This is a genomic window from Microvirga sp. RSM25, from assembly GCF_044784385.1.
Lineage (GTDB): Bacteria > Pseudomonadota > Alphaproteobacteria > Rhizobiales > Beijerinckiaceae > Microvirga > Microvirga tunisiensis.
The window spans coordinates 1,887,306-1,944,976 of sequence record NZ_CP173039.1; the positions used below are offsets into that span (position 1 = coordinate 1,887,306).

General features: G+C 62.4%; 49 protein-coding genes, 1 tRNA gene and 2 pseudogenes (1 of these 52 only partly in view). 13 read left to right on the forward strand and 39 right to left on the reverse strand.

Translation table 11 applies throughout. The features are described from left to right. Positions 1 to 701 precede the first annotated feature (701 nt). Complete coding sequence (locus ACD578_RS08920; RefSeq protein ID WP_404292403.1) at positions 702 to 1,256, forward strand: recombinase family protein; 555 nt, start codon at positions 702 to 704, stop codon at positions 1,254 to 1,256. 250 nt (positions 1,257 to 1,506) lie between these two features. Beyond that, positions 1,507 to 1,899, forward strand: coding sequence for a hypothetical protein (locus tag ACD578_RS08925; protein WP_404292405.1), 393 nt, complete (start codon positions 1,507 to 1,509; stop codon positions 1,897 to 1,899). 145 nt (positions 1,900 to 2,044) lie between these two features. Here ACD578_RS08925 and ACD578_RS08930 read toward each other — a convergent pair whose 3' ends face one another. Then, positions 2,045 to 2,263 (reverse strand): hypothetical protein, encoded by a 219-nt coding sequence (locus tag ACD578_RS08930; protein ID WP_404292407.1) that lies wholly within the window; start codon positions 2,261 to 2,263, stop codon positions 2,045 to 2,047. A gap of 465 nt (positions 2,264 to 2,728) precedes the next feature. Here ACD578_RS08930 and ACD578_RS08935 point away from each other — a divergent pair, with 465 nt between their 5' ends. After that, positions 2,729 to 3,661, forward strand: a complete 933-nt coding sequence (locus ACD578_RS08935; RefSeq protein WP_404292409.1) for a hypothetical protein — start codon at positions 2,729 to 2,731, stop codon at positions 3,659 to 3,661. A gap of 77 nt (positions 3,662 to 3,738) precedes the next feature. Next, positions 3,739 to 4,191, forward strand: coding sequence for a hypothetical protein (locus ACD578_RS08940; protein WP_404292410.1), 453 nt, complete (start codon positions 3,739 to 3,741; stop codon positions 4,189 to 4,191). A gap of 499 nt (positions 4,192 to 4,690) precedes the next feature. Here ACD578_RS08940 and ACD578_RS08945 read toward each other — a convergent pair whose 3' ends face one another. After that, a complete protein-coding gene (locus ACD578_RS08945; RefSeq protein WP_404292412.1) occupies positions 4,691 to 5,125 on the reverse strand; it encodes a hypothetical protein in 435 nt (144 codons plus the stop codon). 186 nt (positions 5,126 to 5,311) lie between these two features. Here ACD578_RS08945 and ACD578_RS08950 point away from each other — a divergent pair, with 186 nt between their 5' ends. Together ACD578_RS08950 and ACD578_RS08955 are read left to right on the forward strand one after the other, a co-directional pair. Then, positions 5,312 to 5,911, forward strand: a complete 600-nt coding sequence (locus ACD578_RS08950; protein WP_404292414.1) for a hypothetical protein — start codon at positions 5,312 to 5,314, stop codon at positions 5,909 to 5,911. A 340-nt stretch (positions 5,912 to 6,251) separates the two neighbouring features. Continuing rightward, entirely contained in the window at positions 6,252 to 8,141 is a 1,890-nt protein-coding gene (locus ACD578_RS08955; protein WP_404292416.1) for a putative Ig domain-containing protein, read from the forward strand. A 1,050-nt stretch (positions 8,142 to 9,191) separates the two neighbouring features. Here the strand turns inward: ACD578_RS08955 and ACD578_RS08960 are convergent. The 23 genes and pseudogenes from ACD578_RS08960 to ACD578_RS09070 form a co-directional block, all read right to left on the reverse strand. Further along, positions 9,192 to 9,281, reverse strand: a tRNA-Ser gene (locus ACD578_RS08960). 115 nt (positions 9,282 to 9,396) lie between these two features. Then, the gene (locus ACD578_RS08965) at positions 9,397 to 16,728 is read right to left on the reverse strand and encodes a hypothetical protein (protein ID WP_404292418.1); all 7,332 of its coding nucleotides are present in this window, start codon (positions 16,726 to 16,728) and stop codon (positions 9,397 to 9,399) included. Between the two features lie 101 nt (positions 16,729 to 16,829). Beyond that, positions 16,830 to 17,891, reverse strand: coding sequence for a hypothetical protein (locus ACD578_RS08970; protein ID WP_404292420.1), 1,062 nt, complete (start codon positions 17,889 to 17,891; stop codon positions 16,830 to 16,832). Positions 17,892 to 17,899: 8 nt separating this feature from the next. Then, complete coding sequence (locus ACD578_RS08975) at positions 17,900 to 18,805, reverse strand: HlyD family type I secretion periplasmic adaptor subunit (RefSeq protein ID WP_404292422.1); 906 nt, start codon at positions 18,803 to 18,805, stop codon at positions 17,900 to 17,902. 537 nt (positions 18,806 to 19,342) lie between these two features. After that, positions 19,343 to 21,529, reverse strand: coding sequence for a peptidase domain-containing ABC transporter (locus tag ACD578_RS08980; protein WP_404292424.1), 2,187 nt, complete (start codon positions 21,527 to 21,529; stop codon positions 19,343 to 19,345). Further along, on the reverse strand, positions 21,526 to 23,190 hold the full coding sequence (locus ACD578_RS08985; protein WP_404292426.1) for a peptidase domain-containing ABC transporter: 1,665 nt from the start codon (positions 23,188 to 23,190) through the stop codon (positions 21,526 to 21,528). Before ACD578_RS08985 ends, ACD578_RS08980 begins: the two co-directional genes overlap by 4 nt. 456 nt (positions 23,191 to 23,646) lie before the next feature. Then, on the reverse strand, positions 23,647 to 24,609 hold the full coding sequence (locus ACD578_RS08990) for a catechol 2,3-dioxygenase (protein WP_404293760.1): 963 nt from the start codon (positions 24,607 to 24,609) through the stop codon (positions 23,647 to 23,649). Positions 24,610 to 24,674: 65 nt separating this feature from the next. Then, the gene (locus ACD578_RS08995; RefSeq protein WP_404292428.1) at positions 24,675 to 25,808 is read right to left on the reverse strand and encodes a 5-methyltetrahydropteroyltriglutamate--homocysteine S-methyltransferase; all 1,134 of its coding nucleotides are present in this window, start codon (positions 25,806 to 25,808) and stop codon (positions 24,675 to 24,677) included. Positions 25,809 to 25,832: 24 nt separating this feature from the next. Next, complete coding sequence (locus ACD578_RS09000) at positions 25,833 to 26,567, reverse strand: ABC transporter ATP-binding protein (RefSeq protein WP_404292430.1); 735 nt, start codon at positions 26,565 to 26,567, stop codon at positions 25,833 to 25,835. Beyond that, a complete protein-coding gene (locus ACD578_RS09005) occupies positions 26,560 to 27,312 on the reverse strand; it encodes an ABC transporter ATP-binding protein (RefSeq protein ID WP_152710160.1) in 753 nt (250 codons plus the stop codon). The genes ACD578_RS09000 and ACD578_RS09005 overlap by 8 nt, the downstream gene beginning before the upstream one ends. Before the next feature lies 1 nt (position 27,313). Continuing rightward, positions 27,314 to 28,351 (reverse strand): branched-chain amino acid ABC transporter permease, encoded by a 1,038-nt coding sequence (locus ACD578_RS09010; RefSeq protein WP_404292432.1) that lies wholly within the window; start codon positions 28,349 to 28,351, stop codon positions 27,314 to 27,316. Positions 28,352 to 28,370: 19 nt separating this feature from the next. Continuing rightward, on the reverse strand, positions 28,371 to 29,225 hold the full coding sequence (locus ACD578_RS09015) for a branched-chain amino acid ABC transporter permease (RefSeq protein ID WP_404292433.1): 855 nt from the start codon (positions 29,223 to 29,225) through the stop codon (positions 28,371 to 28,373). 60 nt (positions 29,226 to 29,285) lie between these two features. Beyond that, a pseudogene (locus tag ACD578_RS09020) lies at positions 29,286 to 30,448 on the reverse strand (ABC transporter substrate-binding protein). A 38-nt stretch (positions 30,449 to 30,486) separates the two neighbouring features. Continuing rightward, positions 30,487 to 31,242 carry a GntR family transcriptional regulator gene (locus tag ACD578_RS09025; protein ID WP_404292435.1) on the reverse strand — a complete coding sequence of 252 codons (756 nt, stop codon included), beginning with the start codon at positions 31,240 to 31,242 and terminating at the stop codon, positions 30,487 to 30,489. After that, positions 31,242 to 32,216: a PDR/VanB family oxidoreductase gene (locus tag ACD578_RS09030; protein ID WP_404292437.1), complete on the reverse strand. Its 975-nt coding sequence runs from the start codon at positions 32,214 to 32,216 to the stop codon at positions 31,242 to 31,244. The genes ACD578_RS09025 and ACD578_RS09030 overlap by 1 nt, the downstream gene beginning before the upstream one ends. Positions 32,217 to 32,224: 8 nt before the next feature. Then, positions 32,225 to 33,307, reverse strand: a complete 1,083-nt coding sequence (locus tag ACD578_RS09035) for a Rieske 2Fe-2S domain-containing protein (protein ID WP_404292438.1) — start codon at positions 33,305 to 33,307, stop codon at positions 32,225 to 32,227. Positions 33,308 to 33,471: 164 nt separating this feature from the next. After that, complete coding sequence (locus ACD578_RS09040) at positions 33,472 to 34,650, reverse strand: ABC transporter substrate-binding protein (protein ID WP_404292439.1); 1,179 nt, start codon at positions 34,648 to 34,650, stop codon at positions 33,472 to 33,474. A 102-nt stretch (positions 34,651 to 34,752) separates the two neighbouring features. Beyond that, entirely contained in the window at positions 34,753 to 35,769 is a 1,017-nt protein-coding gene (locus ACD578_RS09045) for a tripartite tricarboxylate transporter substrate binding protein (RefSeq protein WP_152710167.1), read from the reverse strand. A gap of 80 nt (positions 35,770 to 35,849) precedes the next feature. After that, positions 35,850 to 36,164 (reverse strand): YciI family protein, encoded by a 315-nt coding sequence (locus ACD578_RS09050; protein WP_404292440.1) that lies wholly within the window; start codon positions 36,162 to 36,164, stop codon positions 35,850 to 35,852. A 4-nt stretch (positions 36,165 to 36,168) separates the two neighbouring features. Beyond that, positions 36,169 to 37,035 carry a class III extradiol dioxygenase family protein gene (locus tag ACD578_RS09055; protein WP_404292442.1) on the reverse strand — a complete coding sequence of 289 codons (867 nt, stop codon included), beginning with the start codon at positions 37,033 to 37,035 and terminating at the stop codon, positions 36,169 to 36,171. A 2-nt stretch (positions 37,036 to 37,037) separates the two neighbouring features. Continuing rightward, on the reverse strand, positions 37,038 to 38,138 hold the full coding sequence (locus ACD578_RS09060) for an alpha/beta fold hydrolase (RefSeq protein WP_404292444.1): 1,101 nt from the start codon (positions 38,136 to 38,138) through the stop codon (positions 37,038 to 37,040). A 107-nt stretch (positions 38,139 to 38,245) separates the two neighbouring features. Next, the gene (locus ACD578_RS09065) at positions 38,246 to 39,229 is read right to left on the reverse strand and encodes a Bug family tripartite tricarboxylate transporter substrate binding protein (RefSeq protein WP_404292445.1); all 984 of its coding nucleotides are present in this window, start codon (positions 39,227 to 39,229) and stop codon (positions 38,246 to 38,248) included. A 67-nt stretch (positions 39,230 to 39,296) separates the two neighbouring features. After that, positions 39,297 to 40,175 carry an amidohydrolase family protein gene (locus ACD578_RS09070; protein ID WP_404292446.1) on the reverse strand — a complete coding sequence of 293 codons (879 nt, stop codon included), beginning with the start codon at positions 40,173 to 40,175 and terminating at the stop codon, positions 39,297 to 39,299. A 153-nt stretch (positions 40,176 to 40,328) separates the two neighbouring features. Here ACD578_RS09070 and ACD578_RS09075 point away from each other — a divergent pair, with 153 nt between their 5' ends. The 5 genes from ACD578_RS09075 (at position 40,329) to ACD578_RS09095 (ending at position 44,773) form a co-directional block, all read left to right on the forward strand. Next, positions 40,329 to 41,291 carry a LysR substrate-binding domain-containing protein gene (locus ACD578_RS09075; RefSeq protein ID WP_404292447.1) on the forward strand — a complete coding sequence of 321 codons (963 nt, stop codon included), beginning with the start codon at positions 40,329 to 40,331 and terminating at the stop codon, positions 41,289 to 41,291. Between the two features lie 96 nt (positions 41,292 to 41,387). Then, positions 41,388 to 42,476 carry a 4-oxalomesaconate tautomerase gene (locus ACD578_RS09080; RefSeq protein WP_404292448.1) on the forward strand — a complete coding sequence of 363 codons (1,089 nt, stop codon included), beginning with the start codon at positions 41,388 to 41,390 and terminating at the stop codon, positions 42,474 to 42,476. Between the two features lie 30 nt (positions 42,477 to 42,506). Next, positions 42,507 to 43,229: a PIG-L deacetylase family protein gene (locus tag ACD578_RS09085; protein WP_404292450.1), complete on the forward strand. Its 723-nt coding sequence runs from the start codon at positions 42,507 to 42,509 to the stop codon at positions 43,227 to 43,229. Next, entirely contained in the window at positions 43,226 to 43,918 is a 693-nt protein-coding gene (locus ACD578_RS09090; protein ID WP_404292451.1) for a 4-carboxy-4-hydroxy-2-oxoadipate aldolase/oxaloacetate decarboxylase, read from the forward strand. Before ACD578_RS09085 ends, ACD578_RS09090 begins: the two co-directional genes overlap by 4 nt. 36 nt (positions 43,919 to 43,954) lie before the next feature. Beyond that, positions 43,955 to 44,773, forward strand: a complete 819-nt coding sequence (locus tag ACD578_RS09095) for a DUF1932 domain-containing protein (protein WP_404292452.1) — start codon at positions 43,955 to 43,957, stop codon at positions 44,771 to 44,773. Positions 44,774 to 44,957: 184 nt separating this feature from the next. Here the strand turns inward: ACD578_RS09095 and pobA are convergent, their stop codons facing one another. Further along, positions 44,958 to 46,127: a 4-hydroxybenzoate 3-monooxygenase gene (gene pobA / locus ACD578_RS09100; protein WP_404292453.1), complete on the reverse strand. Its 1,170-nt coding sequence runs from the start codon at positions 46,125 to 46,127 to the stop codon at positions 44,958 to 44,960. A 145-nt stretch (positions 46,128 to 46,272) separates the two neighbouring features. Between pobA and ACD578_RS09105 the strand changes: the two genes are divergently transcribed. Continuing rightward, entirely contained in the window at positions 46,273 to 47,166 is an 894-nt protein-coding gene (locus tag ACD578_RS09105) for a helix-turn-helix domain-containing protein (protein ID WP_404292454.1), read from the forward strand. Positions 47,167 to 47,285: 119 nt separating this feature from the next. Further along, positions 47,286 to 47,453: a hypothetical protein gene (locus tag ACD578_RS09110; RefSeq protein ID WP_404292455.1), complete on the forward strand. Its 168-nt coding sequence runs from the start codon at positions 47,286 to 47,288 to the stop codon at positions 47,451 to 47,453. Positions 47,454 to 47,459: 6 nt separating this feature from the next. Here the strand turns inward: ACD578_RS09110 and ACD578_RS09115 are convergent, their stop codons facing one another. From ACD578_RS09115 to ACD578_RS09175, 13 genes and pseudogenes are all read right to left on the reverse strand, one after another. Continuing rightward, positions 47,460 to 48,527, reverse strand: coding sequence for a 3-carboxy-cis,cis-muconate cycloisomerase (locus tag ACD578_RS09115; protein WP_404292456.1), 1,068 nt, complete (start codon positions 48,525 to 48,527; stop codon positions 47,460 to 47,462). A 13-nt stretch (positions 48,528 to 48,540) separates the two neighbouring features. Next, a pseudogene (gene pcaF / locus ACD578_RS09120) lies at positions 48,541 to 49,745 on the reverse strand (3-oxoadipyl-CoA thiolase). Between the two features lies 1 nt (position 49,746). Then, positions 49,747 to 50,535 (reverse strand): CoA-transferase subunit beta, encoded by a 789-nt coding sequence (locus ACD578_RS09125; RefSeq protein WP_404292457.1) that lies wholly within the window; start codon positions 50,533 to 50,535, stop codon positions 49,747 to 49,749. A gap of 2 nt (positions 50,536 to 50,537) precedes the next feature. After that, complete coding sequence (locus ACD578_RS09130; RefSeq protein ID WP_404292458.1) at positions 50,538 to 51,383, reverse strand: CoA transferase subunit A; 846 nt, start codon at positions 51,381 to 51,383, stop codon at positions 50,538 to 50,540. Positions 51,384 to 51,404: 21 nt separating this feature from the next. Beyond that, on the reverse strand, positions 51,405 to 52,031 hold the full coding sequence (gene pcaG, locus ACD578_RS09135; RefSeq protein WP_404292459.1) for a protocatechuate 3,4-dioxygenase subunit alpha: 627 nt from the start codon (positions 52,029 to 52,031) through the stop codon (positions 51,405 to 51,407). Next, positions 52,031 to 52,756: a protocatechuate 3,4-dioxygenase subunit beta gene (gene pcaH / locus ACD578_RS09140; RefSeq protein ID WP_404292460.1), complete on the reverse strand. Its 726-nt coding sequence runs from the start codon at positions 52,754 to 52,756 to the stop codon at positions 52,031 to 52,033. The genes pcaG and pcaH overlap by 1 nt, the downstream gene beginning before the upstream one ends. Positions 52,757 to 52,808: 52 nt before the next feature. Beyond that, positions 52,809 to 53,216: a 4-carboxymuconolactone decarboxylase gene (gene pcaC / locus ACD578_RS09145; protein WP_404292461.1), complete on the reverse strand. Its 408-nt coding sequence runs from the start codon at positions 53,214 to 53,216 to the stop codon at positions 52,809 to 52,811. Then, positions 53,209 to 54,003 carry a 3-oxoadipate enol-lactonase gene (gene pcaD, locus ACD578_RS09150; protein ID WP_404292462.1) on the reverse strand — a complete coding sequence of 265 codons (795 nt, stop codon included), beginning with the start codon at positions 54,001 to 54,003 and terminating at the stop codon, positions 53,209 to 53,211. The genes pcaC and pcaD overlap by 8 nt, the downstream gene beginning before the upstream one ends. Positions 54,004 to 54,011: 8 nt before the next feature. Next, the gene (locus tag ACD578_RS09155) at positions 54,012 to 54,728 is read right to left on the reverse strand and encodes an ABC transporter ATP-binding protein (RefSeq protein WP_404292463.1); all 717 of its coding nucleotides are present in this window, start codon (positions 54,726 to 54,728) and stop codon (positions 54,012 to 54,014) included. Next, on the reverse strand, positions 54,709 to 55,473 hold the full coding sequence (locus ACD578_RS09160) for an ABC transporter ATP-binding protein (RefSeq protein ID WP_404292465.1): 765 nt from the start codon (positions 55,471 to 55,473) through the stop codon (positions 54,709 to 54,711). Before ACD578_RS09160 ends, ACD578_RS09155 begins: the two co-directional genes overlap by 20 nt. Continuing rightward, entirely contained in the window at positions 55,470 to 56,438 is a 969-nt protein-coding gene (locus ACD578_RS09165; RefSeq protein ID WP_404292466.1) for a branched-chain amino acid ABC transporter permease, read from the reverse strand. Before ACD578_RS09165 ends, ACD578_RS09160 begins: the two co-directional genes overlap by 4 nt. 46 nt (positions 56,439 to 56,484) lie before the next feature. Next, entirely contained in the window at positions 56,485 to 57,348 is an 864-nt protein-coding gene (locus ACD578_RS09170; RefSeq protein WP_404292467.1) for a branched-chain amino acid ABC transporter permease, read from the reverse strand. Between the two features lie 87 nt (positions 57,349 to 57,435). Beyond that, positions 57,436 to 57,671, reverse strand: the 3' end of a protein-coding gene (locus tag ACD578_RS09175; RefSeq protein WP_404292468.1) for an ABC transporter substrate-binding protein. The gene runs 946 nt beyond the window's last position; 236 of the gene's 1,182 nt are visible here — the last part of the coding sequence; the start codon falls outside the window, past its right edge; the stop codon is at positions 57,436 to 57,438.

Genomic DNA, 57,671 nt, shown 5'->3' on the forward strand with positions numbered 1-57,671 from the left:
ACCTAAGGGTAACCTAAAATTATGATCATCATCAGATTATACCTGCAAGGTATCTAAGATTTAGATGATGTTATTTATCTTCACCAAGACAGTCATTGTTGGTTTTTTTCTGATTGATCCTTAGGTGACCTAAGGGTGAGCCTATGGCTCCTCATTAATATAGGTCAGAACCGACACAGGGGACCGCTCATGGCGGCCGCTTCGTCGAATTTTCAATTGGCCGTGTAATAAGAAACACACAGACGATGTTTGTTACTGTATCCGTAAATACCCCACCACTCAGATAGAACCCGATCTCGGTCCCTCAGGGCTCTCCAGCTATTCCCCTTGTACTTAGAATACAGACCAAGCCTCGCTCCCTTCCTGGACCAATTCACCGACCACTCGGGCTAGGACAGACCCCCGTCTGATTTCACTGAAAAAATCTGAGAGGGTATCGACAGTTTCGAGGCGGGAGATTCCCCCGGTGCCCCTCGCGTTACCCACGTGGTCCATAGGCGCGTGACGACACCCGCCCGATACCGCCCACCCAGGCCAGCACGTCCACGGAATAGCTCACGGGTACGCCCTCGTCGTTCCACTAGACCTTGCCCTCACGGAACGTTCCACACCATTAGCTTATCTGTTCCACAAGAATGGGTGTTGACATTTGGAACAGACACTATGATGATGTCTTAGATCCTATTGGAACGGAGATGGTTATGCTGGTGGGCTATGCGAGAACCTCGACACAGGAACAGGAAGCGGGTCTGGAAGCACAGCTACGGACCCTTGAGGCTGCTGGGTGTGAGAGGGTCTTTCAGGAGAAGGTCTCCTCTGTAGCCCACAGGGATCAGCTAGAGGCTTCCCTTGAGTTCGTCAGACACGGTGACACCCTCATGGTCACCAGGATGGACCGCCTTGCTCGCTCGACACAGCATCTCTTGGAGATGGTGACGAAGCTAGAAGCAAAGGGTGTCGCTCTCCGTATCCTGGACTTCAGGGGTGAAGCCGTGGACACCAAGAGCCCTCAAGGCAAACTCATCCTCACGATGTTCAGCGCCTTTGCGCAATTCGAGCGTGAGTTGATGCTGGAACGCCAGAGAGACGGCATCGCTAAAGCCAAGAGCGAGGGGAAGTATCTCGGTCGCAAGCCCACAGCGAAGGCTAAGGCTGACGATGTGAAAGCCCTCCATGCTGAAGGTCTCTCCATGGGCCAGATCGCCGAACGCCTAGGCATCGGTAAGGGCTCAGTGCATCGGATACTGAACGCCTAGACCCTCGCAACATCACTAAGAGTTTCACAAGGGCGTCCCTAAAGGGCGTCCTTCTTCGTTTCTGCCTTCAGTTCAGATGGTTTCCTGAAGGTAGCGCACTGGCCGTGCCCTCCCGCAAGGGCTCTCATATCCCCAATCCCCTCAACTCATCAGCTGCGGCTGTGGATGTTTTCGTTCACGAAACAATGAGCGGGAGGGCGCGGTCCTTTTCTGAAGCCTGACCCAACCTCAAACAAAGCCGAGAAATCTAATGCACATCACCCTAAGCCCCTTGGGCAGAGGTCGTTTCCGCGCGTCTATTGATGGCCGCGTTCTGGCGGAAAGCCGCACCCCTTTCTTCGATGCAGCCCGTTTCCTCCTGAATGAAGGTGTTTATCCTAACGAGATCCTGACAGCCTTTCATGAGGGTTCTTCAGTGGTTGCCATGAGGGCTTCCATTGGGAAAGCGGCCGGTCTGACTGTAATCGAGAACGAGACCCGTGGTCCGTATCTCTCAATCTACCGCGCTCATCCATCCCAGGATGCCGTTTCCCATGTCACTGGTCGCGCACAGGCGGCGATTGTTGGCCGGGATGGTGCATTCCCCCTCCAGACAGAAATCAGCCTCCCTGATGCGTTCGCAGATGATCACGCACGGGCCTGAGGTGGGGCGTTTCATTCCCTTTTTCTTACACAAATAGAGCTATCCAATGCAGTACCGCAATTACCATGAGACTATCCGACGACTCGACCCCGATGGAAGCACCGTAGTGGGGGTCATTTTGAGCAATGCCTCTCGCATCTGCTGGCTATTCGAGGACGATTATAAAGCCATTGTTGCCAAGCATGGGCTTTGTAGTTGGTTCCTGAACTCCAATGGGAAAGGTAAGTCGTATGTCCGCCTTAAAGGAAAGCACGAGAACCTTGTGCAGGTCTCTCGCTTGATCCTCGGGGACAGCCTCAAGGGCAACGTCACGTACCTTGATAAGGACCACCTTAACTTGAGGACCACGAACCTTCACGTTCAAGGTAAGTCCTCCAAGCAGAAGCCTAAGAGCAAGCCCCAGGCGAGGCCCCTAGGGTCTGGCCTCCGTATCCCAGTGGTGTCGGTCAATGGCTGACCTTCTGCCTCCCTCTGTGCCCCGCAGCAGGGCTGACGACAGCGAACCCAAGCGACGGAGGGTTACCAGACTGCTCCATCACTACCTCGATCAGTACGGGCATGATGCTGATAACTTCGAAGCTGATTGTCAGGACCTCCTAGAGTGGCCCATAGGGCTCTCAGAGCGTGACCCTCGCTTTCTCAGGTGGTGTTTGAAGAACGCCATCGTTGAAGACCCAGAGGTAAAGGGTGGTCGCTCTGTGTGGCTCTCCAACAAGCAATGGGGTCAGTTCATCGGCAGCCGTAGGCGACACCTATCAGCCCGTGCCGAGCATGACCGGCAATCCCTTTCCGAGCGGATAAACTTCCGCCTTTCCAAGAGTATCGAACCATGAGCTACGCCAGTTATCAGGTCGCCACTGACGGTGACCAACCAGACACGTCTAACCACATCTCTCCTGAAGATCGTTCCATCACCGTCCGCACCGGGGGTGCCGTCTCCTATAGCAGGGGTGAAGCCGCCACGATCAATACCGTCTCGTCGCTAAACACCGGCGACATGGACCACTCGGGAGGACTTCAGGCACGTACACCTACAGGGTCACCGCGTCAGGGCACTCTCCAACCCAATGACATCCTCCAGATTGCCGGGATGGAAGTCACTGTGGCTATCGCTGAGAGTCAGGGGCTGATCGAGAAAGACGTAAGCGGTCGCTATGTCCTAGTCCCTGATCGTCCGTCACAGATCCTCGCTGAGAACACACCTCAGGAAAGCCTGGAGGACCAAGGAGAGGCCCTTAGCGATGCCGCTGTGGAAGCCGACTTCGCGGCCCTTGTGCAAGCCTCCACAGCCTCAACCCAGTTTGCGATCTTGGGCCAGGTAGTCAACGAAGGTGAAGTGAACCCCAACACGATGCACCGTGTCTCCTCTGAACTCGGCATCCACCCTCAGGAGGCAGAAGCTCGCTTGGGTAAGGTCATGGAGGGCTTCAAGGCACAGGCCATCAGCACCTTCCACCAAGCCGGTATCGAAGACCCTGATGGGTTCGTGGCGTGGGCACAGCATAACCACCCTGGAGACTTTAAGGCGGCGATGCACAGTCATGGCGTTGAGCGTTCGACCAAGGCGTATCAGCCGTTGACGCAGGAGTACCTGTCCACGATTGCTGACAGGGACCCTGAAGCGATCCTTGAGGCGCAACTGGGCCAAGGCATTACGGCAACCAAGCAGGGAAATACCGTCATCCTGACGATCCCAGGTGTTGGGCAGGTTGATTACAAAACGGCAGTCCGTGAGGGACTGATCAGCGTGAGAGGAGCCTAACAATGTGTATAGCAGGGATGCCCCTACTGGGGCTTGCTATTGGTGCTGCCTCTAGTGCCGTTGGTGTCGCGGCAGACATGCAAGCTGCCGAGGATCAGAATGATCTTCACGAAAGGAACCGGTTGGCTGCTCTTCAAAGTTTTGAAGACAGTCAAAGAGCCGTGAATGAGCGGATCTCCCAGGAGCGTGAAAAAGCAGCCCTCGAGAAATGGGATACTGCCTTGGAATCCCGATCTGCTAAGGCAACATCTGACGTTGCTGCTGGAGAGGCTGGGATTTCAGGGATCACGATAGATGCCCTGGCGAGGGACTTCTCCTCTCGTGAGCAACGCTTCAACTCTCGTGTCGATAAGAACACGGACTGGACTGTCGCTGACCTTCAGGCTCAGAAGACAGGGCAGGCAGCACAGACCCTCGACCGGATTAACGCTCAACCTAAGGCACGTAAGCCGAGTTTCGTGGGTGCCGGGTTGCGCATAGCTGCTGGCGGTATCGACGCTTATAGTCGGCACAAGAAACTGAACCCGTAAGGTTCGAGATGGGGGCTTATGCTCCCTTCTTCTGTCACTTTGGCTGATCCTTAGGTTCACAGATCACGTAGGATGACCACCCAGCTCTACACCCAACCTCGTTGAGTGCAGCCCAGCCCTGAACGATGCCGCCTATGCCCCCAAGCACGGCAACAAGCGAAACAACTACAGCCCAGAACTTCTGGAGGGGCGACAGCTTCAAGGTCGTCTGAAGACGCTCTCCATCCCAATGAAGATTACCCTTTGGGTCCATTCCAAGCAGGCTGAGCCCGTTCTGCGATATCGGCTTTAGTGATCTATCCCAATCAGACGGCGGCTCTTGTGGTGCCCACTTAGTACGCCTGACGCGATCCCAGTAAGGTTCGTTCTGTGTCTCGGCTGTCATTCTCCCCCCTGAAACTGGATGTCTGACCTTCTAAACCCACTCCTTGAGTTGGGCTGCCTCTCGACCCTGAGAGTAGATCCTGTACGTGATCCTAGGGAGTACGGTCACTGGTCCTCAGCGTCCCCGTAGAGGACGAATGGCGTCAGCAAGCACCACACGACCTGCCGCGCCGCAGAGCTTTATCCTAACAGACACTTGCTGGCCTTCTCTCAGGAGGGTCTGAAGACCTTTCACGACCCAGCCCCGCGCCACCATGCTCGCTTCATCGAGTTGGGCAGTGTCGATATTGATCAGGCTCCTTTCGCCACTGCTCTCCTCAATGGTGAACATCTGCACAACGATTCCATTCTCGTCGAATGATCGCTTGACCACCCTTCCCTGTATGCGAGCTGGATGACAGTCATCGCTTGGGGAGAGGTTTGAAAGCTCAACGACCCTGTTTTGAGCTTTATCCAACTTGAAGCGAGGTTCAGAGGTCGTGCCCTGAGCTAAAGCGATGACGGGGGCAAGGCATAGGGCACCGAGCAGCACTGAACCAAATAGTCTCACTTCTGACTCCAGTCGCTGTCTAGTTCGCCAAAGGCTACCTGCCACGGGAGCAGCCTCAGGTCACCCTGTGTGATCTAAAGATATTACCCAGGACTGTAACTCACCCAAAACAGAACCCTAACGCACTCCACAAGAACCTGTTGAGGTCGCCCCTCGGCGGGTTTTGTCGTTTCTAAGGACACCTTCATGCTCTACACAGCCGAACAACTCGACCGATCCACTGGCGACCTCCGTATTGTGGATCTGGGAAACTGGATCACCGTCACCGAGTTTGGTCAGCAGTATGGTCTAGGTCCCAAGAAGATTAGGTCTGCCCTTCATCACCTCGGAATGCTGCAGGTCGAAGGGAAGCGTCTGAGGCTGACCTCTAAGGCCGTGGCCTTGGGCTATGGGAGACGGCATGACTTCCCCAAGAAGCATCGTCATCCCTTCGACGTGATCAGCCCATTGGGTCAGAAAGTCATCGCTGAGAACTGGGAGCGGCTTATCGCCGATATGGCCGAGGAGAAAGCCGGGAAGCCCATCCTCAAGGAAGCATCAGCAGCCCTGGAAAGCTTCAAGAAGGGTCGCTTGGGTGAGGTGACCACGCAGATGCAAGTTTGCTGGCTGCGAGATCACTTCCATATACTGACCCAAGAGGAGATCGCCGCCCTGATCGACACTCCTCGCCCTCTGGTGAACCGCTATGTGAAACTTCAGGAGAAGCAGCGGGAGTACGCTAAGAGACAACGGCAGGGAGAACCTCAGGGAGCCACCATAGCGGCAGCCACGAGGGTAGCGGCATAGGCCGATACCGTGACGATTGGGCCAAGCACAGCAGCTGCTGCAAGGAGGCCGAGAGTGGTCTTGAGGGTACGCATAACGAGGCTCCTCGATTGTTGGACCTCAAGCCTGACCTCATAAGGCTAACCGATGGTTAACCTTGGCAATAGGGTCTCCGCTGATCACTTCGAAGGACTTGGAGTAGTTCACCGCTTGGATGGTCAGGCGGTCTTAAACACTCCCCTGCCTTAGGAGCCCTCGTTCGCCCGCCCTTCAGCCATCAATGGCAGAGTGTCACAATACTTCTTGGGAGGTGGTGCACTCAGGTCTGTTAGGATATTAGTCGCACCAACATAGGTGCTTCATGGCTGACACAACGAAACCAATTCTGACATCATTAACTTTCCCGGCCCTGTATGACGTCAGCTTAGGAGATCGGCCTTCCTCTTGGACTGCAACAGCGTTCGACGGCGAGTCTGGCATCAATGAGGTACTGATCTGGCTGGATCGGCCTCTAATCACCAGCCTCGGCAGTTATAGTCTGATCGGGTTATTCGGTTCCAGCGATAGCTGGGCCGATGGTCAATCGACCTATACCTACCCTGTCTCCCAGTGGAATGCCTTGGGAACATTCGAAATTCGAGAGGTCGTTGTTCGGGATAACGCGGGCAATTCCTACACTTACACTCCTCCCGAGTTGTCGGCGCTTGGGATACTGACCAGCTTCGAAATTATCGGGGGTGGATACCGCCCAACGAATGGAAGCGACAATCTAACCGGAACCGCTACCTTGGACGCCCTGCATGGCTACCTAGGGAACGACACCATCAGTGGCCTTGGAGGTAACGACAGGCTCTTTGGTGATGCTGGTGCCGATCTGATTCTTGGGGGTGATGGCGCTGATCAATTGTATGGTGGGACCGACAACGACGATCTTCGGGGCGACAGCGGAGATGATACTCTGACTGGCGGTGCCGGTGACGACCTCATTTTCGGAGGTGTCGGGACAGACTCAGCCTTATTCAGTGGGCAACGGGCCGAATACCGGATCTTTGAAAATCTGGACGGCACCATAACGGTCTCTGACTTGGTCTTCGGTCGCGATGGAACTGACATCCTCAACAGTGTCGAAGCTATCCGATTCTTAGATCGCAAGGTCACTCGCGACACCATTATGGAGGTGACCCACCCACTTCCGTGGCAGCAGATCACGGAGGACACTCCATTTTCCTTCAGGGTTCCCGCTGGGACTTTCTCGGAAGAAGGTTCCCATATTCGGTTCAGTGTAGTGTCGGGCGATGGGACCCCACTTCCAGATTGGATCAATTTCGACCCTGCCACCCAGACATTTTGGGGAGCCCCTCCGCGAGACTTTACTGGCTCAGTCTATCTCAAGGTTGCGGCAACGAACGGTCAGCAGACTGTATCGACAACTCTCACGGTCCTAGTGAATGGCATCAACGACGCCCCGTCAAAAATCGAAATGCCCTGGGGATTTGCCACTGAGAACAGTTTCGACGGGGATTACGTAGGCTATTTGAATGTCCATGACCCAGAGGATATCACCCCAACGCTAACCTTGATCGATGATGCCGGGGGGCGCTTCAAGCTCATCGGCAACACCGTGTATGTCGCGAATGGCCACCTTCTGGATTACGAGCAGGCGTCCAGCCACACGATTGTTGTTCGGGCGACCGATGGGCAGGGCGCTACCTTCGATCAAGCGATCCAGATTTCCGTAGCTGATACATGGAGCGAGCGAGTTTCAGGAACCGCGGGCTTTGATCGGATCTCAGGAGGGGTCGGGACTGACAACCTGTCAGGTGGAAGTGGAAATGATTATCTCTATGGTCAGGGCGGAAATGACACGCTGTCTGGAGGCGCCGGCGACGACATGCTCTTCGGCGGCATTGGCAGGGACAATCTCACCGGAGGCAAGGGACGCGATGCTTTCGTGTTCGATACGAAACCTTCCAAGTCCAATATCGATAAGGTGCAGGACTTCTCAGTTAAGGACGATGTGATCCAGCTTAGTCGGATCGCCTTCTCGAAAGTGGGTAAGGCTGGGTGGCTCTCATCGGATGCGTTCCATAAGGGTGCAGCCGCCCACGATAAGAGTGATCGGATCATCTACGATAGTTCGAAGGGTGCCGTTTACTATGATGCCGATGGGACAGGATCAAAAGCGGCTATCCAGATTGCTTCCATTTCGAAGGGCTTGAAGATGATCCAGAAGGACTTCTTCATCCTATAAGCGACGGAACCAGTCGTTAACCTAGACCATTTTACCCAGGAGCCACGGGCGCGTTGCGTATCTGCCCGAGGCGGTGCGCTCAGGCACCACAGCGCCCTAGCCGAGGAATAGCCCCCTCCTCGGCTGGGGCGTTTGTTTTTGGGGTGTCGCCCTTCCGTCCCGCCTTTATCCGAAGGTGAACAGGAAGCGGTGCCCTCCGAAGTCTCCTGTGCCAGTTCCACGGGTTCCCGTCGAGACGAACTCAAATGGCCCTACTCGGCCATCAGCACATGTGAACGTGCCCTTCCCTTGGCGGCCGGTCGTGTAGACGAAGTTGCCTTTACAGGTCGTCTTGGCGGAACTGATTTCCAGCGTTCCACCGCCATCGGCGTACCCTGTTGCGCTTCCCGTGAAGGATTCTCCTGTTCCCTCAACGAGCCCAGTAACGGGTAAAGTCATTGAGCATCCGCCCGTGATCACAGCAATAGAGGTCAGCAAAGCAAAGCGAGTAAGCATATTAGTCCCCCAGACTATCGACGAGGGGACTGTATGGCTAAGCTGCCCTAGGTGCTAGTGCTAGAGCACATGGATTCCTGTTGTGGCCTTGTGGGTTGTGGCTCAGGTTTTCCGTCACGTGACGGAATGGGCAGTAGCTTTCCACTGAACAGTCGAAACGAGGGGGAGACGCTGTCCTGTGGATTAGGGGGACAGACTCCAGAGGATCTGCCACCGTGACCCCTCTCACCAGTTCCTGCCATAGAAGGACATAACGGTGAGAGGCCTAGAAATGGCTGAGAAGCCCCCTGAGATCGCTGTCAAAATCGCCGGCTTGATCGAGGCAAGTGCCTCAGGATGGCTCGGGGTTGGGGCACTTGTGTTGATCGTGACGCTGGTGCTTGGAGTTACGAAGTCACTGATCTAGCCAGAGATGGTGATTCTATAGGTCAGCAGCACCAAGGGAAATCTAGCTTACTGCGTGGCAGACATGAGTGGAAAACCTGAGTGGATCGACTTAAGACTCGTCAGTAAAAACTCAGCCTTTTCAGATGCTTAAGCCAATATGAAACAAGGTGGCGGAGGGGGTGGGATTCGAACCCACGGTGGGCTTGCACCCACGGCGGTTTTCAAGACCGCTGCCTTAAACCACTCGGCCACCCCTCCAGAAGCGGAGAAAATCGCTCCGGCTCTATGCCCTCTCTAAGACCGCCGCCCCGGATCCGTCAACTCAAACGGTCCGCTTCATCAGGCGGAAGGCCTCCTTTCGCCCAAAGCATCCTCACGACCAATGGGACCGCGCGGTATCGATCTGGAAGTCGTCGATGGGTTGAATGTGGTCGGAGGCAGGCTGGTCGAGGTTCACGGATGCGTGCGACACCGTCGTCGATGCATCACTGGCGTCGATTTGCTCCGTCCATGCGCCCGCAGCCCCGTGGCTCGGGTCGGTTGCGCCGTCCGCCATCAGCAGAAGAATGTCGGAACCGGACAAGTCCTGGGTGGTTCCGACATCCGCAGCGGCCATGAGGCCGTGAGCCTCCGCTTGGGCGGGCGGAGGATCGTCCACGACGACTTCGACAGTCTTGGATATCGAGGCTGCCCCGTCGCTGTCACGCAATGTCACGGCGATGCTGCGTGATCCGGCAGTGAGACCGGACGCGTCTCCACTCTCCAGAACCAGAGATTGCAGTACGGCTGCATACGTCGCAGGATTGGCATTGCCACTCAGGGTCAGGGTGCCGGTACCGATGGCATATCCGCCGCCCACCACCTCGATCCCGGTATCGCCGACCATCATGCGCCCGTTCTCGCTGTGGAGGGCGTAGCCGTCGAAGTCGAGACGGTCGCTGGGCTGCGCCCCCGACAAGGTGATGGTCGCGCCGCTGAGCTGCGGACTGTCAATATCCTGGACCTGTGCCGAACCGATCGCATCCGCCTGATGTGCCCCGGCTCCCGCATGGGCCGGTGCCGTCAGCAGCACTTCCGGTGCGTCGTTCACAGCGTCGATGGTCACCGTGAAAGGCATCGTCTTCGTTGCGGTCTGACCGGTGGCTTCAGTGCTGGTGGCCTGAATGGTCAGATGGAGAGCGCCGTTCCAATCCTCGGCAGGGATGAGCTGGAGACCGGCCAGATTGCTCGCAGGCACCCTCCACTCGCCATTGCCGATTGCCTCGCCGTGGGAGAGCTTGAAGTTGCCCGGAATCCCGAGAATGCTGACAGACAGCGTCTCGGATCCATCGGTATCGACAAGTGCTGCGGACAGGTTCAGCGGGATCGTGTGATCCTCCTGCCCCACTGCACTGGCTGCGGTCACCACCGGCGCATCGGCAACCGCGTTCACGGTCACCGTATGGGAGCCGGTCACTTCCTGGCTCACGGTGATGCCATTGCCTGTATCCGTGATGGTTGCTTTCAGGGTCAGGCTGAAATCGGCATCGCTGTGATCTGCGAGCCGGATCGACACGAGACCCGCACGCAGGTCGGCGGTCGAGACCTGCCAAGTACCGGGCCTGAGCTCCGAACCGAGACTCAGGCTGGCACCTGTCGGAAGGCCCGACACCTGCGTAAATTCGGACCAAGTCTCGGACCCGTCGTTGTCCTGGAGCGTGAAAGTCGGATTGAGCGGAATCGGAGTGTCCTCGTCCCCCCGACTCGCGCCATTGATCGTACCGGCATCCGCCACCGGGTTGAGATTTACTGTGAAATCGACCGCGGTATGGGCGGTCGGTCCCCCTGCGCTCTCGGCGGAGATGCCGGTGAGCGTGACGGTAAAGGAGCCCGACACCTGCGGCGGTGGCGTGAAGGTCAGCCCGTTGAGCTGCGCCGGTGTGAGAAGCCAGCTGCCGTCGGCCTGCTTCGTACCCGCATTGAGGCTCGCGCCGACCGGCAGTCCGCTGAGCACGAAGCTCAGGCTCTCCGATCCATCGGTGTCCCGCAAAGCGCCACCCAAGCCTGTGAGGCTGATCGTCGTGTCCTCGTTGCCGGAGAAATTGACCACCGTTACATCCGGTGCGTCCGCCACGGCATCGACCTGGACCCGGAAGGTCGCTTCGCTCGTGGCGGTCCCTCCGGCGCTTTCTTGAGTGATGGCACTCACGGTGAGAGCAAATGTGCCCGAGAAGTTCTGCGGCGGGGTAACGGCAAGGTGTGGCAGGTCGGATGGAGACACGATCCAGGTTCCATCCGCCTGACGCGTGCCATGGTTGAGGGTGGCCCCGGCCGGCATATTCGAAATGACCACTGACAGCGTTTCGGAGCCGTCCCGGTCGGTCAGGGCTGCTGAGAGATTCAGGGCAATCGGCTGGTCCTCCAGACCGGATGCATCACGGGCGCTCACGACGGGTGTGTCGGCCGCAGCATCCACCTTCACCTGGAACGTGGCATGGGTAGTCGCCACCGAGCCGTTTGACGTCTCGCGCGCATGGGCCTGCACGGTCAGATTCATGGTCCCGCTCCAATCGGCGGGCGGCGTTATGGTCAAACCGGAGAGTTGCGAAGGCGTGAGCGTCCAGCTGCCGTCGCCGTTATTGATGCCTTTGGACAGGCGAGCACCTTCAGGCAGACCTTGGATTACCAGCGAGAGAACTTCTGAGCCGTCGGTGTCGATCAGAGATGCAGAGAGGTCGAGCGTGATCGTCCCGTCCTCCTGACCGATCGCGTCATGCACGGTCACTGTCGGGGCGTCCGCAGACGGCGTGATCGAGACGGCAATCGTCCGGCTCGTCTCCTGCGTGTCGCCGTTGCTCGTTTCCCGGGTTGTCGCATCGACCTTCAGAACGAAAGTTCCATATGCGTTCGAAGGCGGCACGAAGCGCAAGCTCGCGACGTTCGCCGGATCGATCGACCACTTTCCGTCACCAACATTTAGGATGCCGTCACCCTCGAGACGAGAGCCTGCCGGCAGACCGGAGATGACGACTGACGTGACGGTTTCGCTCTTGTCACTATCTCCTGTGGTAACGGAGAGATTGAGCGGAACCGCCGTATCCTCTACGCCGGTTGGCGGGTTCGCGCTGATGACGGCATCATCGGCGACCGCAGCGACCTCCACATTCAGCGCGGTCTTCGTGGTCGTCTTGCTGCCCGTGGCTTCCGTCGAAATTGCGATGACTTCCAGTTTGATCGTGCCGGAGAAATCTGACGGAGGAGTCAGGCTCAGGTTATCCAGCTGGTCGGGTCGCAGAACCCACGCCCCGGTCATCGGATCTTTCACACCGGCCGACAAATTTGCGCCTGCGGGAACGCCTTCGATGCGGATGCCGAGTGTTTCCCTGCCGCCATCCGAGTCCTGGATTCCGGCTTTGATGGACAATGCGATGCTGCGATCCTCGTCGGTTCTTGCGTCCTCGATTTTCAGGTCGGGTGCCTGTGCGACAGGCGGGCTGACGGGTACTGTGCCCGATCCGTCGCCACCGGTGCCTCCACCTCCACCGGCAGGCGCCGTGACCGTCACCGGGACCACTTCGCTCGCCTCGGATTTGTCACCCTCTCGCTCGACACCGACAGCCGTCACGGTCAGGTTGAAGCTCCCGGTGAATCCGGCAGGTGGACGGATGGAGAGTGTCGGCAGAGCCTCGACGGGAACGAGCCATAATTTGTCACCGGCCGGAATGCCGGCCGAGAGGGTTGCTCCGTCCGGCACATCCCGAATCCAAATGTACAGCGTTTCGGAGCCATCGGTGTCGCCAGGGACGGCGGTGATGTGGAGCGGAATCCGACCCTCATCCGGGTTGATGCTGTTGTGACCTGTGCCATTCGCCGCTGAGAAGGTCAGCACGGGCGTATCGGCATCGCCGGTCGGATCCACCAACATCTGCCCGCCGATCGTGGCCTGTACGCCGCCGCTATCCTCGATCGTCATTGTGACATGCAGGGTGGCAGCCCTGTCGCTGTCGTGGGGCATGGTCAAGGTCACGCCGGCCATGTCGCGAGCGGAGATCTTGTAGAACCCGTTCCCATCGGCGCTGACAACAGTTTTATCTGCTAGGCGCAGGACGGCGCCGTCGGGGATCCCGCTGATGAGAATGTCACCGACTACCTTTTCCGAGTTGTCGCTGTCCCTGAGACCGGGATTAAGATGCAGCGCGATAGCCTGATCCTCTGTCCCTCGCATGGTTCCCCAGTTTCCCGAGGTCCCGTCGAGACCGCCGACGGCAGGAACATCCACAACCGCCTTCACCTCGACGGGGAAGTTGACGGGAGTCGTTGCCTGATCGCCTCCCCGCTCCTCCTGCGAGATCGCAGTGACGGACAGGTTGATGGTCCCCGAAAAGTTGGCCGGTGGCAGCAGCGTCACCAGCTTGGCCTCCTCAGCCGTCAGGGACCAAACTCCCGGGCCGCGGTAGGTACCGTGGGATAGGAGGGCGTCATCCGGCACTCCCCTGATCACGAAACTGAGCGTCTCGGATCCATCGTTATCCGGCAGGGTAGCCGTGAGATTGAGAGCGATCGGGCTGTCTTCGAAACCGCTGGCTCGGGTAACATCCATGACGGGAGCATCGGCGACGGCCCGCACCGTGACTGAAATGTCCCGCGGCTCGCTTTCGGCTCGGCTGCCATTGGGCTCCACCGAGATGGCGGACACTTTTACGCTGAAGTCTTCGTCCGAATGCGCAGGAGGCGTGATGGTCACACTGTTCACCCGAGCGGGATCGACCGACACGCTCCCGTCGACGATGGTCAGTTCCACGCCGCCGGCCCGCACCACCGCTCCAGCCGGAATGCCCGTGATCCGGAACGCGACGATTGTTTCCGAACCGTCCCGATCGGTGGTCCAAGCCGCCATGTTCAGCGGAATGGCCGTGTCCTCCTCGCCCACCGCCGGAGCAACGCGCAGTCCCGGCGCATCGGCCACCGCATCGACCGTGACTTGGAACGGCACTTCTCGCACTTCCGTTTTTCCGGTCGACGTTTCTTTAGCCGTCGCTTCTATCTTTAGATCCAGCGTGCCTGAGAAATCCGCCGGCGGCTTCAGAGATAGACTCGAAAGATCCTTTGCGTCTACGAGCCAGGAACCGTCCGACTGGAATGTACCCTTCGTCAGGGACGCCCCGCTTGGCACGCCGTAGATCCTGACGGTCAGGGTTTCCGATCCATCCGTATCGACCAGCGAGGCCGAGAGGTTGAGTGCAATCTCCTGATCTTCCTTCCCGGACACGTCCGTTGCGCTCACGTTCGGCGCATCGGTCACAGCTTTAACCTTGACGTCGTAAGTGCCCGTCACATCCTGGCTGACCGTCTTCCCGTTGCCGGTGTCATTTAGGGTTGCAGTAAACGTCAGGGTAAAATCGGTGTCGCTGTTCTCCGGCGGTTTGATCTGTACCAAGCCCGCTCGGAGATCCGCGGTGGAAACCGTCCAGACTCCGCCCACCAGCGTTCCTCCGCTGAGCGTGGCGCCCGAAGGGACACCGGAAATCTGCGTGACGTCGGACCACTTTTCCGATCCGTCCTTGTCGGGCGTATCGAAATTCGGAGTAAGCTTGATCCACGTATCCTCGTTGCCCCTGACGGAGCCGCTGATGGTGCCGTGATCCAGCACCGGATCGAGATTCACGGTGAAGTTGGCCGAGTTCAGAGCCTTCGCCGCCCTGGGATCGCTCTCCGTCGCAACGGCCGTCAGCGTCAGATTGATTGTGCCGGAAATGTTCGCCGGCGGTGTGAGGACCAGGCCTTCGAGCTGGGCCGGCGTGAGAAGCCAGCGGCCGTCCCCCTGTTTGATGCCGGCATTGAGCGTTGCACCCGAAGGCACGGTGAGCAGGAAGCTCAGGCTCTCCGAACCGTCGATGTCGTGCAGGGCCCCACCCAAACCCGTGAGGGTAACAGGCTCGTCCTCGCGACCGGAGAAGTTCGCCACCTTGACGTCAGGGGTATCGGCAACTGCGCCGACCTGCACGCGGAAGTCGACCGTGCTGATCGCCGTATCGCCGCTGCGCTCCTTGGAGGTCGCCTCGATGCGCAGGTTCAGGGGACCGGAAAAATCATGGACTGGAGTGAGCGCCAAGCGCGGAACGTCGGCAGGAGACACGCTCCAGCTGCCGTCCGCCTGGCGGGTGCCGTGGGACAGCGATGCGCCGGCAGGCACACCGAAGATGACGACCGACAGCACCTCCGAACCGTCCTGGTCCTTCAGCGTCGCCGAGAGGCCGAGCGGAATCGACGTATCCTCAAATCCGCCAACGTCATGTGCTGTGATCTGCGGTGCATCGGCAACCGCCTCCACGTCGACCTTGAACGGGGCGCGGACGATCTCGGACGATCCGTTGGAGGTTTCCCGCGCCTGCGCCACCAGGGTCAATGCCATGGTGCCGCTCCAGTCGACCGGCGGCGTCAGGGTCAGTCCGGAAAGCTGGGAAGGCGTCAGCGTCCAGCTGCCATCGCCATTGTCGATGCCGGCGGAAAGACGTGAACCGGCCGGCAGTCCCTCGATCACGACCGAGAGAACCTCCGAGTTGTCGGTATCGGTCAGGGCTGCCGAGAGGTCGAGCGCAATCGGCCGATCCTCTTTCGTGGCCGCATCGTGCACGCTCACGTCGGGAGTGTCGGCGATCGCCTCGACGTGGACCTGGAATGGTGAATCGGTCGTCGCTATCGCACCGTTCGTGCTCAGCGCGGTCGCGCGCAGGGTCAGGTCGATCGGGCCAGAATAGTTCTTCGGGGGCAGGATGGAAAGATCGGCCAGATCGGCCAAGTTGACCTGCCAGCTGCCGTCGGCGGCACGAGAGCCGTGCGACAGCGACGCGCCCGCCGGGACCCCAAGGATGCTCACCGACAGGACTTCCGAACCGTCCGTATCGGTCAGGGCCGCGGAGAGGCTCAAGGCAATCGACTTGTCCTCCCAACCGGAAGCATCATCCGTGTTGACCACGGGGGCATCGGACACGTTGTCGACCTGTACCTGGAAGTTGGCGCTCCGCGTCGCCGTCGAGCCGTTCGAGCTCTCGCGGGCGGTCGCCTGAAGCGTCAGGTTGATCGTTCCGGAGAAGTCCGATGGCGGCGTGATGGAAAGATGGGTCAGATCGGCGGCAGACACCTCCCAACTGCCGTCAGGTTGCCGAGTCCCGTGCGAGAGGGATGCGCCAACCGGCACGCCGAGGATGCTCACCGACAGGATTTCCGATCCGTCGTCGTCGACGAGCGCGGCCGAAAGATCGAGCGGGATCGGCTGATCCTCATCTCCGGACACATCGGCCGCCGACACCGCGGGAGCATCGGCAACGGCGGCGACGGCGACCGTATGGGTTCCCGTCACCACCCGGCTGACGCTCGTGCCATTCGCACTGTCGGTCAGCATCGTTGTAAGGGTAAGGGTGAAATCCTCATCGCTGTGCTCGGCCGGTCGGATCGTTACGAGTCCAGCGCGCAGATCGGCAGTCGATACCTGCCAAACACCAGGCGAGACTTCGCTGCCACGGTTGAGCGCAGCACCCGGCGGCAGGCCGGCGACCTGGGTGAACTCCGACCATGTCTCCGAGCCGTCCGCATCCGGAGTCGCAAAGGTGGGCCGGAGCAGGATCGTCGTATCTTCCGATCCCTCACTCATGCCGCCGACAGAGCCGGCATCCACGACCGGATCGAGACTCACCGTGAACGTGGCGGAGGAACGGGCGCTTGGCACGCCCGGCTCGCTCTCGGTCGCGACGGCCGTGAGCGTAAGGGTGAATTGTCCGGATGCCTGTGGCGGCGGGGTCAGGGTCAGACCTTCGAGTTGTGCAGGCGTCAGGGCCCAGCGCCCCCACCAAGCGCCGTGCCGGCACTGAGTGTGGCTCCGGCCGGAACACCGCTGAGCACGAAGCTGAGGCTCTCAGAGCCATCCGTATCACGCAGTGCACCGCCGAGGCCGGCAAGGCTCACCGGCATGTCCTCCTGGCCATAGGCATCGGCGACCATCACGCCGGGCGTATCAGCCACCGCATGCACCTGCACCTGGAAGGACGCTTCGACGATAGCCGTCGCGCCGTTCAACTCGTGCGACGTCGCGTGCAGTTTGAGGCTGAAGGTACCCGAGAAGTTCGGAGGTGGGATGAGCGCCAGATGAGGCAGGTCCGCGGGAGACACGCTCCAGCTGCCATCGGACTGGCGTGTGCCGTGCGTCAGAGAGGCGCCTTCGGGAACGCCGAAGATCTTGACCGACAGCAGCTCCGAGTTGTCGGTATCGGTCAGGATCGCCGAGAGGTCGAGAGCAACCGACTGATCCTCCCTCCCTTTTGCGTCGGTGACCTGCACAAGCGGAGGAGAAGCCGCGATGTCGCGCGGCTCTTCCGGCGCCGGCTCGTCCGTCGTAGGTCGCGTAGTCGTATCCTGCTCATCCGGCGACGGGACCTGCGTCATGGCCTGGTCCGATTCCGGGGCGATCGGAGAGCCCGGTACAGGCGAAGTATAGCCCGACGAACCGCGGGCCGTTGCGATCCTCGGCGGTGCGAGGGTGTGTGTTGCAGCCGATGAAACCAGGGTAGACGGCTCAGGCAACGGGGCATCGAGTGCCATCGACGTGCCTGCTTGAGCCGGTGCGTCCAGCACGTCCAATGGCGCGTCCGCCGGACGCTGCGTTGGCTCTGTGGTAAGAGGCATGACGCCATGCGATCCACCCGAGCCTCCTCCGGATGGTGCTCCCGGCACCATGCCGAAGGCCGCAACCGCCTCCGTTCCCCCGACAAGATTGCCGCTGGCGCCGCCGTCGCCTACGGGAACCGTGCGCTGCACGGCACGCAGGGCGCGCAGGGCTTCCTCATCGACGACGCTGGCGTCGAATGGAATGGTCAGGTCGGGTTGCTGGGTCATGGGTGCGCTCAGCGTTCGTGGAAGGATGCCGCCATGGCCGAATAGATCGGCTTCAGCAGGTACTGCAGCACCGTCTTGGTGCCCGTGGTGATGTCGGCCTGGACAGTCATGCCAGCGACGATCTGCGCGCGACGCGGATCGTGGCCGACATGCTGCTGCTTAAGAGCGATGCGCGCGCGGTAATGCGGCTGCCGCTGCTCGTCGAGGAAGGTGCCCGCCGAAACGCGCTCCACCTGGCCCTCGACGGAACCGAAGCGGGCATAGTCGAAGGCCTGGACCTTCACGTGCACCGGCTGACCGACCTCGATGAAACCGATGTCGCGCGGCATCAGCCGGACGTCGGCCACGAGTTGCGTGTCCTGCGGCATGATCTCGGCGACCAGCCCGCCGGGCGGCAGGACGGTACCGGATCGATGGACCGCCAGCCCGCGCACGACGCCGCCGATGGGCGCGCGCAGCATGATGCGCTCGGCACGGTCTTCCAGCTTGCGGACGACTTCCGTCGTCTCGGCAATGTCCAACGCAACGCGCGCCGCTTCCTGACGGGCCTCGTCCACCGCGGCGGACTGCGCCTCGACGACGCGGGCTTCAGCCTCGGCCAAACTGCGTTGCGCTGTGGCGCGCTGTCCGGTCAACCGCTCATGCTCGGCCTTCGCACTCATGGAAAGCCGCTGCGCTTCCAGCACCGAAAGGCGGGTCGTCAGGCCGTTGCGGGCGAGTTCCTCGCGAATCCCGAGTTCCTTGGAATGCAGCTCCATCTGCTCCTGCACCGCGGCGATCTGCCCCGCCATCGTCGCCAGATCGCCGCGTCGCTGCGCCACCTGCTCCTGCAGAACCGACACGCGATCGGCCAGAGCCCGCAGGCGCGCGTTCAATGCGGCGCGCTGCGGCTCGACAAAGAGACCCGACGTCAAGGGGGACGGTCTGCGCCTCCCCGCCGGCATGGGCGACCATCCCAGCCGCCGGTCCCTGGCGGCTGCGCGTATCCATGGCAAGGACATTGCCATCCGCGGCCGCCGCAAGGCGTTGCGCCTGCAACTGCAGGGACTCGAGCCGGTGACGCGCCTGCGACAGCTCGGATTGCGCCACAGCATCATTCATACGCAGCAGAGGCTGCCCCGCCTCGACCGCCTCGCCTTCGTCCACAAGCACCTCGGCGACGATTCCGCCCTCGAGATGCTGAACGGGCGCGGGCGCGGCCGTCGGAGTGATCTCGCCCACGCTGACTGCGACCTCCGGTACATGGGCCAGGGCCGCCCAGGTAAGGCCCGCGGCAACGAGGAGCCCGGTGCCGAGCACCACGGCTCGCTCCAGACCGCTGACGCGGAGCTCTTCGAGCGCCAGCACATGACCGTCGGGACGCGGCTGACGGCTGGCACGCGGCAAGGAGCGCCGCTCGACGCTCGGAGGCTGGATTTCGCCGTTGGCGAGAGATGTTGCGGTCTTGCTCATCATGCAACTTTCGAGCTGTTGGCAGCGGACAGGTTCGCGAAGGCGGCATTCGCCAGCGACGGGCCGATGGGAGCTCTTGTGGGACGGGGCCCGCCGGGAGCCGTCTGCTGGTCGAGTTCTTCCACCTGCCCATCGCGCAGGCGCAGGACGCGATCCGCCAGCCGGATATGGCTCGGCCGGTGCGTTGCCATGAGGATGGTGCAGCGGCCGCGGCGCGACGCGATGACGTCGGTGAAGGCCTTCGCGCAGGCGTCGTCGAGCCCGGCGACCGGTTCGTCGAGCAGCAGGATCGGCGCGTCGCGCAACAAGGCACCGGTGAGAGCGATGCGCTGCAGGATGCTGCGCGGCAGCCGGCCACTCTGATTGTCGCCGACACGGGTGTCGAAGCCCTGCGGCAGGGACTCGATAGCCTCGAGCACGCCGGCCTCCTCAGCCGCTGCGCGCAACTCCGCGTCGGAGGCACTGGGGCGGGCGAGACGCAGGTTCTGCGCCACGGTGCCGTACAGAAGCCCCGGCGATTGCGGCACCCAGCCGATGCTGCGACGGAGCACGGCAGGGTTGAAGGAACGCACGTCGTGGCTGTCGATCCGCACCAAACCGCCCTGTGGCCTGTAGAGACCGGCGATCAGCAGCAGCAGAGTCGACTTGCCGCTGCCTTCGGCACCCGTCACCGCTACGACCTGCCCCGGCTGGATGGCGAAGCTGGCTCCGGCCAGGACCGGCTCGGATTGCGGGAGATAGCGCAGGGTCACGCGCTGGAACACGATGGCGCCCTGCTCCGGCGGCGCCATGCGCGCCTCGAGCGGCGGAGGCCGCTCGGTCTCCAGAGCCATCAGCCCATCGACCTGGCGGATGGAGGCCTGGGTCTGTTCCCAACGGGAGAGCATGACGAAGCAGGTCTGCATGGGGCCGAGAATGCGCCAGATCAGCATCATGCCGGCGATCAACGCGCCGGCCGTCATGGCGCCTGCCAGAACCGAAAGCACCCCCATGACCACGGCGGCCAGCCCCGACAGGGTGACCAGCGCCTGGCTCGTGGCAAGCACCGAACCGGCGAGCGTGCTGACCCGCGCCGAGGATACGGCGGCCGCAGCGGCTGCAGAGGAATAGCGGTCGATCCAGCGTTCCTCCGCTCCAACGAGCTTGAGGGTCCGGACGGTTTCGAGCGCTTCCACTGCCAGCGCTTCCCTCATCTGGTTGGCGCGGGCGGCCTGCTCGATCGCTAGTCGCATCGGTCCGCGGGAGATCAGGAACAGGATGATGAAACCAACAGCCGTGCCCACCGGCACGAGCGCGATCCAGCCTCCCAGCACCAACATCAGGACGATCACCAGCAGGGTGAAAGGCATGTCGAGCAGAGCGACGGCGAAACTGCCCGTGAGGAACTCGCGGATTGCTGCGAAATCCCGCAGGCGCGACACCTGGGAGGCCGTTCCGGCCCGCTCCACCAGCGCAGTCGGCAGTGACATGAGCTGCGTAAAGACGGCGCTCGGCACGAGGCGGTCGAGCCGCTCGGCAATGCTCAGCAGAGCGCGTTGCCGGATGGCGCGGAAGGCAACCTCGAGAAGGATGGCGGCCGCTGCGCCCGCAACGAGCATCGGCAAGGTTTCCGGGCTGTAGCCCGCGATCACGGTATCAAACACCGTCATGGTGAACACGGGTACGGCGAGACCAAGCACCGCCATCAGACCGCTGACGCCGAGCAGGGCGGGCAGATCGCCGCGGAAGCGTCGTGCAATGCCGCTGAACCAACTCTGACGCGGGGCCCCGGCGTCCGTATCGATGACGAGCATCAATGTGCCCCGTAGCGCATCGGGATCACAGGGCTCAACCTCGCCGGTCGCACCGTCGAGGAGCAGGACCTGCCCCTCTTCATCGCGATAGACGATCGCCGCCGCATCGCCCGCCGGGAGCAGGATGGCAGGCAGACGCCTCGGATCCAAGGTGCCCCGCGACAGGCGCTCCATCCGGGTCGGATAACCGAGGATGGCAAGGGTGTTCCGCACATCGGTCAGGTCGATGTCCGGTTTGACGTGCGGGAGAGCCGACAGAAGATCGTCCGCACTGCCGGGCCATTCCATCAGCCAGAGCATGGTGGAGAGGCAGCGGGCGAGATCGGAGGGAGCCAGCAGATCGTCCGACAGTTCCAGCGGCGCGCGCGAGCGGTCTTCTCTTATCGGGCTCATGACACGCGCTCCAACCGGCTGTCCCGGATCGCATAGACCCTGTCGGCGATGTTCAAGGTGGAGGGCCGGTGCGTGACGATGACCACCGTCACCCTGCCCCGCAGATCCGCCAGCAGGCGGGCAAGGCGGGCATCGCTGTCGCCGTCGATCTGCGATGTAATGTCGTCGAGGAGCAGGATGCGCGGCTCTTCCACGAGTGCACGAACGACGCCGATGCGTTGGGCTGCACCGCGCGGCAACGGCGTGGCGGCCACACCGACCTGGGTATGCCAGCCGCCCGGCAGAGCACTGGCAACCTGATCCAATCCCAGTTCCGTTGCCAGACGGAGGGCCAGGCCCTCCCGCTGCGGCTGGTGCATGGTCAGGTTCTGCAGCAGTGTGCCACGGACCAGCGCGGGATCGGGCGGCACCAGTGCGACCAGCCGGCGCGCCGGCCCGACATCGACCTCGGCGAGATCCTGTCCATCGATATGAACGCGACCGCTCGTCGCCCTCAGGTCGCCTGCGATCAGGCGCAGCAGAGCCGAACGGCCGGACCCGTTGGAACCCGTGATGCCGACGATCTCGCCGGGCTGCGCTTCCAGATTGAGACCGTCGAACAGCCAGTCGGAATAGCGAGGGTTGCGGAAGCGGACATCCTGCAGAAAGACGTGCCCCGCCGATATCTGCAACGACGGCCGGTCGGGGCTGCGCTCCTGCGGAAGGGCGCCAATCTCCGCGACGCGTCTCTTGCTCTCCTTGAGCGATTGCAGGCGCGACCACAGGGCAACGCCGCCGAGGAGCGGCTGCATGGTGCGACCGACCAGCATCGTGCAGGCGCCGAGGCCGCCGACGCTGAGATGCCCGTTCAGCACCATATGGCAGCCGAAGGCCGCCACGCCGACGGTGGCAACCTGGGCCAGCAGCATGCCGCCCTCCTGCCCCATCGAGATCGTGTGCGACAACTTCCGGCGCAGTTGGGCAGAGCCGATCTGCAAACGCTCGTAGCGCCGCTCGAGCAAGGGCTCGGCGCCCAGCACCTTCATGGAATGGATGCAGCTCAGGGTATCGAAGAGAAAGTTGAAGCGGCGCTCCTCGGCCATAGCGAGGTTATGGGCGGCGTGGCGCACGCGATGCCCTGTCAAAGCAGCCAGGAGTCCAACACCCGCCAGAAGCGTCAGAGGCACCAGGACGAGCGGACCGGCCAGGTACCAGATGCCGATGAGGTAGAGCAGCGCGAAAGGCAGGTCGAGCATCGCCTGAAGCGCCGGGCCAGACCATGCCTCGCGCAGGGTGCCGATGGCGGAGAGGCGCTCGGCGTAATAGCCGTTGCCATGCGCCTCCAGCTCCGACAGAGGAGCGTTCAGCAGGCACTGCATGGCCTGACGATGCGCCTGCGCCTCGGACGTTGCCGCAACCCGGGCGAGCACCCGACCGCGCACATGGCGCAACAGCGCTTCCAGCAGAACGGCGAAGGCCACCGTCGTGGCGAGCACCGCGAGGGTGCCGACGGCCTTGTTCGGCAGGATCCGGTCGTAGACCTGGAGCAGCGCAACTGGAAGAGCCAGGGCCAGCAGAGTGATGAGCAGGGTCGCCTCGAGCACCGGGATCAGGAACGCGATCCCGAAGCGGCCGATCAGACCTCTGAACGGGCGTGTCAGCCAGGGGCCGGAGGACGCCATCGAGGGCGCCCCGGAAGAGACGGCGGACCGATCCATAATGCTACCAATGGCCTTTCGGCCGAGAAAATACTGACGATATCTTTGGTGGAATATACCGGGCTCTCACCGGTATGGCGGGGCGGCATCATGCCTTTGGACCGTTCTCAGCTCAGTGAGAGCCCAACCCGCCATGAGTATCAGCGTATTGCTACACTAGAATTCGGAAATATTTTCTTATAAGTCAACGCAATGTCATGCCCGACATGCCGTTAATGTTTTGGTAAAGTTAATACTGGTCGATATTTGCGTTGCTGAACGCTCATTCAGAGACGTTACGGAAATTTGAAATCAAATCTTCCTAACGTCCCTCAGGTTCCCCTTGCCGATGGCTCCGACCTATTCTCGAACGCCCGATCAGGGTGAGAGTCAGTCCCCTCACCTTTCGGAAGGTCTGCCGGGTTTTCGCAATGGATGATCTTAATCATCAAGATCGACGGGAGGCGTTCCGTAGGTGTGGAACGACTCGACCGTCTTCATGCCCCAGGCCTGTCCCTTCTTGCGCTCCTCCTCCGTCCATACGATCGGCTTCCAGTCCGGTGCGAGGATGAGGCGGGCGCCGGCGTTGCACACCTCGACCCGGTTGCCGCCGGGCTCGTAGACATACAGGAAGAAGGTCTGCTGAACCGCGTGCTTGTGCGGGCCGGATTCGATGGGCACCCCAGCTTCCAGAAAGATGTCTGCCGCTCTTAAGACATCCTCGCGGCTATCGAGGGCGTAGGTCAGGTGGTGGAACCGGCCCTTGGCTCCAGTATGGTCGCGGGTAAAGGCGAAGTCGTAGCTCTTGTTGGTCAGCGCCATCCACATGCCGGCTTCAGTACCGTCATTGAGGACAATCTGCTCGGTCAGTCGGCATCCGAGATACTGCTCATAGAAGATCCGGTTGGCCCGAATATCCGAGGCAAGACAATTCAGGTGATCGAGCCGTCGGACATTGACGCCCCGAGCCGGAAAACGCTGGGCCTGGTTCTTCAAGGCTGGCTTCAGCTCCGGCGGAGCCTGATACCACTCGGTCTCGTAGTACAGCTCGACGACGTGCCCGTCCGGATCGCGGCACAGGAAGGCCGGGCCGTGGCCAAGATCGCCATCAGTCCAGCCGATATCGTGGTCGGACCCTTTCAGGGCAGCCACCCGACGCTCCAACGCCTGCTGGCTGCGCGCGCGGAACGCCATGTGGCCCATGCCCGGCTTCTTCGACGCAGTGAGCTTGAGCGAATGGCGCTCGTAATCGTCCCAGCCGCGGAGATAGACCGAGTCGCCCTGCCGGCCGCTCTCCGTCATGCCGAGCACATCGATGAAAAAGCGCAGGCTCTCGTCCGGCTTCGGCGTGAGCAGCTCAAGGTGGCCAAGATGGGCCAGGTCGAGCACCGGTTCGTCTTGCATCATGATGTCTCTCGCGCGCAACAATGGTTGCGAGGGAACCCGAAGGAGCTCCCTCGCCTACCCGATCAAGCTGCCTTTTTGGCTCCGGAGCCGGGGCTGCCCCACACCTCTTCGGCGATCTCGACGATCATGCGCAGCTTGGCCCACTGCTCGTCCTCGGCAAGCGTGTTGCCCTCCTCCGTGGAGGCAAAGCCGCATTGAGGCGAGAGGCAGAGCTGGTCGAGATCGACGTATTTGCTGGCCTCGTCAATCCGGCGCTTGATGTCGTCCTTCTTCTCGAGAATGCCCGTCTTGGAGGTTACAAGGCCCAGTACGACGGACTTGCCCTTCGGCAGGAAGCGCAGGGGCTCGAAGCCTCCGGCACGGTCCGTATCCCATTCCATGAAGTAGCCATCGACCGGCATGCGGTTGAAGAGAACCTCCGCGACCGGCTCGTATCCGCCGGACGCGATGAAGGTCGATCGGAAGTTGCCGCGGCACAGATGCATGGTGATCGTCAGATCGTCCGGCTTGTCCTTGAGCGCCTCGCGCACCATGCCGGCATAGATCTCGGGCTGCTTCTCCGGATCGTCGCCGCGCTGGCGCAGCATCTCGCGTTGTTCGGGGTCGCAGAGATAGGCGAACGAGATGTCGTCGAGCTGAAGGTAGCGGCAGCCGGCGTCGTAGAAGGCGTGAACGGCCTTGTTGTAGGCCTTGCCGACATCGGCATAAAAGTCGCCCATGTCCGGATAAACGCCCATGTTCATCATCTTCCGCCCGCCGCGGTAGTGAAGCATGCTCGGACCCGGAATGGTCATCTTCGCCACGCGATCCGTGTTGTCCTTTACGAAGCGGAAATGGTCGATCATCGGATGATGGCCGGAGAAGCCGACCCTGCCGGTGACCCGCAGAGCTTTCGCAATGCCGACACCGCCCTTGAAGTTCATGCCGGAATCGGCCTCGACGGAGGTGACGCCATCGAGATGTTCCAGGAAGTCGAAATGCCAGAAGGCGCGGCGGAACTCGCCATCCGTCACCGCCTGCAGGCCGATCTCCTCCTGGCGCTTGATCAGAGCCCGGATCTCGCGATCCTCGATCTCCTTCAAGGCCTCATCCGAGATTTCGCCATCATGATGCTTGTGGCGCGCCTCCTTCAAGGCGGCGGTCCGGAGCAGGCTGCCGACCATATCGGCGCGGAAAGGCGGTTTGGTGCGTTGCATGGCTATTCCTCTCGTTAGGTTGTTCTAATGCGCGGCCGCGCGCGCAGGCTTTTTCTTGGCGGTGACACCAAGATGCTGCTCAAGAGCTGCCGGATCCTCGATGAGGGACCGGCTCGAACCGGCGTGAACGATCGTGCCGCGGTCGAGAATGACAGCGTTGTCGGTCACGCCCAGGATCTTCTGAGCGTGCTGCTCCACGACGATGGCCGACATGCCCTCCCCGCGGATGATGCGCTTCAGAGCTGCCAGCAGCTCTTCGATGATGATGGGCGCCAGTCCCTCCGTCGGCTCGTCCAGCAGCATGAGCTTGGGATTGAGCACGAGCGCGCGGGCGATGGCCAGCATCTGCTGCTCTCCGCCGGAGAGCTGGTTGCCGAGATTGGAACGGCGTTCCTTCAGGCGCGGAAACATCTCGTAGACCCGGCTCACGTTCCACGCCCCTGGACGTGCGACGGCGGTGAGGTTTTCCTCCACGGTCAGCGACTTGAAGATGTTGCGCTCCTGCGGCACCCAGCCGATGCCGGCATGCGCCCGCTTGTCGGGGCGCGTCGTCGTGACGTCCTGACCATCGAGCATGATGGTGCCGCCGCGTTGGCGGGTCACGCCGATGATCGTGTTGAGCAGGGTCGTCTTGCCGGTCCCGTTGCGGCCGAGCACCGCGAGGGATTCTCCAAGCTTGAGGGAGAGGTCGATCTTCGAGATCACGACCGCCTCGCCATAACCTGCGGAGACTTGGCTGAGCTTCAGAAGATCACTCATCGACGCTCTCCCCGAGATAGACGGCCCGGACCCTGGGATCGGTCGAGACCTCCTCGACACTGCCTTCGGTAAACAGCGCGCCATTGACCAGAACCGAGATCCGGTCGGCAAAGCTGAAGACCAGATCCATGTCATGTTCGATCAGGAGGACCGAAACATCCCGCGGCAGGGCCGCCACCGTGGCAAGCAGTTCGTGACGCTCGGCCTCCGGCACGCCGGCTGCCGGCTCGTCGAGGAGCAGCACGCGAGGCCGGCATGCAAAGGCAACGGCGATCTCCAGAAGGCGCTGCTTGCCATAGGCGAGGTTCGAGGTGCGCTCATCCAAGACATCGGTGAGGCGGAAGCGCTGGGCGATCTCGACGATTTCGTCGACGATCTCACGCTTGCTGCCGATCACGCGCCACCAGTCGCGCCCTCCTCCAAGCCGCTCCGACACGGCAAGGCCCAGGGTCTCGAGGGGCGTCATCGCCGGAAAGAGCTGGTTGATCTGGAACGTGCGGGCGAGACCGCGCTGGACCCGCAACTCGGGCCGCAGGCGCGTGATGTCCTCGCCTTCCAGCAGGATCTGCCCGGATGTCGGCGTGAGCACGCCCGTGAGGAGATTGATGAACGTGGTCTTGCCGGCGCCGTTCGGTCCGATGAGAGCATGGCGGGCACCCTGCTCCAACTTGAACGACACGTTGTCCGTGGCCACAAGGCCGCCGAAGCGCTTGATCAGGCCCTTTGTTTCAAGAGCGGCCGCCATATCAGACCTCCCGGGCTGTCGTTGTCGGCAAGGGTTGCGGGCTATCCGCCGCCAGGCTGCGTCTCGACCGCGGCCACAAGGCCCTGATCCGATCCGTCAGCCGCTCGCGGCCAGCTAGGACGATGAGAACCAGGATGAGTCCGATCCAGAACTGCCAGTATTGCGGCGTCCAGGCCGAAAGGACATCCTGCAGCACCTTGAAGACAACGGCGCCGATGAGCCCGCCATAGAGATAGCCGACGCCCCCGATCACAAGAACCAGCATCACGTCGGCAGAACGGTGGAAGGCAAGCACGTCGAGGGAGACGAACTGCGTCGTCTGCGCCAGCAAGGCGCCGGCGACGCCTGCATAGGCCGCCGCCAGCGTATAGATCGTCACGAGGCGGCGGTTGACCGGAATACCCACTGCGCGGGCGCGCAGGGGATTGTCGCGGATTGAGCGCAGCGACAGGCCATAGGGCGACACGACGATCCTGCGCGCGAGAACGAAGAGGACGAACGTCACCACGAGGCTGTAGGTGTAGGCGACTGTCCCGAAGATATCGAACTCAAACAGGCCGAGGATCGGCCCCATGCTGATGCCCTGAAGGCCGTCGGCCCCGCCGGTCAGCCAGGACATCTTATTGGCCAGTTCACCGAGGACGAGGGCAACGCCCAGCGTCACCATCAGCTTCGTCAGGTCCGAGCCGCGCAGGACGAGGAAGCTGGTGGCGAATCCAAGGATTGCCGCAGCAATTGCCGCAACGCCCAAGCCGACAAGAGGATCGCCCACGCCGTTCCTGGCGAGAATGCCGGCCGCATAGGCGCCCAGACCAAAGAAGGCGGCATGTCCCAGGGACACGATGCCGGCATAGCCGAGGATCAGGTCCAGAGACAGGGCGAACAGACCGATGATCGCGATCTCGTTCAGAATGAGATGGCGCTCGGGCAGGAAGAACACGGTCGCGGCCGCCACGAGCCAGAAGGCGATCTCGCCCAGGCCCCATCGCCCCCTTCTGCTCAGTGCCGACCTGACTTTATCGGCAGTATTGGACTGCATCGGCTTGTTTCCTATCGGCTCAGCGCGCACGGGCGAACAGCCCCTGTGGGCGAAGAACGAGAACGACGATCATGAGTGTGTAGATGACGAAGGCACCCAGGCTCGGCACGTAGTACTTACCGGCCACATCGGCGATTCCAAGGAGCAGGGAGGCCAGGAAGGGGCCGGTGATGCTGGTGGTACCGCCGACGGTGACGACGATCAGGAAGTAGATCATGAACTTGAGCGGGAATGTGGGATCGAGCCCCAGAATTTCCGCACCCAAGGCTCCACCCAGGCCCGCCAGGCCGGAGCCGACCGCGAAGGTGGCGGCGAAGATCACGCTGACATTGATGCCGAGCCCGCGGGCAACACGCGGATCGTCCACCGCGGCCCTTAGACGGCTGCCGAACCGGGTTTGGGTGAGGATGAATTGCAGGGCGACCACGAGAACGCCGCACACGGCGATGATGAAGCTTCGATACAGGCCGACCTGGATACCGAAAATCTCGACACGCCCTTGAAGCCAGGTCGGGATCTGAATCATCTGTTGCTGCGATCCCATGGCGTAATCGACCGCAGCCACGGCCATGAATACCAGGCCGATCGAGAACAACACCTGATCGAGATGGCTGCGCGTATAAAGCCGCTTGTAGAGCGTCCGCTCGAGCACAAGCCCTGCAAGAGCCGGCACGAGGAAGGCTAGCGGGAGGGTCAGGAGGAACGGTACGCCATAGCGGTTCATCAGAACGGCCGTCACATAGCCACCGGCCATGGCGAAGGCGCCGTGAGCCAGGTTGACGAAGTTCATGAGCCCGAGCGTTACGGCAAGCCCGCAGGCCAGCACGAACAGCAGCATGCCGTAGGCGATACCGTCAAAGAGGATGGTCAGCACCGTTCTCTCCAGGAAACGCGAGACAAGCGCCACCTCCTGGCGGCGCTTGTCTCATGGTTGTCAGTTGGACTTTGCGGCTTTCACCGGATCCTTGACGTTCGGGATGGTGGCAAACTCCACATTGTAGAGCTCGCCGTCCTTGCGCTCGACCTTGCGCACATAGATGTTCTGGATGATGTCGCGGGTCTGCGGGTCGATGGACACCGGACCGCGCGGGCTGGTCCAGCTCATTCCCTTCATGGCGTCGATCAACGCCTGACCGCCGGCGCCGTTGGTCTTCTTCAGGCCCTCGTAGATCAGGTGCATGCCGTCATAGCCGCCGACTGCCATGAAGTTCGGCCGCATCCCGTTGTTGGCCTTCTTGAAGGCCTCGACGAACGCCTTGTTCTCCGGGCTGTCATGAGCGGCGGAATAGTGTTGGGTCGTGATCGCCCCGAGCGCCACATCGCCCATGTTGTTGAGCAGATCGTCATCCGTCACGTCGCCGGGGCCGATCAGCTTGATGCCGCTCTTGTCGAGACCGCGCTCGACGAACTGCTTCATGAACTGGGCACCGATGCCGGAAGGCACGAACACAAACAGGGCGTCCGGCTTGGCATCCGCCACCTTCTGCAGGAAGGGCGAGAAGTCGGGGTTCGCAAGCGGCACCCGCAGGTTCTCCACCTGCCCGCCCTTCGCCGTGAAGGCTGAGGTGAAGGCCTTCTCGGCATCGATGCCCGGTCCATAATCGGATACGAGCGTCGCGACCTTCTTGATGCCGTTCTGTGCAGCCCATTCGGCCATCGGCACCGTGGCTTGCGGCAGGGTGAAGCTGGTGCGCACAATATAGGGGAAGCCTCGGTGATCGTTGCCGTAGCCGCGGCCATCACCACAGCCGGCACCTTCGCCTGGGTGGCGAGCGGCGCCGGGGCAAGAGCTAGAGGCGTCAGGCCAAAGCCTGCCATCACGGCGATCTTGTCGTTGACGATCAGTTCCTGTGCCAGGCGCTTGGTCACGTCCGCCGTGCCGGTGTCATCCTTGACGATGAGCTGGATCTTCTTGCCGGCGACCGTGTCGCCTTTCTGCTGCATGTAGAGCTTCGCGGCCGCCTCGATCTGGCGCCCCGTCGACGCGAACGGACCCGTCATCGGCAGGATCAGGCCGATCTTTACCGTCTCCTGAGCCGATGCCGCCCCGGTCAGGGCCAACACGGCCGCAGCCCCTAGGAATGTGCGTCTCAACATATTTCCTCACTCCCTCTTTGGCTTTTTAGCCATTCACCTTAAGCGCGGATGCGCCGTTTGATGAGCGCAGAACCCGGCACAAGGTCCATGTCCCTCTGGTTTGTAAGCGCTCTTTCCAGATTACGATGGGCAATGCGCGCATGCTCGCGCATGATCGCCTCGGCCCGGCTCCCCTCCCGCCGTTCGATGGCGCTCAGGACGCAGCGATGCTGATCCTGGGCCACGGTCAGAATATGATGCAGCTCCGGCGAGCGGGACTGAACGGGAACCAGGGCACTCGCTGAAGCAAAAGGCAGGGCACTGGCCCGTTCGAGCTGCCGCGCCAGGGGCGGAGAGTCGGCCATATCGATCAGGATGCGGTGGAACCGGGCGTTCAGTTCGACATATTGCGAGAGGTCGATCTCAAGCATCTCACGGCGGATGACCTCATCGATTTCATCGAGACATTCAGCGGCATGGAGAAGCGCGGAACGGCTGGCGCCATGCTCGGCAGCAAGGCGCACGGCAAGGCCCTCGAGGGTTCCGCGAATTTCGATGGAAACGAAGACCTCCTTTTCCGAGAAAGCCTTCACGGAAAATCCGCCGGACGGGATGGCCTCCAGCAGACCCTCTTCCTCAAGCCGGACGAGGGCCATGCGAACCGGGGTTCGAGAGACGCCGAGCCGCTCGACCATCTGCAGTTCGGACACCCGCTCGCCAGGGTTCAACGCCCCACGAAGAACGAGCTCGCGCAGAGCAAGCTGCGCCTTCACGGTCTGAGAGAGCGAGCGGTCGCTGGCTTTGTCCATGCTCATCAGGCTGCCCGATCCGCGGTGTCGATGGTGATGCTGCCGCCAGCGACCCGCGAGACGCAGGTGCAGAGTTTGGTATTGGCAGCCTTTTCCTCGTCGCTGAAGAACACGTCGCGATGGTCGACGATGCCGTCGACCTCCAGGATGTGGAGCGCACACAAACCGCACTCGCCGCGCCGGCAATCGGAGATCATCCCGACACCTGCGGTCTCGAGGGCATCGAGCATGGTCTGGTTCTGCGGAACGTCGACCACGAGGTTGAGGCGGGGAATTTTGACCTTGAAGGGCTGAGAGGCGAAGCGGCCACTGTTGCCGAAGGTCTCGAACCGCAACTGATCGACCGGACGGCCGCTCTGCTGCCATACGCGCTTCGCGGCTTCCAGCAAGCCGATGGGGCCACAGACATAAAGCTCGCCGCCGGGCGCCAGCCGAGCGATCTCGGAATCGAGATCCACCCTGCCACCATCCTCGTCGACGAACATCTGCAGCCGGTCGCCGATGCGCTCGCGCAGCTCGTCGGCGAGAGCGGCATCCTCTCTGCGACGGCAGGCATAGAGCATCCGGAAATTGGCATGGATGTCGGCGAGCGCAATCGCCATGGTGTAGATCGGCGTGATGCCGATCCCCCCGGCGAGCAGGAGATATTCCGGCCGACCCCGGCCGAGGTCGAAATGATTGCCCGGAGTCGAGATGGTGAGTTGGGCTCCCGGCTTCAGGCTCCACATATAGGCGGAGCCGCCCCGGCTGTCGCCGAGGAGCTTCACCGCAAGCCGGTAGATGCCGTCCGTGCACGGTCCGACGATGGAATAGGATCGCACGTCGGGCCGTTCGCCGATCTGCACCGTTACGTTAATATGGCTGCCGGGCTTCGGGACGACGAAGTCTCCCGAAGGCTCGATCTCGAAGAGCCGGATGTCGGGAGTGAGATCCCGTGTCCGAAGCAGCTTCGCGGCCCGCCAGTCGAGTTGCTCGGCCATCGTCGGACCTACTCGGCCGCCTGGCTCGGCACGTGAGGCTGTGGACCATATTCATCGTCCAGCATCCCGTCGATCAGCTTGCGCGCCCAGAGCGCGCCCGCATCGATATTGAGATTGTAAAACGGCATCCGCGGGTTTCTGTCGATGGCGATCTGCTGCGCCTCGAGAACCGCATGATCCTGATCGTAGACGCCCTTGCCATCATTCACGTGGGCCTTGTTGATGTCCCGAGTGAGCTGCTCGTCGTCCGTGCGGAAGGTTCTGACGAAGTTCCAGAAATAATGACAGGTCTTGTCTGTCTCCGGCGTGATGGCGGCCAGGAAGGCTCCGTTGACGCCCTGCGAGCGGTCACCTTGAGGAGCGCCCGTCCCCGTTACGGCAACGCCTACGTCGCCGACGACGATAGACGGCGCCTGGAAATAGATGATCTGCCACCGGTCCACATGCTCGCCCGGCCTGTCGAGCTGCTTGGCCCAGAAGGGCGGCGGCTCGATATCGATCATCCAGCGCGTCACGGTCGCGGTGCGATCGGAATGCGTGACGTCGAAGGGTGCACTGGTGATCGCCTCGTCGCCGATGCTGCCGGCATGGACATAGGTCTCGTGCGTCAGGTCCATGAGATTGTCGATCACGAGACGGTAGTCGCATTTCAGGCTGTAGAAGGTGCCGCCCTCGCCCACCCAATCGGTGCCGTCGTTCCAATGGAAGTCCGGGATCTTGGTCGGATCCGCCAGAGCGGGATCTCCGGGCCAGAGCCAAACGAGACGATGCCGCTCGGCGACAGGATAAGAGCGGACGCAGGCCGACGGATTGATGGTCTTCTGCGCCGGCATGTAGGTGCATCGGCCGGCTGAATTGAAGACGAGACCGTGATAACCGCAGATCACCTGATCGCCCTCGAGGCGTCCCATGGAAAGCGGCAGCAGCCGGTGCCAGCACGCATCCTCCAGGGCCGTTATCTGTCCGTCGGTGCGGCGATAGAGAACCACGTCCTTATCGCAGATGGTCCGGGCTGCGAGCTCATGCTCGATCTCATGGCTCCAGGCAGCGGCATACCAAGCGTTGAGAGGAAAGGCTTTGGCGTGCGTCATCTGTTTTCTCCCTCAAAACAGGTTGTATACAGACAAGAGACGGAAGCAACTATACTTGAGGCTAATGCGGGTGTTTCAAGAGGCTGTTCAAGATGATATTGCCCAGCCTGTATACATAAAACGAAAGCGCCATCGTGCGATGGCGCTCTCGGTCGTCGACAGGCTCAGTTGGACTTTGCGGCTTTCACCGGATCCTTGACGTTCGGGATGGTGGCAAACTCCACATTGTAGAGCTCGCCGTCCTTGCGCTCGACCTTGCGGATGTAGACGGTCTGGACGATGTCGCGGGTCTGCGGGTCGATGGACACCGGACCGCGCGGGCTGGTCCAGCTCATTCCCTTCATGGCGTCGATCAAGGCCTGACCGCCGGCGCCGTTGGTCTTCTTCAGGCCCTCGTAGATCAGGTGCATGCCGTCATAGCCGCCGACTGCCATGAAGTTCGGCCGCATGCCGTTGTTGGCCTTCTTAAAGGCTTCCACGAACGCCTTGTTCTCGGGGCTGTCGTGCGCTGCCGAGTAGTGGTGGGAAGTGACGGCGCCAAGCGCCACATCGCCGATATTGTTGAGCAGATCATCGTCAGTGACGCTGCCCTCGGCCAGGAAGCGGATACCGCTCTTGTCGAGGCCGCGCTCGACGAACTGCTTCATGAACTGTGCGCCGACGCCTGAGGGCACGAAGGCCAGTAGGGCATCGGGCTTGGCATCCGCCACCTTCTGCAGGAAGGGCGAGAAGTCGGGGTTCGCGAGCGGCACCCGCAGGTTCTCCACCTGCCCGCCAGCCTTGGTGAAGGTCTCGGTGAAGGCCTTCTCGACGTCGATGCCGGGGCCGTAATCCGACACGATGGTGACCACCCGCTTGAGCCCCTCCTTCGCCGCCCATTCCGCGAGAGGCACCGTGACCTGCGCCGCCGTGAAGCTGGAGCGCACGATATAAGGCGACTGCTCGGGAATGATCGAGGTGGCAGCCGCCATCACCACTTCCGGCACCTTCGCCTGCGTCGCCAGCGGTGCCGTCGCCAAGGCGAGCGGCGTCAGGCCGAACCCTGCCAGGACGGAGACCTTCTCCTGAACGATCAATTCCTGTGCCAGGCGCTTGGTCACGTCGGCCGTGCCGGTGTCATCCTTGACGATGAGCTGAACCTTCTTGCCGGCGACCGTGTCGCCCTTCTGCTGCATGTAGAGCTTCGCAGCCGCCTCGATCTGGCGCCCCGTCGAGGCGAAGGGACCCGTCATCGGCAGGATCAGGCCGATCTTTACCGTCTCCTGAGCCGATGCTGCTGCCCCACTGAGGGCCAGCATGGCGGCCGCTGCACTCGCGGCATTTATGAAAGTCCGTCGTAGCATTTCTCATTCCTCCCGTTTGAGCCTTCCCCAGCTTTCGTGTCGGGCACTTGCCGGCCTCTTGGTAGGAGTTGGGGAAGGAATGTCTTTTGTTTCTTCAATCCGCTATTCGGGCTTGATCCCGGTACGCTTCACGAGATCGCCCCACCGGGCCATTTCCTTGGCGATGTGATCGCGGAATTCGGCGGGCGTGCTGGTCCAGACCTCCGCCCCCTCCAGCGAAAGCCGCTCGGCGATCTCAGGGGCTGCCATGGCGGTTCTGATTTCGGTGTTGAGCCGATCCACGATGGCCTTCGGCGTTCCGGCCGGAACCAAGATGCCATACCATTGAGACGCTTCGAATCCGGGAAAACCGGACTCGGCCACCGTGGGAACATTGGGGGCTCCCTTGAGGCGCGACGATCCGGAGACCGCAAGAGCCCGCATCGTACCCGCCTCGACATGCTGAAGCAGGTTGGGGGCGCCCGTGAAGGTGAGTTGCACGCGTCCTCCGAGCAGATCTGTCACCGCGGGCGCCGTGCCCCGATAAGGAACGTGGGTCATCGTGATTCCGGCACGGTCGGCCAGCGCCACCATGGCGATATGCGCCGCACTGCCGATTCCGCCGGAGGCGTAGTTCAGCTTGCCGGGGTTCTGCTTGGCGTACTCGATCAGTTCCTGAAGCGTCTTGGCCGGCACATCCGGGTGGACGACGAGCATGTTGTGCACATTGGCGATGCCGCTGACCGGCTCGAAACTCTTCACCGGATCGTAAGGCAGCTTCGGATAGAGAGCCGGGTTCACGGCGAACGTGCCGATATGGCCCATGACCAGGGTATGACCATCCGCGGCGGCACGGGCAACGGATCCCACGCCGACGGAGCCGCCGGCGCCGGGGCGGGATTCGACGATGACCGGATACTTGAGGGCGCCCTCAAGCCTCTGCCCGAGAAGCCGCGCCAGAATGTCCGTCGATCCTCCGGGCGTGAAAGGCACGACCAGAAGGATGTTCTGACTTGGATAGGTCTGGGCTGCGACACGCACCGAATAGCCGGCGGACAGGCCGAAAGCCGCTGCTCCCATGAGGATCTGGCGGCGATTGATGGTTGAGTGGGCAGGTCCGCTAAGCGACTTGTTCTGCATATGGCGTTTCCTCTGGCTTCTTATTTTGATGGTGATCGGTATCGACGGTCAGATGTCGACATAACGGCTTTTTCCGCCCTCTAGCGTGTCATGGGATCGATTCGGTGCGCCTGGAACCGTGACGCCAAGGCGGTGATCTCGATCGACTCGACGAGGCCCGCAAGCGCGAACGGATCGTTCTCCGCAAAGGCCTGAGCCGCCTCGCGAGATGGAGCCTCCAGCACGCCGAAATTGCCGATCGGCGTCTCGCCGTCGTCCTCCGTCAGGGCGCTCCCGATCAGCACCTTGGCGAGCCCACCGCCGCCGGTAGCGACATGCTGGCGATGCGCATCGCGATGCTGCTCCCGCAGATCGGTTGCATCTGTCCGATGGCGGCAGATCATGAGCCAGTACATGGCGTCACGCCACCGCAGCCGAAGCGGCGGTCGCCCGATTTTCCATGACGATCATGCCGGCCCCCGTCATGGAAGCCGGCACGAAATAATGCTTGTGCCGGACCACCACGTCCGGGTCCATGGCGCCACGCATGACGAGCCACATCATGAGTTCCGCACCCTCGCTGCCGAACATCTCGACATACTGCTCGCGCGACATGTTCGCGAGCTTGTCGGGATCGTTGGCGATATCGTTCAGGAAGGCCTGGTCGGCATCCGGATTGACGAAGCCGGCCCGGGCCCCCTGCAGTTGGTGCGAGAGACCGCCGGTTCCGAGAATGACGAAGCGCTCGTCACTGTCATAGCTCTCGATGGCCTGGCGCAGAACGCGGCCCATCTCGTAGCAGCGGCTCGGAAGCGGGATCGGATACTGGATGACGTTGACGAAGATCGGGACGACTTTCACCGGCCATTCCTCGGGCTTGCCCCAGAACAACTCCATCGGAACCTGCAGCCCGTGATCGACCTCGATCTCCTGGCAGATCATCGGATCGAACCGGTTCTCGACGAGTTTGTCGATGAAGTGCCATGAAAAGTCGACGGCTCCCTTGAACGGAGCAATGGCACGTGGTCCCCACCCCTCGTCGACCGGGCGGTACTCCTCCGCGCAGCCCACAGCGAAGGTCGGCACCTTGTCGAGGAAGAACGTGTTGCCGTGATCGTTGAAGATCACCACGGCCACGTCGGGCTTGTTCTCTTTCACCCATTCCTGACCGGGTATGTAACCGTCGAAGAACGGTTTCCAGTCGGGCGTATCGCGCAGTCCCTTATCGAGAGCGGCGCCGATCGAGGGAACATGGGACGTTCCGAGGCCTCCGATGAGCTTTGCCATTGTTATTTCTTCCCTAATCGATCCCGCAGGAAATCCGCGTGCTCCATTCCCGCCTGATGCGCGCCGATCTCCGTGATACGAACCGGATCGACGGCCGAGATCTTGAGAATGAAGAAGAGGTTGCCACCCAAACGCACCATCTCGCGCCAGTTGCGGCTCATCACTGCTTCCTTCTCCTCGGGCGTGAGCCCGAACCGGTCGAGATAGGCGCTCTCGTTCTCCCGGAACGCCTCCCGATTGGCGGGAGTGCCGAGCCCCATGGCCATCTTGTTGATGCGGTATCCGCGAAGCGATCGCTTGCGGTCGAACAGCGGCGTGTCCGGAATACGATCCGAGCTTGCTTCCTCGCCCATCGGTTTCATCTCCCCAGTCGCGGCGCGATCTGCGCTCGTGTTGTCGTTCTTGAAGCCGAGGAAGCGGAGCAAAGCCTCGGACACCTGCTCGGGCTGCTCCAGGAGGGACATGTGTCCGCTATCCTCGATCACGACGAGTGTGGCGTTCGGGATCAGGGATGCCATCTCCTCATGTTGCGCGAGCGGGCTCCAGCGATCCTGACGGCCGACCATCACCAGGGTTGGGCAGGCGATGTTCGGAAGATGCGGCCGCACGTTAGGCCGGTTCAGGAGCGCCTGGATCTGCCTGTCATGCTGCTCGGGCGTAGCGCGCATGACCATGGCCTTGAGCGGAGCAAGCAGGGTCTGATCCTCGACCCGGCCTTCATGAAGCATCGGCGGCAGCCACCTGTCGGCGAGGGCTTCCATACCCTCGGCAAAGGCCAGATCGATCATGACCTGGCGCTTTGCTTCCTCCCCCTCCCGTCGAGCATCAACGCCCGTGTCGATCAGAGCGAGCTTCTCGATGCGCTCGGGAGCAAGACGCGCCATCTCCATGGCCACGCGTGCGCCCATCGAATGCCCGATTGCGATCAGAGATCCGTCAACGAGCGCCAGCGCGGAACGGGCCATGGCCTCGATGGAGGCGAGTTGCGTGAAATCCGCAATGCGGATGTCGGCATAGGGCTCGAGAGCCGTCCTTTGCGCCTCCCAGATGCTGGCATCGCAAAGGAGCCCCGGCAGCAACACGATAGTCGGCCTTTTGCTCATGTGTCCGTGTATCTCTCCTCCCGGCAGGCAAAGATGAGCCAGGGGTCAAAGATGAAGCAAATGGTTTATTTTGAAGGATTGATGAAAATCCTTCATGAACCTGACGGTTACTGCTTCGGAATACCGGCCTTCTCGATCACCGCCCGCCATTTCTCGATATCAGAGCGAAGGCGCGCGCTCAGCTCGGCAGGAGTCTCGCCGCGGGCCTCGATGCCAAGATCGAGGAGGCGAGCCTTCACGTCTTCCGCCTTCAGAATGTCCTGCAGGGACTTGTTGAGGGTGTCGATGACGGACTGGGGCGTTCCCTTGGGGGCGAACAGGGCGTTCCACGACGTCACGTCGAAGCCCTCGATCCCGGACTCCCGCACGGTCGGAATGTCGGGCATGGCGGCGGAGCGGCGCGGCCCGGAGGACGCGATCGCCCTCACCTGCTTGCCCTCGAGCCCCGACTTCACGGCCGCCTGGCTGTCGATGAGCAGATGGGTATCGCTCCTGAGCAGGGAGACCAGCGCATCGGGCGTGCTGCGGAACGGCACATGGACAAGGTCGACCCCCGCCTCCGACTTGAAGAGAACCGAGGAGAGGTGCTGGCTGCTGCCGACCGCGACCGTGGCGACGTTCAGCGTTCCTGGCTTGTCCTTCGCCTGCTGAAGGAAATCCTTGAGACTCTTGAAGTTCGAGTCCGCATTGACGACGAAGAGGAAGTCGAACGTGCCGAGGGTGGAAACCGGGACGAAGTCGGACTGCGGATCGAACGGGAGCTTGGCGAAAAGCGGCACGCTGATCGCGGTGCCGTTTGTCAGCATGGTCAGGGTGTATCCATCGGGAGCGCCCGAGAGTGCGGCTCGGGCCGCCGTGATGCCGCCGGCTCCCGGCATGTTCTCGACGATGAAGCGCTGCCCGAGCTTCTCGCTCAGCTTTTCGGACACGATACGGATCGTGATGTCGGCCACGCCGCCGGCTCCGAAGGGAACCACCACTTTCACGGGGCGGGTGGGATAAGCCGGCTGCGCCTGCACAGGAGCGGATGTTCCGAGGCCCGCCGCCATGACGAGAGCCAGCAGAGATCGTCTCGTGACCGTTCCGAACATGATGTGTTTCTCCCTGATCGTTTCATGTGTTGCGTCGCCTGCGCCGGCAGGTCTCGTGTCGCGGCTTTCAATCCGCAAAGCGGAACAGGCGCGCCGGGTTTTCGACGAGAAGCTTGTGCTGAACAGCCGGATCCGGCGCGTAGAGCGGGATGAGATCGACCAGATCGCCATCATCGGGCATGACCGGCACGTTCGGGTGCGGCCAGTCCGTTCCCCACAGGACGCGATCCGGCGCCGCATCGATCAGGGCCTTGCCGAACGGAGCGACGTCGTGGAAGGGCGGTCCCGCGCGTGAAATCCGCTCAGGGCAGGTAACCTTGACCCAGCACTTCTCATCGCTTCGGATCAGATCGAGCAACGCCACGAAGGCAGGCTGATCGAGGCCGAGGCTCGCATCCACGACGCCCATGTGATCGAGCACGTAAGGAACGGGCAACGCCGTTAGCCTGGGTCTGAAGTCGGGAAGCAAGGTTGCGGGAAGATAGAGATCCACATGCCAGTCGAGGGCAGCAATGCGCTCCACGATCCTGTCGAAGGAGGACATGTCGGGCGCCTTGCCGAGACGCGGCAGGAAGGTGAAGCGGCATCCGGTCATGCCCGCGTCGGCAAGGCGCCGGAGATCCTGGTCGCTGAACGTCTCATCCACGTTCGCGACGCCCTTGTAACGCCCGTTGCTCTGGGCGATGGCATCGGTCACGACCCGGTTGTCGCGTCCATGGGGCGTCGCGTTGACGATCACCGCCCGCTCGACACCGAGGCGATCATGCAACGCGCGGAACATCTCCAAAGGCGCGTCCGGTGGCGTATAGGGCCGCTCCGGCACATAGGGATAGCGCTCGTTAGGCCCGAAGATGTGGCAATGGGTGTCGCAGGCCTTCGGCGGCAGCTTGAAGGATGGAACATGCGGATCGGGATGCGGAGGCGGGATCGTCGGCGCTGACGTCATTCTGATGAGCTGACCTTCATGGAGCGGTTTTGGCCGCCCATGAAATGCTTCAGCATTAAAATGAAGCAAATGGTTTGTTTTTGGCTATTAGTGAATATAGTTCATATATTCCGACGAACCGAGCCTTTGCTCCCCCTTGAGCGAATGAACCCGATGCGCATCGACTTTCTCGGCCTTCACGCCTTCGTCGCCATTGCCGAGCGCGGCAGCTTTCAGCACGCGGCGGCGCATCTCAATCTGTCGCAGACGGCCCTCAGCCACCGGATCCGCAAGCTCGAAGAAGACCTCGGCGTGAAGCTTCTGTCCCGGACCACCCGCGAGGTCTCGCTGACCCAGGCCGGCCTCAATCTTCTGCCCAAGGTGAAGGAGACCATCGAAAGCCTCGCGGGCTCCCTGGACGAGCTCCGCCATGAGGGGCGCAGCCGCCAGGAAACCTTGTCGATCGGATGCCTTCCCACCATTGCGTCCGGCCGCCTGCCCAAGGCGTTGCGCCGCTTCCAGGAGCGGCATCCGGATGTGGTGCTCCGGATCTACGACAACTCCGCGACCGAGATCAGCTCTCTCGTCCATGACGGCACCATAGCCTTCGGCATCACCCTCGTGGCGGCGCACCGCTGGGATTTCGACATCGAGATGCTGATCAAGGACCCATTCACGCTCGTCTGCCCCGAGGACCACCCCCTGGCCGCACAATCGGACGTGAGCTGGTCCGATCTCACGGAGGAGCCTCTGATCAGGATCAGTCCCCAGACAGGCAATCGGATCATCATCGACGATGCGCTCGGAAGCCGCCGGGAAGCATTGAGCTGGCGCTTCGAGGTCCAGCACATTCAGACGGCGGTCGCCCTCGTCCGAGCCGGTGTGGCGCTCACCGTTATTCCCAGCCTCGCCTTCGATACGGTCGACGAGCGCGGGCTCAAGCTGATTCCCCTGCGCAACCCGAGCGTCACCCGTCAGCTCGGCATCATCTCGAAGCGAGGCACCCCTCTCTCGCCGCTCGCGGACGAGTTGCGCAAGCTCATCGTGCAGACATTCGCCGAACCCAAGCGCAGGTCCTCGGCGGGACGGGTCAACAAACCTGGCGGCAGGATGAAAAAAATTCATCAAAGCCCATAAATAAACCATTTGATGCACCCATACGGCTGATGCACCCTGCCGGCGATCCATTCACCAGCAGGTGGGAGACGGACCATTCAGCCTCGCATTCCTTGCATGATCCTTCGGGGCGGCACCTCCAAGGGTGCCTATTTCCTGGCAGACGATCTTCCGTCCGATCCCGCGCAGCGTGACGCGCTTCTGCTGTCGATCATGGGATCGCCGGACCCGCGCCAGATCGACGGCATGGGCGGCGCTCATCCGCTCACGAGCAAGATCGCCATCGTGTCCAAGTCCAAGCGTCCGGACTGCGATGTGGACTTCCTCTTCGGCCAAGTTGTCGTCGACAAGCCCAAGGTGGACGTCACGCCGAATTGCGGAAACATCCTGGCCGGCATCGGGCCGTTCGCCATTGAGCGCGGCCTCGTCCCGGTTCAGGGTCCGGTCACGCAAGTGCGCGTCCATACGGTGAATACCGGAACGATTGCCGAACTGAGCGTCCAGACGCCTGGCGGTCATGTGGCCTACGGAGGCGATGCCCGCATCGATGGCGTGCCGGGTACCGCCGCGCCGATTGCCGTCGAGTTCCTCGATGCCGCCGGCTCCGTCTGCGGCTCGCTGCTGCCGACGGGGAATGCCGTCGACCGCATCGCCGGCGTCGACGCGACCCTGATCGACAATGGCATGCCCGTGGTGGTGGTCGAAGCGGCAGCCGTCGGTCGAACCGGATACGAGCCCCGCGACGTGCTCGACAAGGATACGGAACTGAAGGCGCGGCTTGAGGAAATCCGCCTCGAAGCGGGCAGGCTCATGGGGTTGGGCGATGTCTCGTCCAAGGTCGTGCCCAAGATGGCGCTGGTCGCGCCGCCGGCCGCAGGCGGGCATGTCTGCACCCGCAGCTTCATTCCCCACGAATGCCACGCCTCCATCGGGGTCTTCGCCGCCGTGACGGTCGCCACCGCCTGCGTGCTGCCGGGATCTCCAGCGGCCCGCGTCTCCAAGATCCCGCCCGGACGCGAGAAGACGCTTTCGGTGGAGCACCCGACCGGCGAGTTCAGCGTCGTGATCGAAGTCGGCGGAACCGAAGAGAATCCGGTCGTGGAGAAGGCCGGTCTCCTGCGGACCGCGCGCCTGCTCTTCGAGGGCTATGCCTTCGCGCACGAAGCCTTGGCGCATTCGCTCGAGGCCGGCCGCGACGCGGCCTGATTCAACCATCATTTCTCCACTGAGGCTCTTATGACTACTGGAAAGACCGGACTTGTCGTCACCGCCCATCCCGGCGACTTCGTGTGGCGCGCAGGCGGCGCCATCGCCCTGCATACGAAGAAGGGCTATCGCATGAAGATCGTCTGCCTCTCCTTTGGCGAGCGCGGCGAGAGCCAGTGGGCCTGGAAGAAGGGTGACGTATCGCTCTCGGACGTGAAGGCGCAGCGGCGCGAGGAGGCCGAGCGCGCCGCCGACACGCTCGGAGCCGAGATCGAGTTCTTCGATGCCGGCGACTACCCGCTCCACACCACGCCCGAGATGCTCGACCGCCTCGTCGACATCTACCGCGAGCTCAAGCCGTCCTTCGTGCTCACGCACTCTCTGGAAGATCCCTACAACGTGGACCATCCCGAGGCGACGCGCTTTGCCCAGGAGGCCCGCATCATCGCCCAGGCGGCCGGCCACAAGCCGAACCCGGACCTCGCCTACAACGCGCCACCGGTGTTCCTGTTCGAGCCGCACCAGCCCGAGCAGTGCAACTACAAGCCCAACGTGATCCTGAACATCGACGATGTGTGGGAGACCAAGCGCAAGGCCTTCGAGATTCTCGCCGCCCAGAAGCACCTGTGGGAATACTACACCCGCGTGGCCCTGAACCGGGGCATGCAGGGCGGCCGCAATTCCGGCCGCGCCATGACCTATGGCGAAGCCTATCAGCGCATCTTCCCCCAGATCGTCGAGGAATTGGCATGAAGCCCGTCGTCGTCACCAACACGCCTCGCATCGACCGCTCAGTGGTCGACCGCCTCGCGGAACTCGGCACCGCGACGACCCATGAGGCCATGGGGCGCATCGGTCTCATGAAGCCCTACATGCGGCCGATCTGGGCGGGAGCGCAGGTGGCCGGCAGCGCCGTGACGGTACTGGCCCAGCCGGGCGACAACTGGATGATCCATGTCGCCGTCGAGCAGTGCCAGCCGGGTGACATCCTGGTCGTCGGCGTGACCACCGATAATACGGACGGCATGTTCGGCGATCTGCTGGCCACGTCCCTGAAGGCCAGGGGCGTGGTCGGGCTCGTGATCGATGCCGGCGTCCGCGACGTGAAGACCCTGACCGAAATGGGCTTTCCCGTGTGGTCCCGTGCCATTTCCGCAAAGGGAACGGTGAAAGCGACGCTCGGATCGGTCAATGTCCCGGTGGTCTGCGCAGGCGCTCTGGTGAAGCCGGGCGACATCGTCGTTGCCGATGACGACGGTGTCGTGGTGGTTCCGCGCAAGGAGGCTGATGCCATTGCGGTCGCGGGCGAGGCGCGCGTCGCCAGTGAAGGCTCGAAGCGCGAGACCCTCGCCTCGGGCGTTCTCGGCCTCGACCTCTACAACATGCGTGAGCCGCTGGCGAAGGCGGGTCTGACCTATGTCGAATACAAGGATGAGGACTGACGGTTTCGTCAGCCTCATGAGGAGCGGTGGAACCACATGAGCCTTGAGATTACCTTCATCGGCTATGGAGAAGTCGGACAGCTCTTCTCCCGTCAGCTCGCGACCAAACCGGGCGTGAGGATCACGGTCTATGACATCCTCTTCGACGATCCCCGGAAAGGATCGGAGCTGCGGCAGCGGGCGTCGGGGACCAGCGTTCATGCGGCCGACAGCGTCGCCGATGCCTGCCGCGGAGCCGACATCGTGATCTCTGCCGTAACGGCTGATTCCGCAGTTACAGCGGCAGCACAAGCTGCCGCGCATCTCAGGCCGTCGCAGATCTATGTCGACCTCAACTCCGTCTCTCCCGCAACCAAGGAACAGGTGGCTGGTCCGGTCAGGCAAAGCGGCGCGGACTTCGTCGAATTTGCCGTCATGGCTCCTGTGAAGGAGCCTGGAATCGAGGTCCCGATCCTGAGCGGTGGCGAGCGGGCCGAAGAGGTCTCGGCTCGCCTGAACGAACTCGGCATGAAGATTACTCCGGTCAGCACTGGGATCGGAACGGCTTCCGCCACGAAGCTGTGCCGCAGCATCGTCATCAAAGGCATGGAGGCTCTCATGGTCGATTTCACGCTCGCATCGGAACGGGCCGGCGTTGCGCCTGCCGTCCTGGCGAGCCTGAAAGCCTCCTATCCCGGCATGGACTGGGAGAACGTGGCGAAGGTCATGATGTCCCGCGTCAGGCAGCACGGGGTCCGGCGCGCCGCGGAGATGCGGGAGGCCAGCCGGATGATCGATGAACTGGGCCTTGACGGCTCTCTCGCCAATGCCATCGCCGACCGCCACGAGAGTTTTGCCAAGGCAAACGAGACGTAGGTTCGGCCGAGCATCTGGAACTGGCCCCCGTCCCTCGCCTTGAGCACCACCTCTAACACCCCTCTCCGTCATGGCCGGCCTTGTGCCAGCCATCCCGATTGTGTGAAGCGCCACGCCTGCCTTAATCGGGATCACCGGCACAAGGCCGGTGATGACAGACGGAGCGGCAGTCCAGATGAGACCATCACATTGGAAGCCCCGTATAGTTCTCCGCCAGCGAGCGCGCTGCTGCTTCCGAACTCCTGAGATAGTCGAACTCCGCCCGTTGGATTCGGCGACTGAAGGCGTCCGTGTCCGGGAAGGTGTGAAGGATGGAGGTCATCCACCAGGAGAACCGCTCCGCCTTCCAGATTCGTGAGAGCACACGGGCGGAATATCCGTCGATCCCGGCAGAGGATCGCTCGGCGTAGAACGCGATGAAAGCTTCGGCCAGAGCGCCGACATCGCTCGCCGCGAGATTCAATCCCTTGGCGCCCGTGGGCGGGACGATATGAGCGGCATCACCTGCCAGGAACAGGCGACCGAACCGAAGCGGCTCGGCAACGAAGCTCCTCAACGGCGCGATGGATTTCTCGATGGAAGGACCTGTCACCAGGTTGTCGGCTGTTTCCTCGTCGACCCTTCGGCGCAACTCGTCCCAGAAACGATCGTCGGACCATTCCTGGACCTGTTCGTCCGCAGGCACCTGAACGTAGTAGCGGCTGCGGGTGGGTGAGCGCATGGAGCAGAGGGCGAACCCGCGTTCGTGATGGGCGTAGATCAGCTCCTCGGCGACCGGCGGTCTGTCGACGAGAATACCGAGCCAGCCGAAGGGATAGACCCTCTCGAACTTCCGGATGGATCCTGCGGGCACGCTGGCACGGGCAACGCCATGGTAGCCGTCACACCCGGCGATGAAATCGCAGGCGAGTTCGTGCTCCACCCCATCCTTGAGGTAGCGCACCTTGGGCTTGTCGCTGTCGAAATCATGGAGCGACACATTCTCGGCTTCGTAAATCGTTTTCGCCCCTGAGGCGTCGCGTGCCTGCATAAGATCACGGGTGACTTCCGTCTGGCCGTAGACAGTCACCGTCCTGCCGATCAGTTCGTGGAAGTTGAAGCGGTGCTTGTCACCGTCGAAGCAGAGCTCCACCCCATCATGAATCAGGCCGTCCGCGTGCAATCTCTCGCTGACACCTGCCTTGTCCAGGAGCTCGACCGTACCCTGTTCGAGAACGCCGGCACGAATGCGCCCGAGCACGTAGTCCTGGCTGCGCCGTTCGAGGATGACGGTTTCGATTCCGGCTTTGTCCAGAAGGCGTCCGAGCAGAAGCCCGGCCGGGCCCGCACCGATGATGGCGACCTTGGTCCGCATGCTCAATTTCCTCCGAAATGGCAGCCGCAGCCGCCTTCGTCACTTCGGGACACGATGAACCCCGCCCTCCAAACGGCCAATAGACAAAGCGAGCATCGGATTGGACAATTCGAACATTCCGCCGGACATAAAGGATAGGGCAGTCTTGGCCATCGGCAGCATTCCGACTTACGCACTCTATGGAGAAACCGGGGACGATCCGACGGCGGACTGGGTCCATTGCGAGACCATCCAGATCCGCAGTCGCTTGCACAATTACAGGATTCTGCCCCATCGGCACGAGAAGCTGTTCCAGATCCTTCATCTGACCGGCGGCACGGCTGAGATCGTGGTCGATGGCCGGAGCATGCAGCTGACCGGACCGTCCATCGTCACCCTGCCCTCGATGACGGTGCACGGCTACACGTTCTCGCCGAACGTGCAGGGAATGGTGCTGACCCTGTTCGACAGCCGCCTGACCCATATTCTGGCGGCGATGGACGGCGTGCGAGAGACATTCCGATCCGTTCAAGTGATCAGCCTTCAGGACCACGAGGATGCCGCCCGCTCCCTGGTCGTCGACATGACCTCCCTTGCGGGCGAATTTTCTGGTCGCGGATCCGGACGCCTTGAAGCCATCGAGGCCCGCCTGATGCTCATACTGATCGCACTCCATCGGCTGCAGGGCTCGGGTCAGTCCGCCGGCCATCACGGTCCTGGGCGGAGGGCGCTTCAGCATGCATTGCGCTTTCGGGAACTCGTCGACCGGGATTTCCGGAGCCATCATCCGATCGAGATCTATGCCCGCAAGCTGGGCCTGACCTCACCTCATCTCAACCGCGTCTGCCGGGAGCATCTCGGCGACACGGCGCTCGGCATCGTCCATCAGCGGATCGTCCTTGAGGCCAAACGCTACCTGACCTTCACCACGTTGAGCGCCAAGGAGATCGCCCTGTCGCTCGCGTTCGACGATCCAGCCTATTTCGCCCGCTTCTTCAAACAGAAAACCGGACTCCCGCCCCTTGCCTTCCGAGCCATGCAACAGAGCACGATGGCTTGAACCATCCGGCACATCCTGCGGAACCGGAGGTTCGCATCAACGATGCGCAACGGATGGATTGATCAGACGCTCTAGAACCCGGGCTGGGTCATGGCGTTACCTGCATGAGGAGATACGCCATGTCCGATACCGAGCGAAAGAACCCCGGCGACGAGGATGTGCCGGGCACCAAGCAAACGGGGGAGAACATCTGCCCGACCTGTAACGGATCCGGCAGCATCGGACAGAAGCCATGCCCGGATTGCGGCGGCTCCGGCCGGATCACCGTCATCATCGGAGACGCCTGACGGAGGCTACTTTTCAGCCGCCTTCGAGGGTACGAAGCTCATGCTCGCAATCAGGCCCTGAGCCCTGCTCAAGGCTGCGGCTGAGGAGACCACCATCTGCGGCAGCACCATCCACTCGAGAGTCCAGGCCGCTCCGGAACGCTCGTTCTCATGCACCAAGGCTTGATGCAGGGTGCCCAGCATTCCGGCATTGAAGCGGGCGAGCGTCACCAGCACCTCTGCCGGAACCGGATTCGACTTGTGCGGCATGGCGGACGATCCGCCGCCCGATGCCAACCGAATCTCGCCGACTTCGTTCTGCGCCATCAGGGCGATATCCTGCCCGATCTTGCCCAGCGTGCCGGTGAGCAGCGAGAGGAAAGCGCCGAACTCGCCGATCCTGTCCCGCTGCGAATGCCAGGACGGGGCAAGACCGAGCCCGAGGATCTCGGCCATGGCATCGGCCACCGCATCGCCATGACCCTTCAGCTCGCCGCGGGTCCCGATGGGGCCGCCGAGTTGGAGGACGAGCAGGCGCGGCGCGAGAGCCTGCAGGGCTTCCCTATGCCGCTCAAGGGGCTGAATCCAGGTATCGATCTTGTCGGCCGCGGTGAAAGAAAGGGCCTGCTGCATCCGGGTATGCGCCATGAGGCGCGCCGAGCCGTCCCGGCGCTTCAATCCGTCGAGGCTCTGGATCAGCGTATCGAGGCGATGGCCGAGAACCTCGATCACGCCCTTGAGACGCAGGACAAGAGCGGTGTCGATGATGTCCTGGCTGGTCGCTCCCAGGTGAACCGATTTGCCATGGGATTCGCCGACGGCCCCGCGCAGCTGCTTGACGAAGTCCGGAACGATCACACCGTCTCGCGCCAACCCTTCGGCGAGCTTGGTCCAATCCGCTTGAAAGCTCTCGCAGACCTCGGCGATCCGGCGCGCGGCCTCCTCACCGATCAGTCCGGCCTTCGCCTCGGCCTCTGCAAGAGCGGCCTCGACCCGCAGCATGGCGGAGAGTTCGGCCTCGTTGGAAAAGAACGCCCCCACCTCCTCGTCACCGACAAGGGCCTGCAGGACGGGAAATGGGAGCGTTTGTGTCATCACGAACCTCGCGTCAGACGGCCTCGAGGGCAATGGCGATACCCTGCCCGACGCCGATGCACATGGTGGCGAGCGCGCGCTTCTTGCCCCGGAGCTTCAGTTCCAGGGCGGCGGTGCCGGTGATGCGCGCGCCCGACATGCCCAGCGGATGGCCGAGGGCGATGGCGCCGCCATTCGGGTTCACGTTCTCGGCATCTTCCGGAATGCCGAGCTCGCGGAGAACGGCGATGCCCTGGCTGGCGAAGGCTTCGTTCAACTCCACCACGTCGAAATCCGTCGGCTTGATGCCGAGACGAGCGCACAGCTTCTTCGTGGCGGGAGCCGGGCCGATGCCCATGATGCGCGGCGCGACACCGGCGGTAGCGCCCCCGACGACCCGGGCGATGGGCTCGAGCCCGAACTTCCGGACGGCCTCTTCCGAGGCGACGATCAGGGCCGCCGCGCCGTCGTTGACGCCGGAGGCGTTGCCCGCCGTCACCGTTCCGTCCTTGCGGAAGGGGTCGGCAGCTTCGCAAGCTGCTCCAGGGTGGTGTCGCCACGGGGATGCTCGTCTCTGTCGACGATGACCGGGTCGCCCTTCCGCTTCGGGATCGTGACCGGCACGATCTCCTGGGCGAGGCGGCCGTTGGCCTGGGCCGCGGCTGCCTTGTGCTGCGAGCGCACGGCGAACGCGTCCTGATCCTCGCGCGAGACATGGAAGTCGGCCGCCACGTTCTCGCCGGTCTCCGGCATGGAATCGACGCCGTATTGGCTCTTGATCAGCGGGTTGATGAAGCGCCAGCCGATGGTGGTGTCGTAAATCTCGGCATTGCGCGAGAACGCCGTATCGGCCTTGGGCATCACGAAGGGCGCGCGCGACATGGATTCGACGCCGCCCGCGATCATGATCTCCGCCTCGCCCGCCTTGATGGCGCGGGCCGCGGCGATGACCGCGTCCATGCCGGAGCCGCAGAGGCGGTTCATGGTCGTTCCGGGGATCGAACCGGGCAGGCCCGACAGCAGCACGGCCATGCGGGCCACGTTCCGGTTATCCTCACCCGCCTGGTTGGCGCAGCCGTAGATCACGTCGTCGACAGCCTCGAAATCGAGGTTCGGGAGACGCTCCCGGAGAGCCTTCAGCGGAACAGCCGCGAGGTCGTCGGCACGGACGCTGGAAAGAGAGCCGCCATAGCGGCCGATGGGTGTGCGCACATAGGCGCAGATATAGGCTTCACGCATATTAAGAGCCCTTCTTGCCGCCGTGAGCTTTCTCGGTCCTGGCCTGAAGCTCGCGCAGGGTGGTGAGTTCGAGTTCGGATGGCGGAGGCGTCTCCTCGAGCCGCTCGGAGAATCGGACCTTCCAGCCACAGGTTTCCTGCACCTTATCCCGGGTCACGCCGCGATGCATCGACACGACGGTGAATTCCTTCGTCTCGGGATCCGGCTTCCAGATCGCCAGATCGGTGATCAGGAGCGTCGGACCCTTGGTGGTGATGCCGAGGCGTTCGCGATGATTGCCGCCCTCGCCATGGCCGAAGGAGGTGTAGAAGTCGATCTTCTCCACCATGCCGCGGGTCGCCTGCTTCATGGTGATGAAGACCTGCCGGCAGGAGGTCGCGATCTCCGGCGCACCGCCGCCGCCGGGCAGGCGCACCTTCGGCTTGTGATAGTCGCCGATCACGGTGGTGTTGATGTTGCCGAAGCGGTCGAGCTGGGCGGCGCCCAGAAAGCCGATCGAGATCCGTCCGCCCTGGAGCCAGTAGCGGAACATCTCCGGCACCGACACCGTGGTCACGGCCGTCTCGCACAGCTCACCGTCGCCGATGGAGAGTGGCAGCTCGTTCGGCGCCGTGCCGATGGTGCCGCTCTCGTAGATCAGGGTGATGTCGGGCGCATGGGTCAGACGGGCCACGTTGCAGGCGGCCGAAGGAGCGCCGATGCCGACGAAGCAGACATCGTCGTTGGACAGCGCCCGCGCCGCCGCGATGGTCATCATCTCGTTGGGCGTGAAGTCTGAGAGGCTGGTCATTCTTACAATCCCTTCACGCGGTCGGCGAACACCTCGGGGCCCTTGTCGAGCACGTTCTCGTTCATCCAGGCCGTGAAGAGGTCGCGGTCCGCGGAGATCTTGTCCCACTCGAGATAGGCGGCGTTGTCGCGGTCGTAATAGCCGTGCGTGTAGGACGGATGGGCTCCGCCCGGCACGTGCACGATGGACGTCACCGTCCAATGCGGCAGCACGCAGAGGTTGGGATGCAGATCGTCGAAATCCTCCACGATCTCCTCGACCGTCACCACCGAGCGCTTGGCCGCCAGAACGGCCTCCTTCTGCACGCCGATGATGCCTTCCACGAGCACGTCGCCGCGTTTGCTGGCCTTCTGGGCATGGATGATGGCCACGTCCGGGCGATGCGCGGGCACGGCCGCGAGTTCCTCGCCCGTGAAGGGACAGGTGATGCTCTTGATCGACGGATTGACGTCCTTGAGGCCCGCTCCGCGATAACCGCGGAACACGGCGCAGGGCAGGCCCGCGGCTCCCGCCTCGTAGGCATTGGCCATGGCCGCATGGCTGTGCTCCACCGTCTCGATGGCGCGCGGCCAGCTGTTCTCGATGGCGTCGCGCATGCGGCGCAGCAGGCCGACGCCCGGATTGCCCGCGTAGGAGAAGATCACCTTCTTCACGAGCCCCATGCCGATCATCTGGTCGTAGATGATGTCGGGGGTCATGCGGATCAGGGTGAGGTCCTTGATCCCCTGCCGGATCACCTCATGGGCGGCCGCATGGGGAATGAGATGGGTGAACCCTTCGAAGGCGACGGTGTCGCCATCGCGCAGGTTTTCGGCAACAGCCTCCTTGAGGCTCTGGAACTTGGCCATGATATGCTTTCAGATCGACAATCAGATATCGAAGAACACGGTTTCCTTCTCACCCTGCAGGTGGATGTCGAAGGTGTAGGTCGGCAATCCGTTCTCCTCGCCGCGCGAAGCGATCAGGGTTTCGAGACGATATTTGTGCTCGATGCGTGCAAGGACCGGGCATTCGGCGTTGGCAGCTTCCTCGTCGCCGAAATACATCCGCGTATGCAGGCCGATATTGATGCCGCGCGCCACGATCCAGAACGTGATGTGCGGCGCCATCGGGCGACCGTCCTTGTAGGGCACGCGGCCGGGCTTGATCGTCTCGAAGCGATACTCGCCCGTGGTGCCGTCGGTCGGCTGGCGGCCCCATCCCACAAAGTTCGGATCGGCCGTGCCGCGCTTTTCCTCGGGGCTGTTGTAGAGCCCCTCCGCATCGGCCTGCCAGATCTCGACCAGGGCATCGCGGATCGGATGGCCGCTGCCGTCGAAGATGCGGCCCCTGACGATGATCCGCTCGCCCTTGGTTTCGGGGCCGACGAGGACGAGGCCCAGGTCCTCCTCCCACACGCCGGTGATCTCGACCCAGTTCGGGGTCGCGCCGATATGAACGTAGGGACCGGCCGTCTGGGAGGGCGATTCCTTGAGTGTCGTCAGCTTCTGAAACATCAGTTCCCCTCCATCCGGTTCTCGAACATGGTCGAGCGGCGGCCGCGCAGCACGATGTCGAATTTGTAGGCGAGTGCATCCATGGGCAGCGTGGCGTTGCGGTCGAGCACGGCCGTCAGCTGGTCGATCGCCGCCTTGTCGGAAATCGTCGAGACGATCGGGCACTGCCAGATCATCGGATCACCCTCGAAATACATCTGCGTGATCAGGCGCTGCGCGAAGGCATGGCCGAAGATCGAGAAATGGATGTGCGCCGGGCGCCAGTCGTTGACGCCGTTCGGCCAGGGATAGGCGCCGGGCTTGACGGTGCGGAACCAGTAGCGCCCCTCTTCGTCCGTGATCGTGCGCCCGCAGCCGCCGAAATTGGGGTCGATGGCGGCGAGATAGGTCTCCTTCTTGTGTCGGTAGCGACCGCCCGCATTGGCCTGCCAGAATTCCACCAAGGCACCCGGCACGGGACGGGCGTTCTCATCCAGCACGCGGCCGTAGACGATCATGCGCTGACCGATTGCATCGCCGGTCTTGGCGAAGTTGCGGATCAGGTCGTTGTCGAGCGGGCCGATCTTGTTGTGCCCGAACCGCGGCCCCGTCATCTCGGAGATCGTGTTGTCCAGTGACAGCAGCGGGTATTGCGGCGAACGCAGCACCGAAGTCTTGTATTGCGGCGTGAAGGCAGCTGGGTGCCAGCTCCGATCCCGCTGATAGAATGATCCTTGATCCGACATCTTGGCTCTCCCTCGCAGCACCCGACCGGAGCTGCGCCAACAACCCGTCCTGCTATTTCTGAGGCTCGGGATTTGCTTCCATTTCCGCGAAGGTCTTCTTAACGATCTTGATGGCGTGATTGGCCGCCGGCACGCCCGCATAGACGGCCACGTGCAGCAGCGCCTCCTTGATGTCCTCCTTGGTCGCGCCCGTATTGCGGGTCGCGCGGACATGCATGGCGACCTCATCGTCCTGCCCAAGCGCCGCCAGGAGCGCGATGGTCACGATGGAGCGCTCGCGCTTGGTGAAGCCGGGACGTGACCACACCGAGCCCCAGGCCCCTTCGGTGATGAAGGTCTGGAAATCGGAGTCGAACTCCGTCATCTGCGCGGTCGCCCGGTCCACATGGGCGTCGCCGAGCACCTGACGGCGCACCGCCATGCCCGCCTTGTAACGTTCGTTTTGCTCGTTTTCAGACAAGTCCCGCCTCCTGAAGATGCTGACTGATGAGTTTCGACAGCACGGCAGGCTTCTCGACGCAGGGAATATGCCCTGCCCCGTCGATCAGCACGAACCGCGCGTCGGGAATGAGATCAGCCGTGCCCTTGACCACCTCGGCAGGCGTCGAGCCGTCCTGATCGCCGGCGACGCACAGCGTCGGAGCCATGATCCGGCCGGCATCGGGCCTCAGATCGGCATCGCGGATCGCCGCGCAGGTTCCCGCATAGCCATGATCCGGTGTCCGGACCAGCATGTTGCGCCAGCCTGCAACCTCGTCCTTCTGCGCCTCTCGGAACAGCGGCGTGAACCAACGCTGCAGGACATTGTCGGCAATCGGATCGATCCCGCCGTCCTCGACGACGGTGATCCGCTCGGCCCAGAGTTCCGGCGTTCCGATCTTCGCCGCCGTGCAGCAGAGCGTGAGCGCCTGAACACGCTCGGGAGCTCGCACGGCAATCCGCTGCCCGATCATGCCCCCGACGGAGAGACCGACGAAGGCAGCCCTGTCGACCTTCAAGTGATCGAGGAGAGCCAGAAGATCGTCCGTATGATCATCGATGGAGTAAGGCGCTGGCGGCGCATCCGAGAGGCCGTGTCCGCGCTTGTCGTAGAGAACGACCCGGAACCGATCCGTGAAGGCCAAAACGACCTCCTGCCAGATGCGGAAATCGCTTCCGAGCGAGTTGATGAAGACCAGAGCCGGGCCATCCTCCTGCCCGAGGACCTGATTGTGCAGGACGATTCCGTTGACGCGCGTAAATGCCATGCCTTACCTCAATGCAGCGAGCCGACGCCGATGTAATGCTCGACTAGTCCCTGATCGGCGCGCAGAGCCTCGCTCGTTCCCTGCCAGGCGATCCGCCCGCGCTCCAGGATGATGACGGATTCCGCGAAATCGAGAGCGCTATCCAAGCGCTGTTCGACGAGCAGGATCGTCATGTCGCCGCTGGAGGCAAGCCGGGTAAAAGCCGCCATGAGCTCCTCGCAGATGACTGGGGCGAGCCCTTCAAGCGGCTCGTCGAGGAGCAGGACGGACGGACGGCCCAGGATGGTTCGCGCCGTCGACAGCATCTGCTGCTCGCCGCCGGATAATTGCCAGCCGAGATTGTTCCGCCGCTCGTGCAGGCGGGGAAACATGTCGTAGGCTTCCTGAATGACGCTGCGCGGCCGGTCCTTCACCCCGACGATCAGGTTTTCCTCGACGGTCAGCGAGCGGAAGATGTCCCTTGTCTGCGGGACGAGACCGATGCCTCGGCGGGCACGCTCCGAGCTCTTGAGCGACGACACATCAGCGCCACCGATCAGGATCTCGCCGCCGTAACGCCGGTTCATACCCATCAAGGTCGATAGCAGGGTCGTCTTGCCCATTCCATTGCGGCCAAGAATGGACAGGCGCGCGCCGGTAGGCACGGAGAACGATACGTCCTCCAGGACAACCGTCGGGCCGTAGCCCGCGCTCAATCCGCGGACTTCAAGCGACGCTGCGGGCATGGGCATAGTTCCCCAGATAGGCCTCACGGACCTTTTCGTTGGCGGCGACTTCCGAGGGCAGACCCTCGAAGATGATCTCGCCCGCCGCCAGCACGACCACGCGCTTGGCGAAGCGGAAAACGAGATCCATGTCATGTTCGATCATCAGCACGGCGAGGCTCGGCGGCAGGCGCTCGAGCGCCTGCTCGATCCTGGGCGTATCGCTGGACGGCACGCCGGCCGCCGGCTCGTCGAGAAGCAGAACCTTGGGCCGAAGCGCAAGAGCAATGCCTATTTCCAGAAGGCGCTGCTGGCCATAGGCGATCTCGCCGACCTTGCGCCGCGCCACGTCCAGCAATCCGAGGGTCGAGAGAATGCCTTCCACCTCGCCGGCCACCTCGGAATTGCCCGTGAAACGGCTCAGGATCCGTGAGGCCTTTCCCTCCCGTTGCAGGACGGTGAGCGTGACATGCTCCTCCGGCGTCATCTCGGAGAAGAGCCGCGTCACCTGGAACGTGCGCACTAATCCCTTGCGGACGCGCCGAACGGCTCCGAGACCCGTGACATCCTCCCCGCTCAGAACGACGCGACCGGCGCTCGGCTGGAGCTGACCTGTCACCAGGTTGACGAAGGTGGTCTTACCGGCGCCGTTGGGGCCGATGAGGGCGAGCCGCTCGCCCGCCGGCATGGACAGCGAGATGTTCCGGCTGACGGCGAGGCCGCCGAAGTTCTTGGTCAGGCCTTCGACGCGAAACAGATCGTTCATGCCCGACCTCCCTTCATGCGCCTGCCGGATCCCGAGATTTGTTCGAGAACGCCACTCAACCCACTGGGCGCTGCAATCACGACGGCGATCAGCAGAGCGCCAACCATCGTCATCCAGTGGAACGGGTTGATGGCCGACACGATGTGCTCGAAGCCCATGAAGATGACGGTGCCGACGAGCGCGCCGTAGAGGGTGCCGAGGCCGCCGAGCACCAGCATCACGAGGGCATTGGCGGAAAGCTCGAAGCTGACGCTGTCCAGGCCGACCACCTGGGTGGAGATTGCAGCCAGTGCACCCCCCATGCCGGCGACCGCGCCGGAGATCACGAACATCTTCAGGAGAACCGGGAAGACGAAGGAGCCCATGGCGCGGATGCGGATCGGGTCCTGCTTGATGCCCCGGCACAGCATGCCGAACGGAGACGACACGATGAACTTCAGAGCGATGAACACGACGACCAGCAGAGCGAGCCCGAACAGATACGCCGTCTGGCCCCACAGATCGAACTCGAACACGCCGAAAAGCGGGCTCACCATCAGGCCGGCCAGCCCGTCGCTGCCTCCTGTATAGGCCGAAGCCTTGTTGGCCGCTTCGTGAAACAATTGGACGATGGCGATGGAGAGGACGAGCTGGGCGAGCCCGTGGGCGCGCAGCATGATCGTGCCCGTGAGAAGACCTGCCACCGATCCGGCCACGGCCCCGATGACGATCAGCGTCAAGGGCTCCGTGACGCCGTTCACGCAGGCGATGCCGGCCGCATAGGCGCCGGCGCCGAAGAGTGCGGCCTGCCCCAAGGTCGCCACGCCGCAATATCCGGTGATGAGATCGATCGAGAGGACGAGAAGCGCAATGGCAATGACCCGGGTCAGGAGCGCGAGGTTGTCCGGAAACAGCCAGTATCCCGCAAGGCCCGCGGCGATGATGAGGATCACCCCGATTGCATCCCGCAGCCACCGTCTGCCCATTGAAGGAACCGTTGCGACCTTCTCCGTTTGAGCGATGACCTGCACGTTACTGAGCCCTTCCAAAGAAGCCGCGCGGGAACACGCAGACGATGGCGATCACCGCGGCATAGAAGAAGAAATTGCCGAATTCGGGCATGAGGTAGCGCCCGGTCGTGTCCACCGCTCCGAGCAGGAGACAGGCGACGACCGCACCGGGAATGGAGCCTGCGCCACCGACCGAGACGACGACCAGGAAGGTCACCATGTAGCGCAGGGCATAATAGGGCTCGATGGGCAGGAACTCGGCCCCGACGACGCCGCCCAGGGCCGCCAACCCGATGGCGATGGCGAAGCTGATGGCATAGACCACCTGCGTGCGCACACCGAGCGCATCGGCCATGGCGGCATTGTCGACGGTTGCCCTGAGCTTGATGCCGAAATCCGTCTTCTCGATCAGGAACCAGAGCCCTCCGGCGACGACAGCGCCGCAGGCCATGACGAAAAGCCTGTGCGCGGCAATCGTCTTAAACCCGACATCCACGGGCTGGCTCAGGCTGCCCGGCAGCGGAATGGTCTTCAAGGTCGGACCGAAGAAATAGTTGGTGATGCCGATCACGCAGAACGTGATGCCGATGGTCATCAGCACCTGAGTGAGTTCGGGCCTCCCATAGATCCGGCGGTAGAGCAGGCGCTCGATCGGAATGGAGATGATGACGGTGCCGATGATCGCCAGGAAGATGGCGACGGCGTAGCCCAGCCCGAGATCACGTGCCGCGTAGGAGGCGATGTAGCCGGCGATCATCGCGAAGGCGCCGTGCGCCAGGTTCACCACCCGCATCAGCCCCATCGTGAGCGACAGGCCGATGCAGATGATGAAGAGAGCCATGCCGTAAGCAAGGGCGTCGATCGCAATGCTGAGGACGGTCTGCATGAAAGATCCCGGGCGGTTGGCTGGTCTGCTGATCGGAAGACGCGGCTCGAGCAAAGCCGCGTCTTCAGGATTGTCGACGTTTGTCGCCTACTGGGTTGCGAGGCCAGGATCCTTCTGGTTCGGGAAGGTCTGGATTTCCTTGTTGGTGGTCTTGCCGTCCGGGCCCTTGACGACTTCCCGCAGATAGATGTTTTCCGTGATGTGGCGGGTCTCGGCATCGATACTGACGGGACCGCGCGGGCTGGTCCAGGACAGGCCCTTCACGGCATCCACGGCCTTCTGGGCATCCTGCTTGCCGTCCGTCGCCTCGATCATCTTGTAGA

Bases quoted from the DNA above. Each gene is read 5' to 3' on its own strand.
- pcaH (WP_404292460.1), bottom strand. From the start codon at position 52,756: ATGTCGGATCAAGGATCATTCTATCAGCGGGATCGGAGCTGGCACCCA.
- ACD578_RS08985 (WP_404292426.1), bottom strand. From the start codon at position 23,190: ATGGCGTCCTCCGGCCCCTGGCTGACACGCCCGTTCAGAGGTCTGATC.
- ACD578_RS09090 (WP_404292451.1), top strand. From the start codon at position 43,226: ATGAAGCCCGTCGTCGTCACCAACACGCCTCGCATCGACCGCTCAGTG.
- ACD578_RS09160 (WP_404292465.1), bottom strand. From the start codon at position 55,473: ATGAACGATCTGTTTCGCGTCGAAGGCCTGACCAAGAACTTCGGCGGC.
- ACD578_RS09045 (WP_152710167.1), bottom strand. From the start codon at position 35,769: ATGCAGAACAAGTCGCTTAGCGGACCTGCCCACTCAACCATCAATCGC.
- ACD578_RS08925 (WP_404292405.1), top strand. From the start codon at position 1,507: ATGCACATCACCCTAAGCCCCTTGGGCAGAGGTCGTTTCCGCGCGTCT.
- ACD578_RS09025 (WP_404292435.1), bottom strand. From the start codon at position 31,242: ATGAGCATGGACAAAGCCAGCGACCGCTCGCTCTCTCAGACCGTGAAG.
- ACD578_RS08970 (WP_404292420.1), bottom strand. From the start codon at position 17,891: ATGACCCAGCAACCCGACCTGACCATTCCATTCGACGCCAGCGTCGTC.
- ACD578_RS09095 (WP_404292452.1), top strand. From the start codon at position 43,955: ATGAGCCTTGAGATTACCTTCATCGGCTATGGAGAAGTCGGACAGCTC.
- ACD578_RS09110 (WP_404292455.1), top strand. From the start codon at position 47,286: ATGTCCGATACCGAGCGAAAGAACCCCGGCGACGAGGATGTGCCGGGC.
- ACD578_RS09075 (WP_404292447.1), top strand. From the start codon at position 40,329: ATGCGCATCGACTTTCTCGGCCTTCACGCCTTCGTCGCCATTGCCGAG.
- ACD578_RS09065 (WP_404292445.1), bottom strand. From the start codon at position 39,229: ATGTTCGGAACGGTCACGAGACGATCTCTGCTGGCTCTCGTCATGGCG.
- ACD578_RS09050 (WP_404292440.1), bottom strand. From the start codon at position 36,164: ATGTACTGGCTCATGATCTGCCGCCATCGGACAGATGCAACCGATCTG.
- ACD578_RS08920 (WP_404292403.1), top strand. From the start codon at position 702: ATGCTGGTGGGCTATGCGAGAACCTCGACACAGGAACAGGAAGCGGGT.
- pcaG (WP_404292459.1), bottom strand. From the start codon at position 52,031: ATGTTTCAGAAGCTGACGACACTCAAGGAATCGCCCTCCCAGACGGCC.
- ACD578_RS09005 (WP_152710160.1), bottom strand. From the start codon at position 27,312: ATGGCGGCCGCTCTTGAAACAAAGGGCCTGATCAAGCGCTTCGGCGGC.
- ACD578_RS08950 (WP_404292414.1), top strand. From the start codon at position 5,312: ATGCTCTACACAGCCGAACAACTCGACCGATCCACTGGCGACCTCCGT.
- ACD578_RS09170 (WP_404292467.1), bottom strand. From the start codon at position 57,348: ATGCAGACCGTCCTCAGCATTGCGATCGACGCCCTTGCTTACGGCATG.
- pcaD (WP_404292462.1), bottom strand. From the start codon at position 54,003: ATGGCATTTACGCGCGTCAACGGAATCGTCCTGCACAATCAGGTCCTC.
- ACD578_RS09125 (WP_404292457.1), bottom strand. From the start codon at position 50,535: ATGACCAGCCTCTCAGACTTCACGCCCAACGAGATGATGACCATCGCG.
- ACD578_RS09035 (WP_404292438.1), bottom strand. From the start codon at position 33,307: ATGACGCACGCCAAAGCCTTTCCTCTCAACGCTTGGTATGCCGCTGCC.
- ACD578_RS08955 (WP_404292416.1), top strand. From the start codon at position 6,252: ATGGCTGACACAACGAAACCAATTCTGACATCATTAACTTTCCCGGCC.
- ACD578_RS09000 (WP_404292430.1), bottom strand. From the start codon at position 26,567: ATGAGTGATCTTCTGAAGCTCAGCCAAGTCTCCGCAGGTTATGGCGAG.
- ACD578_RS08940 (WP_404292410.1), top strand. From the start codon at position 3,739: ATGCAAGCTGCCGAGGATCAGAATGATCTTCACGAAAGGAACCGGTTG.
- ACD578_RS09030 (WP_404292437.1), bottom strand. From the start codon at position 32,216: ATGGCCGAGCAACTCGACTGGCGGGCCGCGAAGCTGCTTCGGACACGG.
- ACD578_RS09115 (WP_404292456.1), bottom strand. From the start codon at position 48,527: ATGACACAAACGCTCCCATTTCCCGTCCTGCAGGCCCTTGTCGGTGAC.
- ACD578_RS09070 (WP_404292446.1), bottom strand. From the start codon at position 40,175: ATGACGTCAGCGCCGACGATCCCGCCTCCGCATCCCGATCCGCATGTT.
- ACD578_RS08980 (WP_404292424.1), bottom strand. From the start codon at position 21,529: ATGAGCCCGATAAGAGAAGACCGCTCGCGCGCGCCGCTGGAACTGTCG.
- ACD578_RS08935 (WP_404292409.1), top strand. From the start codon at position 2,729: ATGAGCTACGCCAGTTATCAGGTCGCCACTGACGGTGACCAACCAGAC.
- ACD578_RS09165 (WP_404292466.1), bottom strand. From the start codon at position 56,438: ATGGGCAGACGGTGGCTGCGGGATGCAATCGGGGTGATCCTCATCATC.
- ACD578_RS08995 (WP_404292428.1), bottom strand. From the start codon at position 25,808: ATGCAACGCACCAAACCGCCTTTCCGCGCCGATATGGTCGGCAGCCTG.
- ACD578_RS09055 (WP_404292442.1), bottom strand. From the start codon at position 37,035: ATGGCAAAGCTCATCGGAGGCCTCGGAACGTCCCATGTTCCCTCGATC.
- ACD578_RS09155 (WP_404292463.1), bottom strand. From the start codon at position 54,728: ATGCCCGCAGCGTCGCTTGAAGTCCGCGGATTGAGCGCGGGCTACGGC.
- ACD578_RS09130 (WP_404292458.1), bottom strand. From the start codon at position 51,383: ATGGCCAAGTTCCAGAGCCTCAAGGAGGCTGTTGCCGAAAACCTGCGC.
- ACD578_RS09085 (WP_404292450.1), top strand. From the start codon at position 42,507: ATGACTACTGGAAAGACCGGACTTGTCGTCACCGCCCATCCCGGCGAC.
- ACD578_RS09010 (WP_404292432.1), bottom strand. From the start codon at position 28,351: ATGCAGTCCAATACTGCCGATAAAGTCAGGTCGGCACTGAGCAGAAGG.
- ACD578_RS08990 (WP_404293760.1), bottom strand. From the start codon at position 24,609: ATGCAAGACGAACCGGTGCTCGACCTGGCCCATCTTGGCCACCTTGAG.
- ACD578_RS09080 (WP_404292448.1), top strand. From the start codon at position 41,388: ATGATCCTTCGGGGCGGCACCTCCAAGGGTGCCTATTTCCTGGCAGAC.
- ACD578_RS09060 (WP_404292444.1), bottom strand. From the start codon at position 38,138: ATGAGCAAAAGGCCGACTATCGTGTTGCTGCCGGGGCTCCTTTGCGAT.
- ACD578_RS09040 (WP_404292439.1), bottom strand. From the start codon at position 34,650: ATGCTACGACGGACTTTCATAAATGCCGCGAGTGCAGCGGCCGCCATG.
- pobA (WP_404292453.1), bottom strand. From the start codon at position 46,127: ATGCGGACCAAGGTCGCCATCATCGGTGCGGGCCCGGCCGGGCTTCTG.